The organism is Leuconostoc suionicum (assembly GCF_001891125.1).
GTDB lineage: Bacteria > Bacillota > Bacilli > Lactobacillales > Lactobacillaceae > Leuconostoc > Leuconostoc suionicum.
This window is the reverse complement of sequence record NZ_CP015247.1, coordinates 1,410,416-1,468,086: the sequence shown is the minus strand read 5'-3', so window position 1 is coordinate 1,468,086 and position 57,671 is coordinate 1,410,416. Positions and strand designations below refer to the sequence as shown.

The 57,671-nt window shown below is 38.1% G+C and carries 52 protein-coding genes and 1 pseudogene (2 of these 53 running past the window's edge); 51 read left to right on the top strand and 2 right to left on the bottom strand.

The window, feature by feature from the left end; translation table 11 throughout:
- The 4 genes from A6B45_RS07330 to A6B45_RS07315 all read left to right on the top strand — a co-directional run.
- Nucleotides 1-1,339: the 3' portion of a type I restriction endonuclease subunit R gene (locus A6B45_RS07330; protein ID WP_072613989.1), read on the top strand. The gene continues 1,523 nt to the left of window position 1, outside the view; 1,339 of the gene's 2,862 nt are visible here — the last part of the coding sequence; its start codon lies off the left edge, out of view; its stop codon occupies nt 1,337-1,339.
- Nucleotides 1,340-1,350: 11 nt separating this feature from the next.
- Nucleotides 1,351-2,907 (top strand): type I restriction-modification system subunit M, encoded by a 1,557-nt coding sequence (locus tag A6B45_RS07325; protein WP_072613988.1) that lies wholly within the window; start codon nt 1,351-1,353, stop codon nt 2,905-2,907.
- The gene (locus tag A6B45_RS07320; protein WP_072613987.1) at nt 2,900-4,126 is read left to right on the top strand and encodes a restriction endonuclease subunit S; all 1,227 of its coding nucleotides are present in this window, start codon (nt 2,900-2,902) and stop codon (nt 4,124-4,126) included. Before A6B45_RS07325 ends, A6B45_RS07320 begins: the two co-directional genes overlap by 8 nt.
- A 71-nt stretch (nt 4,127-4,197) precedes the next feature.
- The gene (locus tag A6B45_RS07315; protein ID WP_072613986.1) at nt 4,198-5,115 is read left to right on the top strand and encodes a site-specific integrase; all 918 of its coding nucleotides are present in this window, start codon (nt 4,198-4,200) and stop codon (nt 5,113-5,115) included.
- Nucleotides 5,116-5,186: 71 nt separating this feature from the next.
- Here A6B45_RS07315 and A6B45_RS10690 read toward each other — a convergent pair whose 3' ends face one another.
- Complete coding sequence (locus tag A6B45_RS10690) at nt 5,187-6,308, bottom strand: restriction endonuclease subunit S (RefSeq protein WP_237048946.1); 1,122 nt, start codon at nt 6,306-6,308, stop codon at nt 5,187-5,189.
- A gap of 259 nt (nt 6,309-6,567) precedes the next feature.
- Between A6B45_RS10690 and clpX the strand changes: the two genes are divergently transcribed.
- From clpX to A6B45_RS07220, 18 genes and pseudogenes are all read left to right on the top strand, one after another.
- Nucleotides 6,568-7,818 carry an ATP-dependent Clp protease ATP-binding subunit ClpX gene (gene clpX / locus A6B45_RS07305; RefSeq protein WP_011680190.1) on the top strand — a complete coding sequence of 417 codons (1,251 nt, stop codon included), beginning with the start codon at nt 6,568-6,570 and terminating at the stop codon, nt 7,816-7,818.
- A complete protein-coding gene (yihA, locus tag A6B45_RS07300) occupies nt 7,819-8,403 on the top strand; it encodes a ribosome biogenesis GTP-binding protein YihA/YsxC (protein WP_072613985.1) in 585 nt (194 codons plus the stop codon). It begins immediately after the preceding gene.
- 104 nt (nt 8,404-8,507) lie between these two features.
- Entirely contained in the window at nt 8,508-8,951 is a 444-nt protein-coding gene (gene msrB / locus A6B45_RS07295) for a peptide-methionine (R)-S-oxide reductase MsrB (protein WP_072613984.1), read from the top strand.
- A gap of 102 nt (nt 8,952-9,053) precedes the next feature.
- Nucleotides 9,054-9,821 carry a nicotinamide riboside transporter PnuC gene (gene pnuC, locus A6B45_RS07290; RefSeq protein WP_072613983.1) on the top strand — a complete coding sequence of 256 codons (768 nt, stop codon included), beginning with the start codon at nt 9,054-9,056 and terminating at the stop codon, nt 9,819-9,821.
- 45 nt (nt 9,822-9,866) lie between these two features.
- A complete protein-coding gene (locus tag A6B45_RS07285) occupies nt 9,867-11,009 on the top strand; it encodes a nicotinamide-nucleotide adenylyltransferase (protein ID WP_002815228.1) in 1,143 nt (380 codons plus the stop codon).
- A 42-nt stretch (nt 11,010-11,051) separates the two neighbouring features.
- Nucleotides 11,052-11,606 carry a GNAT family N-acetyltransferase gene (locus tag A6B45_RS07280; protein WP_072613982.1) on the top strand — a complete coding sequence of 185 codons (555 nt, stop codon included), beginning with the start codon at nt 11,052-11,054 and terminating at the stop codon, nt 11,604-11,606.
- Nucleotides 11,603-14,014 (top strand): primosomal protein N', encoded by a 2,412-nt coding sequence (gene priA / locus A6B45_RS07275; protein WP_072613981.1) that lies wholly within the window; start codon nt 11,603-11,605, stop codon nt 14,012-14,014. Before A6B45_RS07280 ends, priA begins: the two co-directional genes overlap by 4 nt.
- Before the next feature lie 107 nt (nt 14,015-14,121).
- Nucleotides 14,122-15,084 carry a methionyl-tRNA formyltransferase gene (gene fmt, locus A6B45_RS07270; RefSeq protein ID WP_072613980.1) on the top strand — a complete coding sequence of 321 codons (963 nt, stop codon included), beginning with the start codon at nt 14,122-14,124 and terminating at the stop codon, nt 15,082-15,084.
- Nucleotides 15,077-16,419: pseudogene (rsmB, locus tag A6B45_RS07265) on the top strand (16S rRNA (cytosine(967)-C(5))-methyltransferase RsmB). The gene fmt and the pseudogene rsmB overlap by 8 nt, the downstream one beginning before the upstream one ends.
- Nucleotides 16,419-17,153, top strand: a complete 735-nt coding sequence (locus tag A6B45_RS07260) for a protein phosphatase 2C domain-containing protein (protein WP_072613979.1) — start codon at nt 16,419-16,421, stop codon at nt 17,151-17,153. Before rsmB ends, A6B45_RS07260 begins: the two are co-directional and overlap by 1 nt.
- Nucleotides 17,154-17,155: 2 nt before the next feature.
- On the top strand, nt 17,156-19,081 hold the full coding sequence (gene pknB / locus A6B45_RS07255) for a Stk1 family PASTA domain-containing Ser/Thr kinase (protein WP_072613978.1): 1,926 nt from the start codon (nt 17,156-17,158) through the stop codon (nt 19,079-19,081).
- Nucleotides 19,082-19,132: 51 nt separating this feature from the next.
- Nucleotides 19,133-20,020: a ribosome small subunit-dependent GTPase A gene (gene rsgA, locus A6B45_RS07250; RefSeq protein WP_072613977.1), complete on the top strand. Its 888-nt coding sequence runs from the start codon at nt 19,133-19,135 to the stop codon at nt 20,018-20,020.
- A gap of 13 nt (nt 20,021-20,033) precedes the next feature.
- Entirely contained in the window at nt 20,034-20,690 is a 657-nt protein-coding gene (gene rpe, locus A6B45_RS07245) for a ribulose-phosphate 3-epimerase (protein ID WP_072613976.1), read from the top strand.
- Entirely contained in the window at nt 20,690-21,337 is a 648-nt protein-coding gene (locus A6B45_RS07240) for a thiamine diphosphokinase (RefSeq protein WP_072613975.1), read from the top strand. The genes rpe and A6B45_RS07240 overlap by 1 nt, the downstream gene beginning before the upstream one ends.
- Nucleotide 21,338: 1 nt before the next feature.
- Nucleotides 21,339-21,653 carry a thioredoxin gene (trxA, locus tag A6B45_RS07235; protein ID WP_011680179.1) on the top strand — a complete coding sequence of 105 codons (315 nt, stop codon included), beginning with the start codon at nt 21,339-21,341 and terminating at the stop codon, nt 21,651-21,653.
- 90 nt (nt 21,654-21,743) lie between these two features.
- Entirely contained in the window at nt 21,744-21,944 is a 201-nt protein-coding gene (gene rpmB, locus A6B45_RS07230) for a 50S ribosomal protein L28 (RefSeq protein WP_002815208.1), read from the top strand.
- 208 nt (nt 21,945-22,152) lie between these two features.
- Nucleotides 22,153-22,512, top strand: coding sequence for an Asp23/Gls24 family envelope stress response protein (locus A6B45_RS07225; protein WP_014324985.1), 360 nt, complete (start codon nt 22,153-22,155; stop codon nt 22,510-22,512).
- A gap of 8 nt (nt 22,513-22,520) precedes the next feature.
- The gene (locus A6B45_RS07220) at nt 22,521-24,227 is read left to right on the top strand and encodes a DAK2 domain-containing protein (RefSeq protein WP_072613974.1); all 1,707 of its coding nucleotides are present in this window, start codon (nt 22,521-22,523) and stop codon (nt 24,225-24,227) included.
- 47 nt (nt 24,228-24,274) lie between these two features.
- Here A6B45_RS07220 and A6B45_RS07215 read toward each other — a convergent pair whose 3' ends face one another.
- Nucleotides 24,275-24,481, bottom strand: a complete 207-nt coding sequence (locus A6B45_RS07215) for a DUF4044 domain-containing protein (protein ID WP_011680176.1) — start codon at nt 24,479-24,481, stop codon at nt 24,275-24,277.
- A gap of 100 nt (nt 24,482-24,581) precedes the next feature.
- Here A6B45_RS07215 and A6B45_RS07210 point away from each other — a divergent pair, with 100 nt between their 5' ends.
- The 29 genes from A6B45_RS07210 to recJ form a co-directional block, all read left to right on the top strand.
- Nucleotides 24,582-24,923 (top strand): DUF3397 family protein, encoded by a 342-nt coding sequence (locus A6B45_RS07210; RefSeq protein WP_072613973.1) that lies wholly within the window; start codon nt 24,582-24,584, stop codon nt 24,921-24,923.
- Nucleotides 24,924-25,074: 151 nt separating this feature from the next.
- On the top strand, nt 25,075-25,506 hold the full coding sequence (mraZ, locus tag A6B45_RS07205) for a division/cell wall cluster transcriptional repressor MraZ (RefSeq protein WP_002815203.1): 432 nt from the start codon (nt 25,075-25,077) through the stop codon (nt 25,504-25,506).
- Between the two features lie 37 nt (nt 25,507-25,543).
- A complete protein-coding gene (gene rsmH / locus A6B45_RS07200) occupies nt 25,544-26,482 on the top strand; it encodes a 16S rRNA (cytosine(1402)-N(4))-methyltransferase RsmH (protein ID WP_072613972.1) in 939 nt (312 codons plus the stop codon).
- Nucleotides 26,483-26,540: 58 nt separating this feature from the next.
- Complete coding sequence (ftsL, locus tag A6B45_RS07195; protein ID WP_072613971.1) at nt 26,541-26,909, top strand: cell division protein FtsL; 369 nt, start codon at nt 26,541-26,543, stop codon at nt 26,907-26,909.
- Nucleotides 26,910-26,911: 2 nt separating this feature from the next.
- Nucleotides 26,912-29,050 (top strand): penicillin-binding protein, encoded by a 2,139-nt coding sequence (locus tag A6B45_RS07190; RefSeq protein WP_072613970.1) that lies wholly within the window; start codon nt 26,912-26,914, stop codon nt 29,048-29,050.
- 9 nt (nt 29,051-29,059) lie between these two features.
- Nucleotides 29,060-30,022 carry a phospho-N-acetylmuramoyl-pentapeptide-transferase gene (gene mraY / locus A6B45_RS07185; protein WP_072613969.1) on the top strand — a complete coding sequence of 321 codons (963 nt, stop codon included), beginning with the start codon at nt 29,060-29,062 and terminating at the stop codon, nt 30,020-30,022.
- Nucleotides 30,023-30,065: 43 nt separating this feature from the next.
- Nucleotides 30,066-31,424, top strand: a complete 1,359-nt coding sequence (gene murD, locus A6B45_RS07180) for a UDP-N-acetylmuramoyl-L-alanine--D-glutamate ligase (protein WP_072613968.1) — start codon at nt 30,066-30,068, stop codon at nt 31,422-31,424.
- Between the two features lies 1 nt (nt 31,425).
- Nucleotides 31,426-32,517 (top strand): undecaprenyldiphospho-muramoylpentapeptide beta-N-acetylglucosaminyltransferase, encoded by a 1,092-nt coding sequence (murG, locus tag A6B45_RS07175; protein WP_072613967.1) that lies wholly within the window; start codon nt 31,426-31,428, stop codon nt 32,515-32,517.
- Nucleotides 32,517-33,221: a cell division protein FtsQ/DivIB gene (locus tag A6B45_RS07170; RefSeq protein WP_072613966.1), complete on the top strand. Its 705-nt coding sequence runs from the start codon at nt 32,517-32,519 to the stop codon at nt 33,219-33,221. The genes murG and A6B45_RS07170 overlap by 1 nt, the downstream gene beginning before the upstream one ends.
- 91 nt (nt 33,222-33,312) lie before the next feature.
- Nucleotides 33,313-34,644, top strand: coding sequence for a cell division protein FtsA (ftsA, locus tag A6B45_RS07165; RefSeq protein ID WP_072613965.1), 1,332 nt, complete (start codon nt 33,313-33,315; stop codon nt 34,642-34,644).
- Between the two features lie 23 nt (nt 34,645-34,667).
- Nucleotides 34,668-35,975 carry a cell division protein FtsZ gene (ftsZ, locus tag A6B45_RS07160; protein WP_011680168.1) on the top strand — a complete coding sequence of 436 codons (1,308 nt, stop codon included), beginning with the start codon at nt 34,668-34,670 and terminating at the stop codon, nt 35,973-35,975.
- A gap of 9 nt (nt 35,976-35,984) precedes the next feature.
- On the top strand, nt 35,985-36,434 hold the full coding sequence (locus tag A6B45_RS07155; protein ID WP_036091690.1) for a cell division protein SepF: 450 nt from the start codon (nt 35,985-35,987) through the stop codon (nt 36,432-36,434).
- Nucleotides 36,435-36,439: 5 nt separating this feature from the next.
- Nucleotides 36,440-36,703, top strand: coding sequence for a YggT family protein (locus A6B45_RS07150; protein WP_072613964.1), 264 nt, complete (start codon nt 36,440-36,442; stop codon nt 36,701-36,703).
- Nucleotides 36,700-37,497 (top strand): YlmH family RNA-binding protein, encoded by a 798-nt coding sequence (locus A6B45_RS07145; protein WP_072613963.1) that lies wholly within the window; start codon nt 36,700-36,702, stop codon nt 37,495-37,497. Before A6B45_RS07150 ends, A6B45_RS07145 begins: the two co-directional genes overlap by 4 nt.
- A gap of 60 nt (nt 37,498-37,557) precedes the next feature.
- Nucleotides 37,558-38,220: a DivIVA domain-containing protein gene (locus A6B45_RS07140; protein WP_072613962.1), complete on the top strand. Its 663-nt coding sequence runs from the start codon at nt 37,558-37,560 to the stop codon at nt 38,218-38,220.
- Between the two features lie 307 nt (nt 38,221-38,527).
- Nucleotides 38,528-41,329 carry an isoleucine--tRNA ligase gene (gene ileS / locus A6B45_RS07135; protein ID WP_072613961.1) on the top strand — a complete coding sequence of 934 codons (2,802 nt, stop codon included), beginning with the start codon at nt 38,528-38,530 and terminating at the stop codon, nt 41,327-41,329.
- Between the two features lie 145 nt (nt 41,330-41,474).
- Nucleotides 41,475-41,675, top strand: a complete 201-nt coding sequence (locus A6B45_RS07130; RefSeq protein WP_072613960.1) for a hypothetical protein — start codon at nt 41,475-41,477, stop codon at nt 41,673-41,675.
- Nucleotides 41,676-41,813: 138 nt separating this feature from the next.
- On the top strand, nt 41,814-42,233 hold the full coding sequence (rpsP, locus tag A6B45_RS07125) for a 30S ribosomal protein S16 (RefSeq protein WP_072613959.1): 420 nt from the start codon (nt 41,814-41,816) through the stop codon (nt 42,231-42,233).
- A 100-nt stretch (nt 42,234-42,333) separates the two neighbouring features.
- Complete coding sequence (locus tag A6B45_RS07120; protein WP_072613958.1) at nt 42,334-44,115, top strand: MFS transporter; 1,782 nt, start codon at nt 42,334-42,336, stop codon at nt 44,113-44,115.
- Nucleotides 44,116-44,202: 87 nt separating this feature from the next.
- Nucleotides 44,203-44,994 (top strand): alpha/beta hydrolase, encoded by a 792-nt coding sequence (locus A6B45_RS07115; RefSeq protein ID WP_072613957.1) that lies wholly within the window; start codon nt 44,203-44,205, stop codon nt 44,992-44,994.
- Nucleotides 44,994-48,473 carry a PD-(D/E)XK nuclease family protein gene (locus A6B45_RS07110; RefSeq protein WP_072613956.1) on the top strand — a complete coding sequence of 1,160 codons (3,480 nt, stop codon included), beginning with the start codon at nt 44,994-44,996 and terminating at the stop codon, nt 48,471-48,473. The genes A6B45_RS07115 and A6B45_RS07110 overlap by 1 nt, the downstream gene beginning before the upstream one ends.
- Nucleotides 48,473-52,165, top strand: a complete 3,693-nt coding sequence (gene addA / locus A6B45_RS07105; protein WP_072613955.1) for a helicase-exonuclease AddAB subunit AddA — start codon at nt 48,473-48,475, stop codon at nt 52,163-52,165. Before A6B45_RS07110 ends, addA begins: the two co-directional genes overlap by 1 nt.
- Nucleotides 52,166-52,215: 50 nt before the next feature.
- A complete protein-coding gene (locus tag A6B45_RS07100) occupies nt 52,216-52,698 on the top strand; it encodes a methylated-DNA--[protein]-cysteine S-methyltransferase (RefSeq protein ID WP_072613954.1) in 483 nt (160 codons plus the stop codon).
- A 75-nt stretch (nt 52,699-52,773) separates the two neighbouring features.
- Complete coding sequence (gene rimM / locus A6B45_RS07095; RefSeq protein WP_072613953.1) at nt 52,774-53,295, top strand: ribosome maturation factor RimM; 522 nt, start codon at nt 52,774-52,776, stop codon at nt 53,293-53,295.
- Nucleotides 53,295-54,026: a tRNA (guanosine(37)-N1)-methyltransferase TrmD gene (gene trmD, locus A6B45_RS07090; RefSeq protein WP_072613952.1), complete on the top strand. Its 732-nt coding sequence runs from the start codon at nt 53,295-53,297 to the stop codon at nt 54,024-54,026. The genes rimM and trmD overlap by 1 nt, the downstream gene beginning before the upstream one ends.
- 109 nt (nt 54,027-54,135) lie before the next feature.
- Nucleotides 54,136-55,089 carry a ketopantoate reductase family protein gene (locus A6B45_RS07085; protein ID WP_072614500.1) on the top strand — a complete coding sequence of 318 codons (954 nt, stop codon included), beginning with the start codon at nt 54,136-54,138 and terminating at the stop codon, nt 55,087-55,089.
- A gap of 60 nt (nt 55,090-55,149) precedes the next feature.
- Nucleotides 55,150-55,665 (top strand): peptide-methionine (S)-S-oxide reductase MsrA, encoded by a 516-nt coding sequence (gene msrA / locus A6B45_RS07080; RefSeq protein WP_072613951.1) that lies wholly within the window; start codon nt 55,150-55,152, stop codon nt 55,663-55,665.
- Nucleotides 55,666-55,790: 125 nt separating this feature from the next.
- A complete protein-coding gene (rnz, locus tag A6B45_RS07075; RefSeq protein WP_072613950.1) occupies nt 55,791-56,747 on the top strand; it encodes a ribonuclease Z in 957 nt (318 codons plus the stop codon).
- A protein-coding gene (gene recJ / locus A6B45_RS07070) for a single-stranded-DNA-specific exonuclease RecJ (RefSeq protein WP_072613949.1) crosses the window boundary here: on the top strand, nt 56,734-57,671 show its 5' end (the start). Its footprint extends 1,030 nt past the window's final position; 938 of the gene's 1,968 nt are visible here — the first part of the coding sequence; the start codon lies at nt 56,734-56,736; the stop codon falls past the right edge of the window. The genes rnz and recJ overlap by 14 nt, the downstream gene beginning before the upstream one ends.

Here is a 57,671-nt window from a genome sequence, read left to right as displayed (position 1 = left end):
AACGTATAATCGCCAATATAACGCTATTTTTGCTGTTTCAGATACGCGAACAGCTTTAAAGTATTACGATATTTTTAAAGAAATAAACAATGATTTGAAAGTAACGACGATTTTCACATGGACAGCTAACGAAGATGATAATGACGAGCACCAAAAGGACGACACGTTAACTTCCCGTCATGGCTTGGAAAAAGTCATTGATGATTATAACGACAAATATCACCAAAACTTCAGTACAGATACATTTTCTGATTTCTTCAACGACGTATCTAAACGTATGAAGAATCATGACGCCAAATCACCTGAGAATAATATTGACGTTTTGATAGTTGTCAACATGTTCTTGACAGGTTTTGATGCGCCGACACTGAATACGTTATATGTTGATAAAAACTTGCAATACCACGGACTCATTCAAGCTTTTTCACGAACCAATCGTGTTCAAAAAGCGCCAAAAGATTACGGCAATATTGTGGCATACCGTAATATCAAAAGTAAAACAGATGAAGCGGTCCAGCTTTTCTCGCAAGGGGACAAAGCAGCGTTTTTCGCACCAAATTATGACGATTTAAAATTAGACTTTCAAAAAGCAATACGCGCCTTGAGGGACAAGGTAGCGACGCCCGAAGACACCAATCGGTTATTAGATGAGGGTGAAACAGCGGAACTTGAATTTATCAAACTATTTAGAGATGTCATGTCGCTGCAAAGTCGTATCAGCGTTTACGAAGAATTTGATTGGGCGGAAATTGAAACAGAGCTCGACTGGACGCAACAAATATTTGATGATTTCAAAGGCAAGTATGCAACATTCTATGAACGGCACAAGGCACGACAAAAAGAAAAAGCATCAATCATCGATGATGTAGATTTTTACCCCGAGCTCCTGATGGTTGATGCAATTGATGTTGATTATATCAATCGCCTTATTTCACAAATCGACTTATCGTCACCTAATGCACGGACTGAAGGTGTAGAAAAAGTAAAAAGAGCCCTTACTAACAATACCGAACCTACGCTGTTTTCTAAGCGTGAGTTGTTAGAACAGTTCTTGGATTCCGTTATTCCGGAGTTGAATCATGATGCGGATATTACAGGCGAACTTAATCATTTCTTGGCGGATAAACGTCAAGCTGAAATTTATCATTTTGCAGAAGAACATCGTTTAGAGCCATCCCAGTTAGCAGAACAAGTCGCTGAATATGAAGTGAGTCAACATGAAAATTCTAAAGCACTTAGTGAACTGACCGCGGGCATGACATTCAAAGAAAAAAGAACAGCAAAACAATCTATTAAAAACTTCATCATTGAAACTGCTAAAAAGTTTGTGATGAATTAGAGAGAACAGACATGTCAAATACTAATCAAACGCAGCAATCGCAACAAGCTGAATTACAAAAGCGCCTCTGGAAAATTGCTAATGACTTACGTGGCAATATGGACGCTAATGAATTCCGTAACTATATTTTAAGCTTAATTTTTTATCGGTTTTTATCAGATAAAATCGAAGATTATGTTAATAACAATTTATTAGAGGCTGAAGATGTCGACTTTATTCAAGCCTATGAATTAGATGATTATCGTGAGGGAATCCAGGAGGAGGCTTTAAACGATTTAGGCTTCTTCATTGAACCTAAATATTTGTTTTCAACTTTGGTCAAAGAAATTAGCCAAGGTAAATTTGATATTGAAGATTTACAGAATGCAGTGATTGCTGTGGAAAACTCGACCATTGGTCAGCGCTCGGAAGACGATTTCCGTGGGTTATTTGAAGACCTTGACTTATCATCTTCAAGATTAGGCAGTACGCCAGCAGAACGTTCTAAAATGATCGCTGCGGTTATCCTGAATTTACACGATTTAGAAATTAAACATAATGAAATTGAAATTGATATTTTAGGCGACGCCTATGAATATCTGATCGGTCAATTTGCCGCCAATGCTGGTAAAAAGGCGGGCGAGTTTTACACACCACAGCAAGTTTCCAAAATATTGGCTAAAGCGGTGGCTTTGGGCCGTGAGACGTTAAAAAGTGTGTATGATCCGACGATGGGGTCTGGGTCATTATTGCTACGTGTCGGGGATGAAGCCAAAGTATACAATTATTTTGGGCAGGAACTTAATGGTACAACTTATAACTTGGGTCGCATGAATTTGCTGATGCATGGTGTGAATTATACCAACTTTAATGTGCAACAAGGCGATACTTTGGAAAATGATCATTTTGGTGATCAAAAGTTTTCTGCCGTGGTTGCTAACCCACCATACTCTGCTAATTGGAACCCAGATGGCAAGTTGGACGATGAACGATTCCGAGCATACGGGAAGACAGCGCCAAAATCAAAAGCAGACTTTGCTTTTGTGGAACATATGTTATATCATCTTGCTGAAGATGGGACAATGGCTGTGGTCTTGCCTCATGGCGTACTTTTTCGTGGCGCGGGAGAGGGCATTATTCGCCGTTATATGATTGAAAATATGAATGTTTTGGATGCAGTGATTGGTCTGCCAGCTAATTTGTTTTACGGTACAAGTATTCCAACGACTGTTTTAGTATTTAAGAAAAATCGTTCGACGAAAGATGTCTTCTTTATTGACGCTTCAAATGATTTTGACAAGGGTAAAAATCAAAATACGTTGACAGATGCTCATGTTGACAAAATTATTGAGACCTATGCAAAACGTGAAAGTATGGATAAATATGCACACGTTGCAAGTTTTGATGAAATTGTTGAAAATGATTTTAATCTGAATATTCCACGTTATGTCGACACATTTGAAGAAGAAGAAGCTATTGATTTGGCACAAGTGGAAGCAGAATTAAAGGCTGTTGATATTGAAATCGCCAAAGCGCAAGCCAAATTTGACGCAATGGTTGCTGAATTAGTGGAGACTAAAAATGACTGATAAAACTATGCCTGCGTTGAGGTTTAGGGGTTTCTATGATGCTTGGGAACAGCGTAAGTTGGGGGAATTGACTAATAGTTTTGAATATGGACTTAATGCTTCAGCTAAAAAGTTTGATGGAATTCATAAATATATTCGTATTACAGATATAGATGATTCAAGTCGGAAGTTTAATAGTGATTCTATAACCTCACCAGATATAAATTTCAGTTCAGCTGATAATTATGAATTAAAACAAAATGACCTTTTGTTTGCTCGTACGGGAGCTAGTGTTGGTAAAAGTTATATATACACTGAATCTGATGGGCTAGTTTACTATGCAGGATTCTTAATAAGAGTACGAATAAAACCTGAATTTGATTCGAATTTTGTATTTCAAAATACATTTACTAGCTCTTATGAAAATTTTATTCGTATTACTTCACAACGCTCAGGGCAACCTGGTGTAAATTCAAAAGAATACGCCAGTTTTGAGATAAGTATACCAAGTTTAGAAGAACAACAAATGATCGGTTCTTTATTCAAACAACTCGACAATCTAACCGCTCAAAACGAGCATAAACTCAACCTCTTGAAGCAATTAAAACAGGCGTATTTGCAAAAGATTTTTAGTCAAGAATTGCGGTTTGCTGGCTTTAGTGGCACTTGGGAACAGCGTAAGTTGGGAAAAATTGGGAATACATTTAATGGTTTGACTGGGAAAACAAAAGAAGATTTTGGCCATGGTGATGCCAAATTTGTTACATACCTCAATGTCTTTCAAAATGAATTAGCGACTTTGAAACAACTTGATTCCGTTGAAATTGATGAACGGCAAAATCAAGTTCAAAAGGGTGATGTATTTTTTACAACTTCTTCAGAAACACCTGAAGAAGTTGGAATGTCATCTGTTTGGACATATGACATTAAAAATATTTATTTAAATAGCTTTACATTTGGTTATCGTCCTACGGTGGAGTTAGATTTAGAGTATCTTGCAACTATGCTACGCTCTCCTTCAGTTAGAAAAAAAATAACCTTTTTAGCTCAAGGAATATCAAGATATAACATATCAAAGTCTAAGATGATGAAAATCGAAGTGCCAATCCCAAATATTTTTGAACAAGAGAATATCGGCTCTTTATTCAAACAACTCGACAACCTCATCACCCTTAATCAACAAAAAGTCAACCTCCTCAAAAAACAAAAACAAGCCTACCTCCAAAAAATGTTTAACTAACATTAAAATGGTTTAATGTAAATTGGCCCAACAACAAGTTGTGGCTAATTTTTTATTTGGAGGTGTCTATCATGACACAGAATCAAACGTTTCACGCATATTTTAAGGACTGGATGACTTTATATAAGCAAGGTGCTGTCAGACCTGTTACTTATCAAAAATATGTTATAACACATCAACATCTCGTTAAGCTTGCACCAAGGCTCAAAACAAGTAAACTCTCACGTGCAACTTATCAGCAATTACTTAACGATTTTGCCCAAAATCACGAGCGTCAAACAGTGATGGATTTTCATCATCATTTAAAAAGCTCGATTATAGACGCTATGGAAGAGGACATTTTAAAACGAGATCCAACCCGTAAAATTGTGATTAAAGGAACCGTTCAGCGACTCCATAAGCCCAAATTTTTGAACCAATTTGAAGTACAGGCTCTTCTAAAACAATTGAATTTACAGGACGAAGTTAATTGGGATTACTTTATCTTGCTCATTACAAAAACGGGGTTGCGCTTTGCTGAAGCTTTAGGACTGACACCAGCAGATTTTGACTTTGAAAAACAAATTATCAAAATTGATAAAACATGGAATTATAAAGCCGTACAAGCTGATTTTGCGCCAACAAAAAATAATTCATCGGTTCGAAAAGTACAAATTGATTGGCAAACTGCGATACGATTTTCAGTCATCGTTCGCAATCTACCAAGAGATGAGCCGATATTTGTCCGTGGACGTGTTTACAATGCGACAGTGAATGACAGATTAGCCGCACTTTGCAAGCAAGTTGAGATACCAGTTATCTCAATTCATGGCCTGCGCCACACACATGCCTCATTATTGCTTTACGCAGGCGTATCAGTTGCTTCGGTGGCACGTAGGTTGGGACATTCAAATATGACAACAACACAAAAAACTTACATTCACGTCATTCAAGAATTAGAAAATCAAGATAATGATCTAGTCATGAAGCATTTAGCACAATTGATGTAAAAATAACGGTGTCTACGTAACGTAGACACCGTTATTTTTTGATTATTATTATATAGATGCAGCTCATAATGTTAAACAAACATTTTTTGTAAGTATGATCTTTTTTTTCGCTTGAGGAGCAAAACTTTTTTTTCATACTTATCTATTAGATCATCAAAGATTCCAAAAAAATGATTAATTTTCTTTTGCTCTGTAAAATTAGGCGTAATCATAGGTATGCTACTTAGTGCTGGGTATTTTAAATTCCAAGTATCTGATGTCAAGCCTTGGGAGTATTTTTGAAACGTTTTTAAGGATTTAGCCATTTTGAACTGAATAGCAAAAAAACCAGAATCAACATTATCTTTAGGCGTAATTATTGTGTATGCTGGACTTACAATTCCGTTGTAGGGAGAAACACCACTTGCTCCTTGCCACATTCTCATAGAATTATATGCAATATCATTTTTTCGAACAACTTTATAATTGGACTTATCAAAACTTGAGTTATCTTTTCTATCTAAGGATGAAGCCAAAACTACGCCAGATCCCATTGTTATGGAAATCATTTGACCATGAGGTGATCGCTCAGATCTTTCCTCGAATAAATCTACAATTTTACGCTCTTCCCAATCATCATTAAAGCCAGCAAAACGTAACTCCTGACTAAAGATTTTTTGCAAATACGCCTGTTTTAGTTGCTTTAAAAGGTCAATCTTACGCTCGTTTTGAGTGATTAGATTGTCGAGTTGTTTGAAGAATATACCGATGTTGGCTTGCTCCTTCACATCTTTTGGAAACCTTACTACTGTTTTAGCAATATTTGCTTTGCTTAATGACAATACTTTTATTCCCTGCATTAGTGGTAACAAAGCGTTGTGGTATGATGGTGAATTTAAATAATAACCTAAATATTTGCGTGCAAATTCAACATTAGGTCTTGCAACCATCGTGTGAAGCCCTGAAACAGCATAGTTGTCAGTAATTCCAGTAACTTCAATAGCCTTACCTGTTGTTTCGTCTTCTGCTGTATCAGCAACGATAACATCTCCATTTTGTAGTAATTGGCTCGTAAAATCGGATGGTTTTCCGTTAGTCACGTAAGGTACATTTGGCTGGTTTACATCTACGATAGAACCAAACTTAACCAAAATATCTCCGTAATGAATATTTTTTACTGCGCCCTCATCATAATTCAAGTTAGCCCGAGACAAAGTGTTATTTGAAATTGAGTATTCAAGTATTTCAGAAAACTTACGTTGTTCCCAAGGAAACTATCATGTCATAAATCCAAAAATCCTAGAACTTAAGTCAACAGAAAAACACAAAAATAAAAGAAATAAGATTTAAAATATAAATTCGAAACACGGTTTATAACACTGCCATAAAATAGTATAATGGTAAGATACGAGCTGCATATAAAATATATATAATCTGCATAAAAATGTAGCGAATCAATAAAAAAGGAAAATCATGGCGAATACACCAAATTTTGAAGAAGAAATACACTGCAGTTTTTGTGGAAAATCTGCAAGTGAAGTAAAAAAGATTGTTGCCGGGCCAAATGATGTTTACATTTGTAATGAGTGTGTCGCTTTGGCTGAAGGCATTATTGAAGAAGAATTAACTGTAGATCGTGCAGCAGAAGTGTTGTCACTGCCAACACCACACGAGATTGTTAATGAGTTAAATGATTATGTTATTGGACAAGAAGATGCTAAAAAGACTCTGGCGGTAGCTGTATATAATCACTATAAACGTATTAATGAAAACGTGGCGCCAACATTAGATGTTGAGCTACAAAAATCAAACATTGCTTTGATGGGACCAACTGGTTCGGGTAAAACTTATTTAGCACAAAGCTTGGCACGTATTCTGAACGTACCATTCGCAATTGCTGATGCAACTACATTGACTGAAGCGGGTTATGTTGGTGAAGACGTTGAAAATATTATTTTGAAATTACTACAGGCAGCTGATTTTGATGTTGCAGCTGCTGAGCGTGGTATTATTTATGTTGATGAAATTGACAAAATTGCTAAAAAATCAGAGAACGTCTCCATCACACGTGATGTTTCTGGTGAAGGAGTTCAGCAGGCACTATTAAAAATGCTTGAAGGGACAACTGCTAGCGTGCCACCTCAAGGAGGCCGTAAGCATCCACAGCAAGAATTAATTCAAGTGAATACAACCAACATTTTGTTTATTGTTGGTGGTGCCTTTGCTGGTATTGACACAATCATTAAAGAACGACTGGGCGAACGAGTTATTGGTTTTGGTTCAGATGCAAATGAAAACGCTGAGGCCTTGAATGACGACAATATTTTGCATCATGTGCAACCAGAAGATATGACCAAGTTTGGGTTAATTCCAGAATTTATTGGTCGTCTGCCTATTGTAACTGTGTTAGACGAGTTGACTATTTCTGATTTAACAAGAATTTTGACAGAGCCTAAAAATGCTTTAATTAAGCAATACACTGCTCTTTTGGGTCTAGATGATGTTGAACTTGAATTTCAACCGGATGCATTGGATGCAATGGCTAGCGTTGCGATTAAGCGACACACTGGCGCTCGAGGATTACGCTCAATCATTGAAAATGTGATGAAGGATGTCATGTTTGATATTCCCAGTCGTGATGATGTTGCTAAAGTTATTATTACCAAAGCCAGTGTTGAACAGGGTGAACAGCCAGAACTGCAATTAAAAAAGGTGAGTGAATAAATGGATGTACACAATGTCGAAATGGTGATGAGTGCTGTATCAGCCTCTCAGTATCCAACAGACGGAAAGCCTGAAATAGCTTTGGTTGGCCGTTCAAATGTCGGTAAATCTTCTTTAACAAATACACTAATCCAACGGAAAAATTTTGCTCGCACATCTTCACAACCAGGTAAGACACAAACGTTAAACTTTTATGATGTTGAAGATAAGTTATATTTCGTTGATGTTCCTGGGTATGGATATGCTAAAGTTTCAAAGGCCCAGCGTGAAGCTTTCGGTGTAATGATTGAAGAATACATCACTAGTCGCAAACAGCTACGTGGTGTTATTAGTTTAGTAGATGCACGCCATGAGCCTAGTGAAGACGATATCTCAATGTACGAATGGCTACATTACTACAATATTCCTATTTTAGTTGTAGCAACTAAGTCAGATAAAATTTCGCGTGGTAAATTTAATAAAGCTGAGTCAGTCATTAAAAAAGCATTAGGCTTTGATAATGAGGACAGTGATTTTCAATTTTTCTCATCGGAAACAAAATATGGTAAAGATGAAGTGTGGCATTGGATTGAAAAACATATCTAAAATGTTGGCAGAAATGCCGACATTTTTTTTATTTTCGCCGCTAAGTTCTATTGGTTGACGTATCTTAAAACCAGCGTAGAATTAAAAAATAAAAAGAGGATTTTATGACAAAATATAACGATGAAGAATTGCGTGCCCGTTTGACCCCGGAAGAATACGAGGTTACCCAACATGCGGCAACAGAACGTCCGTTCACTGGTAAGTATGATCAATGGTGGGAGGATGGTATTTTCGTTGATGTTGTCAGTGGTGAACCATTGTTTAGTTCAACGGATAAGTACGATTCCGGCTGTGGTTGGCCATCATTTACAAAAGGAATCGATGACGACGAGCATTTACAAGAAAATACAGATCGTTCATTAGGAATGACAAGGACCGAAATTACTTCAAAAGAAGCGTCATCTCATTTAGGTCATGTGTTTAATGATGGATTACCTGACCGTGGTGGCTTAAGATATTGTATCAATTCAGCTAGCTTACGGTTCATTCCAAAAAAAGATTTAGAAAAAGATGGTTACGGCAAATATTTGAAATTGTTTAACAATTAGATTAATAGCTGGTTTTTGGACGGTGAAATCTCCCTAAACTAATCGGTTTTTTAGGCTATTTACTGATATAATGAAATAAATAATTACTAGGGAGAATCTATAATGGTTGAGGAACCAGTCTGGCATCGTTTTTGGCGCTACTTTAACCCCGTGAACATTTTCAAAGAATTGTTATTTGGCTGGAAATGGGCTGAAGGTGTATTATTTTTAGTATTGATTTTACTGCAATTACTAGTTTGGACACTGGGTGTTGTTCACAATAGCACGCTCGATTGGTTTGGATTAGCAACGGGGATGATGAACATTATCACTGTTGTGTTGGTCGCTAAGGGTCGTATAACAAATTATTTTTGGGGCTTGATTTATTCTGTCATGTACATGCCATTGGCCTTTCAGTCACAGTTGTTTGGTGAGGTTGCTTTAAGTGCATTCTGGGTTGTTATGCAATTTGTTGGTATTGCAGCCTGGCTTGGCTTTATGAAACGCGATAATTTATCAGAAAAAGACAGTCAAGACGTGGTAGCGACTAAATATATGACCTTCAAACAATGGTTACTAGTTATCCCAGTATTCTTAGCTATATTAGTGATTGTCGGTATGATTTTACATCAGGCTGGGTCAAGACAACCATACATGGATGGATTGACAACAACCATATCAATGGGGGCTCAAATTCTGCAAACCGCAAAGTTTGCGGAATCATGGTATGCTTGGCTACTCTTTGATGTAGTCGAAATTGTTTTGTGGGGACGTGCTTGGATGGGACATGCGGACCCTAGTGCGTTTGCTATGTTAGGTATGAACCTCGCCTTATCTGTCAATGCTATATACGGTATTATTCAGTGGCGAAGGTTAACTAAAAAAGAATGAACATGCGCAATGTTCAAATTTTAATAGGATATAATTAATAAAGTCATGAGAACAATTGCAGGGAACTTATTCACAGATGATCTTCAAGGTGACAAAATTGGCGTTTTCTTTGGTACGTTAGCACCAATGCACGTAGGGCACCAAGCAGAAATTTATAAAGCGGCTGCTTTAAATGATGGTGTAGTTGTTATTGCTTCTGGTTATACAAATGATAGAGGGTACCAAATCGGACTATCCGTTGAGAAACGTTTTCGCTATTTGAGAGAAGCGTTTAGTGACGAAACAGATATTAAAGTTGATTACATCAATGAAGACAATATTCCAATGATGCCTGACGGCTGGGATGAATGGACACGAATAATCGTTGAAACAGTTAAGCGTAATATTGTTAATAAAGATGCAACGATTACATTTTATACCGGTGAAAAAGATTACAAAAATCAATTAGAAACAAGATTACCGAAGAACGGTCAGTTCAAAGTGAGCTTGATGGATCGCACGGTATTAAAAATATCAGCAACAGATATTCGAAAAGATCCTATTGGAAACTGGGATTACATTAACCGTGTTTTTCGACGCCATTTTGCTAAGAAAGTCACGGTGATGGGGTCAGCTTCAACAGGGAAATCCACATTAGTACGTCGTTTGGCTCGAACAAGTAATTCACCATTTTCAGAAGAGTATGCTCGTGAGTATCAAGAAAAATCGAATGTTAGCGATGAAGAGTTAGTTGTTAAAGACTACATCCGTTTAATTCAAGGACAATATGATGCGAACTCAAGAGAAATTAACTCTCCAGCTAACAATGGTCTAACGATTTTTGATACTGATGCAATGGTGACCAAGGTATACGCAGATATGTGGTTAAACGATGTGGATAATGCGCAGCTGAAGCCATTGTTTGATAATACAATTGGTGAGGAATTGATTGACTTAATTCTTCTTATTCCACCGGTGACGCCTTATGTTGATGACGGCTTCCGAAATATGACAACTTCAGATAATGATTCGCGTTGGGCTTTCCACCGCCATTTGTTAGAAGTGATTGAAGAATATGGATTTACGGACAAACTAGTAATTCTTGATGCAAAAGGCGATAGTGATGATCCTTATGGATATTATGCACGCTACTTACAAGCACTTGATGCTATTCAAACTAGAACAGGATTTAATATTAAGCATATTTAGAGAAAAAACTGGTTTTATACCGGTTTTTTTTGAAAGGTAAAAATGATAGAATTACGACAATTCAAAACAGAAGATTTAGCACTATTTTGGGAAACAGCTTATAGTGATCCGCAAGCTGAGTGGACTAAATGGAACGGACCATATTTTAAAGATGTGTTACCTAAAAAAGAAGATTTTATCAATAATATTGGCCCTGAAAGATTCGTGAATAATATGAATCGGCGGGTTATTTTATATGACGATCAAATTATTGGTAGTGTGAGTGCATATTTTGAGGATGGGCAACTAAAATCTTGGCTTGAGGTAGGAATTGTTATTTATCAACAAGCAACATGGCAACAAGGAATAGGAACCCGTGCATTAAGTATGTGGTTGGAAATATTATTTGAGCAATATGACAGTTTACCACATATTGGTTTAACCACTTGGTCTGGTAATAAGGCCATGATGCGCGTAAGCGAGAAACTGGGCTTAAAATTGGAGGGAAAAATCCGACAAGTGAGATGGTGGCAAGGTCAGTATTGGGATAGCATGAAATATGGCATTTTGCGAAATGAAATGACGCCTATAAGCCCCTCTGGTAAAATAGAGTTATGACGAAACAATACGCACAAATCATTGTTGATGTGCCAACAATGCAAACTGATCAGCCTTATACCTATGCTGTTCCGGAAAACATGATAGATTCGCTATTGTTGGGCATGCGTGTGACGGTGCCTTTTGGTCGACGGAATGTGATGGGATTTGTTGTTGGTTTGACCGCTTCAACTGACTTACCAGAGGAACAAGTCCGCCCAATTCAGCAAATATTAGATTTAACACCGGTATTAAATACAGAACTACTAAATCTATCTGATTACTTAGCCAGTGAAACATTTGCTTTTCGAATTACAATTTTACAAACGATGCTGCCAAATGTGTTTAAAGCAAATTACGAGCGTACTTTAAGGATTATTGACGAAGTGGATGACGATGTACGTGATCGTTTATTCAAAGGACTTGATGAGATAGCTTTTAAAACGGGCGACTTTACTGAGTCAGATATGGCAACTTTGCTTAAGCTACGTCGTCAACATAAAATTGATGTAGAAGTGGCAGTGCATGACAAGGCGAAGATAAAAACACAATTAGCTTATCAGTTCAGTGATGATGTTGAATTTTTGGAGGATGAGTTAAGAGGATTACGATCTTCAGCAAAGAAACAAGCAACATTGTTGCAGTTCATACTCTGTCATTTGGCTGAAACATGGGTGAAAAAGGATCTTCAGGAAGTTATTGATATTAGTGACGCCGTCTTAAACCAAGCTGTAACTAAAAAATGGATAATGAAAACAAAGGTGGAGCTACTTCGTGATCCATTTCATGCTGAAGTTAAACAAACAGCGTTACTTGAGTTAAATGCGCAGCAACAAGAGGCCTATGAACGTATTTCTGGTACATTTGATGCGCAAAGGTTCCAACCATTTTTACTTGAAGGCATTACTGGCTCAGGTAAAACTGAAGTGTACTTACAGGTGGCACAACATGTTTTTGAGCAGGGAAAGACGGTTCTGTTTTTGGTGCCTGAGATTGCCCTCACGCCACAAATGGTTAGAAGGGTCAAAGGTCGTTTTGGTGCCCAGACAGCAGTTTTGCATTCGGGATTAAGTGATGGTGAACGCTACGATGAGTGGCGTAGAATTGAGCGCGGTGATGTGAAAATTGTTGTTGGTGCACGTTCTGCTGTGTTTGCCCCACTGACAAATATCGGTTTAATTATTGTTGATGAAGAACATGAAACAACCTATAAACAGTCAGATAATCCGCGGTACGATGCCAGAAATATCGCACTCTGGCGTGGTCAATACTATCAAATACCGGTTATTTTGGGATCAGCGACACCTTCTTTGGAAAGTCGTGCGCGAGCACAACGCGGGGTTTATGAACTATTAACACTGACACAGCGCGCAGGAGGTGCAAAACTACCAAGCGTCAATGTGATTGATATGAAAGAGACACTGTCACGAGGCCCAGAGACCAATTTTTCGGAAGAATTACGTATCAAATTAGCCGACCGTTTGGCGAAAGGTGAACAAAGTGTGTTGATGCTCAATCGCCGAGGGTTTTCAAGCTTTGTGATGTGTCGAGACTGTGGTTATGTTCCATGTGATCCTAATTGTAATTTAGCTATGACACTGCATATGGATACACATACACTGAAGTGCCACTACTGCGGTCATGAAGAAAAAATACCCACTGTATGCGCGCAATGTGGTTCTAAACGTATACGTTATTATGGGACTGGTACAGAAAAGGTTGAAGCTGAGTTACAAGAACTATTTCCTGATGCACGGGTGATTCGTATGGATCAAGATACGACACGCAAAAAGGGCAGTATGGATAAGATGCTTCAAAAATTCGGTAATCATGAAGCAGATATTTTATTAGGTACGCAAATGATTGCTAAAGGACTCGACTTTCCTGATGTTACTTTAGTCGGTGTTTTGAATGCGGATACTTCTTTGGGATTGCCAGATTTCCATGCCAGTGAACGTACATTTCAATTGTTGACCCAAGTTAGTGGGCGAGCTGGACGGGCTAAAAAACCTGGTGAAGTGTTGGTGCAGACGTTCAATCCACAGCATTATGCAATTACTTATGCTCAAAATCATGATTATGAAGGTTTTTACAGGCAAGAGATGGCCGTCCGGCACGCTGGAAATTACGCACCGTACTATTACACGGTTCAGATACAAGCCAGTCATTCAGATGAAAATCAAGCCGCCATTCAAATGCTAAAAGTTGCGCGCTGGCTACGTTCACATGCTGAGAAAGATGTGATTATTTTAGGCCCTTCGCCAAAGCCAATCGCTAAAATGCGCAAACGCTATTACTTTCAAATTATCCTGAAGTTTAAAAAACGTAATGAAATGGACACGTTGCTACAGGAACTACAAAATCGTGCACAAAAGGCTAAAGGTGATTTGCAATTAAGCATTGATCGTGATCCTGTCTCATTTATGTGATGTGTTATAATAAATACTGATAACTGTCCGAGATTGCTCGGACATTTTTGTGTTATCGTGTGAATAAAAAATAAAACACCCTAACACAGCTGTTTGAGAGGTATAAAATGACATATTCAGTAGTATTAATGGGCACCCCAAGTTTTGCAGTACCGATATTAGAAGTGCTTCTTGAAAATAGTAATTATGATGTAAAGGCTGTTGTGACACAACCTGATCGCCCACAGGGGCGCAAGCATACTTTAACACCAAGTCCTGTTAAAGTTGCGGCACAGGCGCATGATGTGCCCGTTTTACAACCAGAAAAAATAAGTGGTTCTCCTGAGATGCAACAAGTCATTGATATTAATCCTGATTTCATTGTGACCGCAGCATTTGGACAATTTTTACCTACAAAATTGTTAGATGCGGCCAAAATTGCTGCAGTTAACACGCACGCCTCATTATTACCAAAATATCGAGGTGGTGCACCAGTTCACTATGCCATTATGAATGGCGATAAAGAAACCGGTGTTTCAATTATGTACATGGTCAAAAAAATGGATGCCGGTGATGTTATTGATACGATAAAAGTTCCAATTACGAGCACCGATAATGTTGGCACGATGTTTGACAAATTAAGCATTGCTGGACGTGATTTGCTATTAAAAACACTCCCTAAAATCGCTACCGGTAATATTGACCCAGTGGTACAAAATGAAGAAGAAGTTTCTTTTTCACCAAATATACCGCATGACATGCAGAATCTTAATTTTGCGACAGAAACAGCCCAAGAACTAGACTGGCATATACGCGGTTTATATCCAACTCATCCAGCTTTTGTGCAGGTTTTGGATCAACGCGTGAAAATCACTGATGTGACACCCTTGTCTGAATTAACAACGCAAGAACCGGGTACCATTGTTGAGAAAAGCAAAAAACAATTGAAAGTGGCCTCCGCAAATGGTACGGTTGTTCAAATTAATCGACTACAGCCGGCAGGTAAATCAGAAATGGCGATTAGTGCCTATTTAAATGGCGCTGGAAAAGATCTTGAAGTAGGTCAGAAATGGGCAACAATTAATGAGTGATAAACGAGTTTACAGTGACAATCCACGTGTTTTAGCAGTTCAAACACTAGCCAAAATAAAAAACGGTGCATATTCTAATCTACAATTAAACCAAGTGATCAAGCAACATAAGCTGGGTGAAGCAGATACTCGTTTACTAACAACTTTGGTTTACGGTGTCATTCAACACCGCTTAACTTTTGAGTATTGGCTTGAACCTTTCGTGGGTAGCAAAAAAATTAATCCGTGGGTTCGGGAGCTACTTTATACAGCTATTTTTCAAATGGAATACCTAGATAAGATACCACAGCATGCCATCTTTAATGAATCAATTGAAGTAGCTAAAATACTAGGGCATGTTGGAACAGGAAAATTTGTTACTGCTATTTTGCATAATATTAGTCGTAAAGGTCTTCGTAGTGTTGCCGACATTGGTGACGACATACAACGTCTTTCTATTGAAGCCAGTTTGCCGGTTTGGTTGAAGAGTTAATTAAGCAAAATGGGGATGAACGAGCACGCCAGATCATTACTACAATCAATGATGCACCTAAGCAATCCATTCGTGTTAATACGATACTAGCTACTGATCAAGATGTTGTTACTGCGCTAGAATCAGAAAATTTCACTGTTACAGCATCTAGCGTTGCTGCACACGCGTTTGTAGTCAGCGGTGGGCATGTGGCCAGTTCTAAAGCGTATCATGATGGTTGGTTAACCTTGCAGGATGAAAGCGCAATGTTACCAGTAGAAAGTTTACATTTGACGCCTGAAGTTAAAAGTATTTTAGACGCGGCGGCGGCACCTGGTGGGAAAACCACGCAACTTGCACAATACAGCGCTCCAGATGCAGTGATTACGGCCTTAGATGTTCATGAGCATAAAATTAAGTTGATTAACAACAATGCTGAAAGATTACACGTAGCCGATAAAATTCACGCACGTGTCTTAGATGCAAGAAAAGTTCCTGAACAGATTGACAAAAAATTTGATCGAATTTTAGTTGATGCACCATGTTCAGGATTTGGTTTATTGCGTCGAAAGCCTGAAATTAGATATGATAAAACCTTGGAAGATGTCGAAAGTTTAGCTCGTTTACAAACACAAATTTTGGATTCGGTTAGCCAAAACCTTGCAAAAAATGGTATCATGGTTTACAGTACTTGTACAATCTTGCGTCAAGAAAATGACGATGTTGTAACAAAGTTTTTGAAAGACCATCCAAATTTTGAATTGATTCCAACGGAAACAACTTATAAATTAAAATCAGATCATGGCGAAAAAGCCTTACATGTGTATCCCGATGATTACCAGACAGATGGCTTTTTCGTTGCTACATTGAGGAAAAATGATTAATGGCAATTGCCTATCGTACGGATCCTGGATCCAAACGCCACGACAATGAGGATTATGTAGGTTCTTTTGTAAATAAAGTTGGACGGACAATGGTTATCGTTGCTGACGGCGTTACTTCGAATGAAGGCGGTGAGGTTGCCAGTGCAATGACTGTTGAGCACTTCGGACATGCTTGGGAAAGCAATGATTTGGAGACAATTGTTCCTACAATTGCGTGGTTAAAAAAACAAGCTAAAATTGAAAATGATGCTATTATAAAGGCCGGACAACGCTTTCAAGAGCTATCACAGATGGCAACGACTGTTGTTTTGGCTGTATTGTTTGACGAAAAAGTTGTGATTGCTAATTTAGGCGATTCCAAAGCCTTTCTGTTGCATAATAATCAATTAACCCAACTGTCCAATGACCATATATTGAAAAATGAAATCGTCCGTAGAGGAGCTATGGCCAGTGCAGATGCTAGTAACATGGTACACGCTAATAGTGTGACGCGATTTTTGGGTGTTGATGAACATGCAGATATGGAAATTTCTCAACACGATTTTGTGGCAGATGATATTTTATTTCTAACATCTGACGGTATTACAAAAGTGTTAGACTACAAGACAATTAAGCAAATAATGCGCTATGAAGAACCACTTGATATTAAAGTTTTTGATATGATTCAGCAAGCAAATGAAAAAGGCGCACCAGATAACGTGACGGCGGTACTCGTCACACATGAAAAGGATTAGAGATGTTACCCGATACACTAGTTGACAATCGATACCGTATTATAAAATCGCTTGGCGATGGCGGTATGGCCAATGTTTATTTGGCGCATGATGAATTTCTTAATCGTGATGTAACGTTTAAAATGATGCGCCTTGATATGAAGAATGATGTAGATTTGGCAAAACGCTTTCAACGTGAGGCCTTATCAGTAACAGAACTGATTAATGACAATATTGTCCAAGTATACGACGTTGGTGAGTACCAAGGTTCGCAATATATTGTCATGGAATATGTTGATGGGACAAATCTTAAATCATACATTGGTGAACACTTTCCAATTGCATATCAACAAGTTGTTGATATTATGATGCAAATATTAAACGCCGTGCAGGCTGCACATAATGCAGGAATTATTCATCGTGATTTAAAACCACAAAATATTTTAATTGACAGAAATGATCAAGTGAAGATTACCGATTTCGGTATTGCAATTGCTAAGTCAGAGCAAGATTTGACGCAGACGCATACAGTGATTGGTTCAGTTCATTATTTGTCACCAGAACAAACCCGTGGGGGCATGGCATCAGCAAAGTCTGATATCTATGCCCTTGGTGTTATGTTATATGAAATGCTAACGAAGCAAGTGCCATATGAAGGAGATACACCGGTCGCAGTAGCACTAAAACATGCAACTGCTGATATGCCTTCAGTACGTGATTTTGATCCAAGAATTCCCCAAGCACTAGAAAATGTTATTTTAAAAGCCACAGCTAAGAACCCACAGGATCGTTATTTAGATGTCTCAGTTATGGCTGAAGATTTAAAAACGGTTCTATCGCCACGTCGTTCAAATGAACAACGATTTGCGCCAACTGCGGATATTGAAAACGAAACGCGCATTATTCCGATGGAGCAAATTCAAGACCAGCTCAAGAATGGTGTTTCCTCTGTTAATGTTTTACCGGAGGAAGTTCCTGAGGAACCATCAGTAAAAGATCTGATCATTGAGTATGGTAAAAAAGGTTACGCTGTTAAAAGTATCGCAAAAATTGTTGACCGAACACCCAATTATGTTAGAAGTGTGCTTCGAGGCAATGGCATCAAGTATCGCGAAAATAAATTACCCAAAGTGTTGGCTTTTGCAGCTCTTTTTATTGTTGCTATCATTGCTATTTTTGCGTTTATTCATATTCAGGCTAGTCAAATCACTGTGCCGAGCTTATCCAACCTAACAAGAGCCAAGGCTGAAAAGAAAATACAAGAAGCTGGATTGAATGTTGGTAGTGTGACTTCAACAACGTCGACAACTGTCAAAAAGGGCAGTGTTGTGCGTTCAACGCCTAAAGAAGGAGCTGACGTAAAAAAAGGGGACAGTATCAACTTGGTTATTTCCTCTGGTAAGGCAAAAGTGCGTTTTGGAGATTATGTTGGATCAGATTATGATGTAACAGCAGCACAATTGCGCTCACAAGGATACGAAATTCAAAAAGAACAACAAGCGTCAGATAGTGTAGCTGCAGGCATAATTATAGCTCAATCTATTGATGCCAGTGGTAAGGTGGACCCTACAGCCACAAAGGTGACTTTCACTGTCTCAACAGGACCGGTTAAGATTACTGTTCCTGACTTTACTAAAAGTAGCACACAAAGCGATGTTCAAAATTGGGCATCACAAAATGATGTCACGGTTAATTTTAATACGACTTACTCTAATTCTGTTAAGAAGGACCATGTTATTAGTCAATCAATTCGTGGCGGATCAAAAATTACAAAAGATAACACCTTATTAATTACGATTTCACAGGGACCAGAACAATCAAGCTCAAGTAGCAGCAGTTCATCGTCTTCTAGTTCTAGCAGTAGTTCCTCAAACAGTTCAACAAGTAGTGAGAATTCTAGTACTACATCGTCGGACAGTTCCACATCTGAGAGTTCTTCGAGTCAATAACAACGTGTCTAAAAGTCGATATTATCGGCTTTTTTTGTTATGATTAATGGTATGAAAACAGGACGAATTATTAGATCGCTCAGCGGTTATTACGATATACAGTTACCCAGTGGTGACATTCAACGAACGCGAGCTCGCGGTGAATTTAGGAAATCTAAGCAAAAACCGCTAGTTGGTGATTTTGTTGATTTTGAGAGTGAGAATGACGAGGGCTTTATTTGGGCAATCCATCAACGGGAGAACTTTTTAGTTCGCCCACCAATAGCAAATATTGATATTGCCGTTATTGTGACAGCTGCCAAGGAACCTGATTTTGCACCAAATTTGTTAGATCGTCAGTTGGTGGCACTTGAAGCTGCAAACGTAAGACCGTTGATATATTTTTCTAAAATGGACTTGCTGGAAAAAACTGAACACGAGAAAATAAATCACGTTGCTAATTATTATCAAAGTATTGGTTATGATGTTATTTTTTCAGATTCAAAAAGTGCTTTTGAAGCGCTTAAAATGATGCTAAAAGACCATGTTTCGGTTTTTATGGGGCAAACGGGAGCTGGAAAATCAACATTACTGAATCATCTATCGCCACAACTTGGACTTGAAACGGGAGAAGTTTCTAAAGCGTTGAGTCGAGGAAAGCATACAACACGACAGGTAACGTTGATTGATGTAGATGAGGCTTTGATTGCTGACACGCCAGGATTTTCTTCGTATGAGGTGTTTGATTTTTCTGTTGAAGAATTGGATGATTATTTTCCAGAGTTTGTTGAAAAGCGGCAAGAATGTCGTTTCCGTGGATGTTTACATCTGAATGAACCAGGCTGTGCCATTAAAGAGGCGGTAGCAGTTGGCACAATCACACAGTCAAGGTATAATAGTTATAAGGCGTTTTATGAGTTGATTAAAGCGCAAAAACCAAAATATAAAACAGACAATTAAAAAGAGGTATATCATGTCAGGAATCATTGCACCATCAATTTTGAGCGCAGATTACACAAATTTGGAACGTGACGTCAAGCTTGTTGAAGCTGCTGGTGCAGAGTATTTGCACATCGATGTTATGGATGGTACTTTTGTACCCGCTATATCTTATGGCCCAAATTGGGTCAAACAATTGCGTCCGGAAACTGATTTAGTGCTAGATGTTCACTTAATGATTCAAAATCCAGAACGCTTTGTTGAAGAATTTGCGGATGCTGGTGCAGACATTATTGGTGTTCATGTTGAAGCAACACCACATATTCATCGTGTTTTACAAATGATTAAGAACAAAGGTGTCAAAGCAGAAGTTGTTATCAATCCAGGAACCCCAGTATCCGCAATCGAAGCAGTACTGGATATGGTTGATCAAGTACTAGTTATGACTGTAAACCCAGGATTTGGCGGACAAAAGTTCTTGCCATCAACGCTGCAAAAAATTGAACAATTACAAACATTCCGTGAGGAACGTGGCTTTGACTTTGATATTGAAATTGATGGGGGCGTGAATAACGAGACGATTAAATCGGCATATGATGCTGGTGCAAACGTTTTTGTGGCTGGATCGTACGTGTACGATAAAGTAGATCCTGCTGCAAAAATCGGTATTTTGAAAGATTTGATTAAATAATGCAGATTAATATCTTAGCCGGTGGACCAACGGAATTATGGCCTAAAAATTTATTTCAGGAACAAGGGATGTGGATTGGCGCTGACAGAGGTGCTTGGTATCTCTACCAAGAAAATATACCAATGATCATGGCAGTTGGTGATTTTGATTCTCTAAATGATTTTGAATTGGTTACAATTCAAAATCATTTAGCTGCGCAAAAAATTGTTCATGTCAAGGCTGAAAAAGATGAAACAGACACAGAGTTGGCCTTAATGTACGCTCAAGAAAAAAAACCAGATATTATTAAAATATTTGGTGCTACTGGTGCCCGAATTGATCACATGTTGAGTAATTTGTGGTTAATGGCTGATGAAAAGTTTGAAAGTATTGTTGAAAAAACGAATTTTATTGATAATACAAACATAGTGAGCTATGTTACACCTGGCTTAAGTGAGATTGCAAAGTATCCTAACTCAAAGTATTTAGGATTTATGCCGCTCAATGATGTTGAGAACTTCAAAATAATAGATGCCAAGTACCCGTTGACACTAACAAAAAATAAGTATAAAATGTGGTCATCGAATGAATTTATATCAAATTCAGTTCACGTGTCCTTTGATACAGGAATCATAATGATTACGCAGTCTGTAGATGGAGAAAAATAACATGGCAGTTAAAACAGTAGAAGATGCAACTTTTAATCAAGAAACAAATACGGGCGTTAGCATAACGGATTTTTGGGCAACTTGGTGTGGTCCATGTCGCATGCAATCACCTGTTTTGGATGTGCTATCTGATGAAGTAGACGATGTGAAGTTCGTTAAAATGGATGTGGATGCTAACCCTGAAACTCCTGCTGCATTTGGTATTCGTGCTATTCCGACGCTTTTGATTAAAAAAGATGGAGAAGTTGTGGAACGCTTAACGGGATTCCATAATAAAGAACAATTAGCAAAGATTTTAGCTAAATATACAAATTAACTTGTCAAAGGGTTGAATTTCTGGTAAAATTTAATATTGTTGTAGAAAGAGCTTTTAAAAAATAAACAGCTCGAAGAAGGAGGGTTAAACATGGCAAAAGATGCTATTACTGGTGCGCGTACACGCTTTGGTAACCAACGTTCACACGCGTTGAACTCAAGTCGTCGTAGCTGGAAGCCAAACTTGCAAAAAGTTACGGTTAAAATTAATGGTGCTGCACCAAAGAAAGTTTACTTGACAGCACGTACTTTGAAGGCTGGATTGAAGAACGGTTCTATCGAACGCGTTTAAGCTAGTATTTCGTTAGCTTGCTGACGTCGTAAGACCACCATGGGGTGGTCTTTTTTATTAATAGATAGAACGCCTCTCAATGCAACTCAATTTATGTATGGTAAAATATACTTAGTAAACTCTTTGTGAGGAGGAAATGCATTTATTGTTAAACTTTAGGATGTTGATAAAAGACATCTCAATATAACGATAAATGTTCTTAAATTTTATGGCAATTATAATTAAAACAAATAATGGCGATATTAGCCTTGAAAATGATGTTATTGCTACAATTGTTGGTGGATCTGCAATTGAAAATCCTGGTGTTGTTGGGATGGCATCTAAAGCAACTTTTCGCGATGGTGTTAATCAGATTCTGAATCGAGAAAACTATGCTAAAGGCGTTGTAGTTCATCAAAAAGATAGTGGTGTTGCAGTTGATGTCTACTTAGTTGCACAGTACGGTACTAAATTATCTGAGATTTCAAAGTCAGTTCAAGGTAAAGTAAAGTATAATCTTGACGCATTTTTGGGTATTCATGTTTCTGAGGTTAATGTGATTGTTCAGGGTGTTCGCGTCAGTGACTAGGAGAGATTATGTCAGTTAATTCACTAACAAAGATTACCAATGTTGAATTTGGTAAGATGATTAATGCTGCAGCGGCTGTACTTGCTGCTAATGCAGATAAAATTAATAAATTAAACGTATTTCCGGTTCCTGATGGCGATACAGGAACGAACATGAGCCTTTCAATGGCGAGTGGTGCCCAGTATGAACGTGATTCACTAGAAACAGAAATTGGTGCCTTGGCTAAAGCTACTTCCAAGGGCTTGCTGATGGGAGCACGTGGTAACTCAGGCGTGATATTATCACAAATTTTTCGTGGCTTTTCCAATAGTATGGCTGGGAAAGAAACACTATCGGCACGTGATCTAGCTGATGCATTAATGAGTGGTGCACAAGTGGCATATAAGTCAGTGATGAAACCTACTGAAGGAACAATTCTGACGGTTATTCGTGAGGCGGCAGCTAAAGCAAACAAGGTGGCTGACCAAACTGACGACATTGTTGAACTAATGGCTGCTGTTCAGGAAGCAGCACAAGTAGCTCTGGATTCAACTCCCGAATTGTTACCAGTCTTAAAAGAAGTGGGGGTTGTTGATTCAGGCGGACAAGGACTTGTTTTCGTATTGCAAGCTTTCTATCAAGTGATCAGTGGTGACTTTAATGAAGAAGATATTAAGGCACCTGATAATGCTGAGCTTGATCAAATGGTCAAGGAACTTCATGCGGGGGCGCAAGCTAGTAGCAGTTTAGATCCAGCAGATATCAAGTATGGTTACTGTACTGAAATTATGGTTCAGATTGGTAAAGGCACAACATATGATCATGATTTTGATTACCAAAAGTTTTACGATTATTTAGCGAAATTAGGCGACTCTTTATTGGTTATCAACGATGATGAAATTGTTAAAGTACACGTGCATACTGAAAATCCTGGTAAAGTGATCAGTTGGGGAACACATTTTGGTTCACTAGTTAAAGTTAAAGTCGACAATATGCGTGATCAACAGCAAACAGTTATTGATGCACAACGTGCAGAAGAAGCACGTGTTGAAAAAATAGCTGCAATGCAAGTCCCAGTATCTGACACAGCAGTAATTGCCATTGCTGCTGGTGACGGCATTGCGGAACTTTTCAAAAGTTTGGGTGTTCAAACCGTGATTTCTGGTGGACAGACAATGAATCCATCAACTGCTGATATTGTTAAAGTTATTGAAAATAGTGGCGCCAAAAGGGCTATTATTTTACCGAACAACAGCAATATTTTCATGGCAGCAGAACAGGCAGTTACATTAGCAAAAATTCCAGTAGAAGTTGTTAAAACGCGTACAATTCAACAAGGGTTAACAGCTATGATGGGCTATAATCCTGATGCTGATTTAGAACAAAATACTGCAGAAATGTCTGAAATGATGGCTGATGTAAAGTCGGCGCAAATAACACAGGCAGTTCGCGAAACCAAATTTAATGGCCATGAAATTCATCATGGTGATTGGATGGGCATTATCGATGGTGACATTGAAGTTGTAGCTCATAATGTTGAATCAGCTGCGCAAGAAGCTATTCAAAAAATGATTGATGATGATTCTGAAATTGTGACAATCATTTTTGGTGAGGGAACAAAAGCTAAAGTTGCACAAAAGTTAAAAGCATTTGTGGAAGGATTAGATGACGGTTTAGAAGTCGAAGTTCACGATGGTGGACAACCATTGTATCCATTCTTCATATCAGTTGAATAATAAAAAAGACGTAAATTCAGTTCTACACTGAATTTACGTCTTTTTGCTTATAGCCAACCTAATGCGCTAATGGCCGCGTATATTACAGATCCAGCCATTAAGATAACCATAAACCATGACATAACTAACGTCATTTTTTCGAGACGTGTCCGTGGCTTTTTATCAATTTTTGGCACCTTGTGCTGGTTTAACTTTGATTCTATTTCGGCTTGTAATTTTGTGTTAACCGGTCGATGGTTTTGTTCGTCAGTCATTGATATCACCTCTAATATATTACTTTCTAGTCTAACATATCTTCTAAAATAATTGAAATTTCTACGCGAATTCGTTAAAGTTAGATACGAGGTAATTAAAATGCAATGGTGGATTTGGCCACTCGGTGGTTTTATTTTTTGGACAGTTGTCATTATATTTAAGGAATGGACAGCTTTAAAACAAGCATCCATCAAAACGTTAGACATTATTACAATTCCTAATTGGATTGTATTGCATCAAACAATGGGGTATCTATTTGGTATTAGCTTTGTTGCTTGGTTTTTACTCGTATGGTTGGTTGTAGGTATGTTTTTAGCTTGGTTTTTACTGCAAAATAACTGGCGATGGCAAACATTTTGGCGGAGATACTGGCAATGGAGTGGGTTATTGGCCGCAATAATGGTCATTTTGATAACAATTATTGGGTTATTCCTCCACTAAACCCCACATTTTTGAAGCGTAGTTATCCTTGATAACTACGCTTTTTGTGTGCTGAAAATTTACTAGTTTGTGACAAAACGATAATTTGGGTGGAGTGAAGTGGGGAAATGTGGTAAATTAATAGTATAGAAATTTTAATGGAGGTGGCTCTATGTTCATGGGTGAATATTCACATACGCTTGATACAAAGAGTCGCTTAATTATTCCGGCAAAATTTCGTAATCAACTCGGTGATCAATTCATTATTACAAAATGGATGGAGAAATCACTTCGCGCTATGCCGATGGCAGTTTGGGAAAAATTGCAGGAGCAGTTAAATCAATTACCATTAGGCAAGAAAGATGCACGTGCTTTTAGACGTTTTGTTATGGCTGGTGCATTAGAAGCTGAGTTTGATAAGCAGGGACGAATTGTTGTTCCTAATAATTTAAGAGAATACGCGTCACTAGAAAAAAGTGTTGTAGTTACCGGTGTTGGTGATTCATTTGAAATATGGAGTGCAGAGAATTGGTCAGCATATACGGCTGAAACTGCGGATGATTTTGATAATATTGCTGAAGGTTTGGTAGACTTCGACCTTTGAACGAATTAATAATACAGTTTTAAGAAAGAGGGCTGCTATGCCATTTGAACATGTAACAGTACTCTTACATGAGGCTATTGCTCTATTAGATATTAAACCAGAAGGAATTTATGTCGATGCTACCTTGGGTGGTGGTGGACACACTGGAGAAATTTTAAAGCAACTCACAACCGGTACACTTTATAGTTTCGATCAAGATGATACAGCAATCCAATATAACGCTGAACAATACGCAGATGAAATCGCTGCTGGTAAATTAGTTATAATCCATAAAAATTTCCGGACATTAACCTCCGCGCTAGCGGATTATGGTGTGACAGCAGTTGATGGTATCGTTTACGATTTGGGTGTTAGTTCTGTGCAATTTGATGATGGTCAGAGAGGGTTTAGTTATAAATATGATGCTGAACTTGATATGCGCATGGATCAACGCCAAGCATTAACAGCTAAAACAATTGTTAATGAATGGCCGTTTAATGAATTGATGCGTGTTTTGAGCCGATATGGAGAAGATCGCTTTCCTAAGCAAATTGCTCGAAAGATTGAGCAGCACCGTGAAAACGCACCAATTAATACGACTTTTGAATTGGTAGACATCATTAAAGAAGCAATTCCAGCACCTGCCCGTCGAAAAGGTGGACATCCTGCAAAACGCTCATTTCAAGCATTTCGTATTGCTGTCAATGACGAATTAGGTGCCTTAGAAGATTCATTAACTCAAGCACTTGATTTGTTAGCAACTGACGGCAAAATTAGTGTGATTACTTTTCAGTCATTAGAAGATCGCTTAGTAAAACAAATGTTTCGTGAAAAATCTTCTGCACCAGAATTACCTGCTGGTTTGCCGGTGCTACCGGGGCAGTTTGAAGCTGATTATGAGTTGTTAACGCGTAAACCAATTGTACCTAGCACAGAAGAGATGACTTTTAATCATCGTGCAGAGTCGGCGAAACTACGTGGCATAAGAAGAAAGTAGACTAGATGCTGTGGTCTTAGATAGGATCAGCAATGATAAATAAATTGGAGAATATTACATGGCACAAAATGCATATCAATATACACCTTTAGCACAGCAAGCACCTTTAACAGTATCTCAGCCGCGTAGTCATAGTCGTACTAAATATAAAGCAGCCGCTTGGACAAAAAAAGAGCGAATAATGGTGGCCATTGTTGCCACTGTTGTTTTGGCATTGATGGTTGGTGTTGTTTATACAAGCATGCAAACGACCAAAACAACAGCTAGTGTAAACGCAGTTCAAACTAAAATTGATGAAACTAAGCAAAATAATGACGATTTACGTACACAGGTGCAAACAGCCATGAGTAAAAAAAATTTAGATAAGGTTGCAAAAAAATATGGCATGACACTGTCTGATAACAGTGTGCGCAATATTAATCAATAATTATGAAAAATAAAGTGAGACGGATACCACAAAAAAAAATCACGAAAAATGCCAAGACCTTTGGCGTTCTGCTGCTTGTCGCAACGACCATCGTGATTTTAGGACTTGGTGTACGTCTTTTTATTATCGCGGGTAATAAATCGGTAGATGGTCATAATCTTACAAAAGCCACACGTGAAGCTTTTATGGGAAAACAAAATATCATTGCTTCGCGTGGCAAAATATTTGATTCGGACGGACAGGTGTTGGCAGAAAATACCACAGTTTATAATATGTACGCAATATTGGATAAAAATCAAAAAGGCACTGATGGTAAGCCGTTGTATGTAACAGACAAAGCTAAAGTCGCTCGCGAGCTAAGCAAGGTAATCAATCTAAAAGAAAAAGAAATCTATAAACGCTTGTCCAGTAAACAATTTCAAGTTGAATTTGGTACTGCGGGTAAAAACTTGACGATTGCGCAACATAATAAAATTGAGAAAATGAAGCTTTCAGGTATTTCATTTACTTCACATCAGGCCCGAACATATCCTAATGATCAGATGGCTTCTCATTTAATTGGAAATGTGAACATGGTTGAAAGTAGTAGTGGTCAGTCAACTATATCAGGCATAATGGGCATTGAAGCATCAGAAAACAAATTGCTATCAGGCAAAAACGGTATCAAGAGTTACCAAGGACAAAAAACTGATAGCAGTAAAAGTGTTAAAAATGGAGATGACGTTTATCTAACGTTGGATTCTTCGCTACAAACAACATTGGAAACACGAATGGATACATTTGTGAAAGCCACCAAACCAGCATCAGCGGTTGCTGTATTAATGGAAGCTAAAACAGGTCGTATTGTCGCGGCAACGCAACGACCTAATTTTAATCCTAATGATAAATCAGCTACTCCAACACTTTGGTCCAATTTGTTAGACCAAGGTGCCTTTGAGCCAGGATCTACCATGAAAGGCATAACATTAGCTGCTGCTATTGATACTGGTAAGTGGCAGCCTAACGCAACCTTCCAGTCAGGAACTTATTTAATTGACGGGAAGGAAGTAACAGATTCTTTTGGTAATGATCAAGGCCAAATGACATATAGAGAGGGCTTTTGGCGTTCATCAAACGTTGCATTCGCAAAAACGGAACAAAAAATTGGTTCAAAAACATGGAAAAATTATTTAGAAAAATTCAAGTTTTTACAGTCCACCCAATCAGGGTTAAATGGTGAAGAAGCGGGGTCAATATCGTTTTCATATGCGATTGATCAAGCAAACACAGCTTTTGGTCAAGCAATTCGTGTTACGCCCTTACAAATGATACAAGCTTACTCAGCAATTGCCAATAATGGTAAAGAAATTAGACCGTACTTTATTGATAAAATTGTCAATCCATCTACTGGAGAAATAGTTAAGCAAGGTAAAACAAAGACAGTTGGACATCCTATCAAAGCTAGTACGGCAAAGCAAGTCAGAAAATATATGATAGATGTTGTTAATAAGTCAGATGGAACTGCTAAGGAATTTGATCTTAGTGATTATGGCTATCAGATTGCTGCTAAAACAGGTACAGCTCAAATCAGTGAGAACGGGCAATATTCGCAGACTTATAAAGATGCTATCCATTCAGTGATGGTTCTGGCGCCAGAAAAGAATCCCAAATATATATTCTACATGGCTGTCAAGCAACCCTCAAAGCTACCTGATGGTGATATTCAACCAACAATGAGTAAACTATTTAAGCCTTTAATGCTACAAGCTTTAAATGATAGTGATAGTGCGGTAAAATCAAAGACAACTAAACAAACAGTACCTAGTGTAGTTGGTCAATCTATTTCAAGTGCAAAATCTACAATGACAAAGGCTGGATTTAGAGTTGCAGTTCTGGGATCAAAAGGTAAAATTACTAACCAGTCATTGCTAGCTAATCAAAAGTCATTGACAAACCAATTAGTAATTTTGACTGCAAAAGGAAGCACATATATGCCAAATATGATTGGTTGGAGTTTAGTTGATGCGCAAACATTTGCTAATAAAATAGGCTTCAAACTAACGTGGAAAGGTTCTGGATTTATTTCGAGCCAAAGTATAGCTGAAAACCAACTTATTGTAAAAAGTAGTGTTGTGTCAATTGCTTTAAAAGAGAAGGAGTAATGGGAGAAAATGACAGAGTATTTTTGGGCATTCACCCGTGCGTTTATTGTTACTGTAATATTCATGCCTGCGGTGATCAAATTTTTAAAACAATCTAAAGAACAAGCCGTAATTCGGAAATTAGGGCCTGACCATCAATCTAAAGCAGGTACACCAAGTATGGGTGGGGCATTGTTTATCGCAGCTGCATCGCTAAGTGCGCTGATTGGCAGTGTCGACTATGCGGGTAAAATTGGATTTATAATGGTACTTATACCCATCTTGGCTGTAGTTGCTTATGCAATCATTGGCGGCATTGATGATGCGTTGAAAATGATTCATCATGCGGATGATGGTTTTCGCTTCATACCAAAACTTTTGGCGCAAACCTTATGTGCGGTTGTCATCATAATTATTATGTGGATCATGCACATACCATTCATATTAAACATACCGTTTATTGGTGTTTTTAATTTAGGAATCTTTTACTTCATTTTCTTGTGGTTTTGGCTTGTGGGTTGGTCAAATGCGACTAACTTAACAGATGGATTAGACGGACTACTTGCAGGTACAAGTCTGATTGTTTATTTTGTTTATACGTGGATTGCTTTAGGAGCTCATAACCATATAATTGTGATTTTTAATGCCTCAATTATAGGGGCGTTAGTCGCCTTTTTACTATTTAACAAACCAAAAGCAAAAATTTTTATGGGCGATACTGGCTCTTTAGCTTTAGGCGCTGGGCTGGCAATTGAATCAATTGTACTCGGTATTCCTTTTTCACTTTTATGGTTTGGGTTGATTTTTGTTATCGAGACCCTATCAGTAGTTATTCAAACAATTAGCTATCATTTCTGGAAAAAACGAATTTTCCCCATGGCGCCAATACATCACTCATTTGAAAAGTTTGGCTGGAATGAATGGCAAATTGATGCTTTGTTCTGGATTGTAACTGCAATCATAGGAATTATTGGCATTTTGTATATGAGTTAAAGCGGACATTGGCCGCGTACATATAATAGAAATCAGGTTAGTTATGCAAGCAACAGATTTTAAAAACAAAAAAGTAATGGTATTTGGTTGGGCACGCTCAGGAAAAGCGGCAGCACAACTATTAACAAAATTAGGTAGTAGGGTTACAGTGGTCAATGGCGATGAATTTGATGCGCAAGATGCCACTTATCGAGACTTGTTGGCTGCTGATGTAGCATTGATTGGCACGGACAATTCTGAAACGCTCGATAGCACATATGATTATTTGATTAAAAATCCTGGTATTAATTATGACCATCCTTTAGTGCAAAAAGCTGAAAAACTTAATATTCCTATATTGACAGAAGTTGAGGTTGCCTTGAGCATCTTCAAGGGTCGCTTGATAGCAGTAACTGGCTCGAACGGAAAAACAACAACTACATCATTAATTCGTGATATGTTGAAGGCTGACGGCCAAAATGTAATAACTGCGGGAAATATCGGTGTTCCAGTTAGTGAAGTGGTTTTTGATTTGACTCAAGAAGACACTTTATTATTGGAATTATCTAGCTTCCAATTATTAGGACTACCAGATATCCAACCGGACATCGCGTTGATTACTAATATTTTTTCAAATCATTTAGATTACCATAAAACGCGCGCAAACTATGTTGCTGCTAAATTCCGCATTACGCGTAATCAAAATGCTAATCAATACTTGATTTTAAATGCTGAAGGGCAAGACACAGAAAAATTTAAAAATGAAACTGAAGCTCAGGTTTTGGAATTTTCTAGAACAAAACAGCATTTTCCAGTTGCGTTTTCGGATGATAATTTAGTAATGACAGATGAAATTGTGATGCCTACTAAAGATATTAAGTTAGTAGGACCACATAACCAGGAAAATATTTTAGCTGCTGTAACAGTAGCTAATTTAGCTGGTGTGTCTAAACCAGCTATTCGAGAAGTTTTAAAAACGTTTAGTGGTGTAGCACATCGTTTGCAATATTTGTTCACAGCTGGTGATGTTAAATATTATAATGATTCTAAAGCAACAGATATTGAAGCCACTCAAACCGCTTTGGATAGTTTTGATTGTCCAACGATATGGATTGGCGGCGGTTTAGAGCGTGGCGATAATTTGGAACGTTTGTTGCCAAATCTAAAAAATGTGAAGGCAGTTATTGCTGTTGGAGAAACGCAACAAAAAATTGTAACACTTGCTCGTGAGGCTGGAAAACCAGTGATTGCTGTGACTGATGTCGAACATGCTGCGCCAGTAGCTGTTCAATTAGCTTCACCAGGAGATGTAGTGTTGCTTTCTCCGGCACAGGCAAGTTGGGATCAATATAGTAGCTTTGAAGAGCGCGGTGATAATTTTGTTGCATCACTGAAAGAAACATTGAATTCAAGAGAGGACTAAAATGAAAATAATTCTATCGGGTGGTGGTACTGGTGGTCACATTTACCCAGCATTGGCACTAGCTGAAGTTATTCGTAAACATGAGCCGGATACAGAATTTTTGTATGTTGGTTCAGAACGTGGTGTGGAATCAAACATTGTGCCGTCCACGGGCATGCCTTTTGAAAAATTAACTGTTCAAGGCTTTAAAAGATCTTTTTCATTAGAAAATATCAAGACAGTATCATTATTCTTAAAAGCGGTTAAAGAGGCTAAAAAGATTATTAAGGATTTTAATCCTGATGTTGTAGTTGGAACAGGTGGCTATGTCAGTGGCGCTGTTGTCTATGCTGCCCAAAGGCTGCACATTCCAACTGTTATACATGAGCAAAATTCAGTGGCAGGCGTTACAAATAAGTTTTTGTCACGTGGTGCAACTAAGATAGGTGTCGCTTTTGATGTTGCGCTGTCACAGTTTCCTAAAGATAAAGTATTCGTGGTAGGAAACCCTCGTGCCCAACAGGTGGCATCTATTAAGTCTAATTTTTCATGGCAACAAATTGGATTGAGCGATGAAAAGCCATCATTGTTGATATTTGGAGGCTCTCAAGGGGCACCGCCAATCAATTTAGCTGTAATTGATGCTATGCAAGAGTTTAATAAAAGAAATTATCAAGTTGTTATTGTGACTGGTCCAAAGCGATATGAGAATGTTTTGGATAGGCTGACAACACAGCCAGCAGATAATGTTCGAATTTTGCCTTACATTGAAAACATGCCAGAGGTATTGGCAAAAACATCGGCTATTGTATCTCGAGCTGGTGCAACATCTATTGCCGAAATCACGGCACTGGGAATTCCATCAATTCTAGTGCCAAGCCCCTATGTTACTGGTGATCATCAAACAAAAAATGCACAAAGCCTAGTTGATGCAGGCGCAGCATTGATGATTACTGAACCTGCTTTGTCAGGGAAAGCATTATTGCTAGCAGCAGATTCGCTGTTATTAAATGATTCTGTTAGTAAAACAATGACAGAACAAGCTAAAAATGTTGGCATCAGAGATGCTGGAGATCGTTTATACGCGTTAATATTGGATGCAATTGGTGAATAATGGAGAAAATTAAATCACAATTTATGAAGCGACGACCGTTACAACTTTGGATTAGTTTGGCGGCTTTTGTTGTTTTAATTGTCGGTTTAATTTTGAGTTTACAACCATGGCGTACGATTAGTTCAGTTAACATTGATTCGAATACGTTAACCAAACAACAAGTTCAAAAATATGTTGGCATTAACGATAAAACACCACGCTGGCGTGTTTTGGGACAAACGGCTTTTATAGCACACCAATTAATAAAAAAAGACGCAAAAGTTTATTCTGCTGATATTAATTTGGATAGTAATGTCGTTTCAATCAAAGTTGTTGAAAATATTAGTGCAGGCTTTGTGAAAAAGAATGGTCAATGGTATGCACTTAATCGTCAAGGGGAACTAAAAAAAGTCGATGATCCTAACGGAAATGCACCAATTTATAGTAACTTCAAAAATAATGCGCAACTGACTAAGACGGCTAAAATTTTCTCACAGTTTGAATTATCATTAAGGCAGAACATAAGTCAAATCATATATTCACCAACCAAGGATAACAATAATCGTTTGAAGATTATTATGACAGATGGGAATACAGTTTTGGCTACGCTAAAGACATTTGGGGAAAAAATGGTTTATTATCCTGGCATTGCAGCTCAAATGCAAACCAAGGGAATAATTGATTTGCAATATGGTGCATATTCCTACGGATATGGTTCTAAATAGAACGGCAAATGAGTGGTAAAACACCTCATTTGTATGGTACCATTAGTACTAGGTATATTTTAAAAAAATAATTTATAAAGGGGCACTACGCATGAATAATTCAGGCGTGACGGTTGGATTAGACATCGGAACTACTTCAATCAAGGTTGTCATTACACAAATGACTGGTAATCAGTTCAATGTAATTGGTGCAGGAAATGCCCCATCTCGGGGCTTAAGACGTGGTGTTATTGTTGACATTGACGCGACTGCAAGTGCAATTCGTGAAGCGATTGACCAAGCACAAGAAAAAGCAAATATTCAAATCAGTGAAGTCGTAGCTGGTGTTCCAGCTAATCAAATTAAAATTATTAATGTTGACGGTTTAGTGTCGATTGCTAATCAAAACAAAAGAATTACATATCAAGATGTACAAAATGTTGCAACACAGGCATTGTCTCGTGGATTGCCAGCTGACCATGATGTAATAGAATTGGTTGCTGAGGAATTTGTAGTCGATGGTTTTGATGGTATCAAAGATCCGCATGAAATGATCGGTGTTCGGTTAGAGATGCATGGAATTGCTTATGTTGGGCCGGAAAAAGTTTTAGATAACACACGGATGGCCATTCAAAAAGCCGGATTAACTTTACGAGAATTTGTATTGGCACCATTAGCCATGGGATCCATCATTTTAAATGATGGGCAGCAAGATTTTGGAACTGTTCTTATAGATCTTGGTGGCGGGCAAACTAGTACTTCAGTTATCCATGATCGAAAGCTTAAATTTACCTTCGTCGATATAGAAGGTGGAGATAATGTAACTAAAGATATATCTACTGTTTTAGGAACATCATATATTAACGCTGAGAAAATCAAGCGAGACTATGGATATGCAGATCCTTCGCAGACTGTGTCATCTAACGAATTTCCAGTAGAGGTTATCGGCGAAGAATTTACTAAGCAATTTGACGAACAGTATCTTTCAGAGATTATCGCTGCACGTTTGGAACAGATGTATACGAGATTATTTGAGCAATTAAAGCAAATTGGTGCGTTGAATCTGCCAGGTGGTTTCGTTCTAACTGGTGGCAACGCTGCCTTACCGAAAATGGTAGACTTTGCAAAGCGAGTTTTGGGTGATAATGTCCGCTTGTTTGTACCAGATCAAATTGGTTTGCGACATCCAGCCTATTCGCGTTCGCTATCCTATGCGATGTTTGCTTCTCGTGAAAGTATGACACAACAGGTGATTAAGCAAACCATTATGCAACGTCATGCAGTTGAACAACAAATTTCTATGTTACCAGAAGAGTATGGGGATGAAGTTGTACAACAACCTGTAGAAAGTTTTCAGTATGATGGTGAAATTGTAAATGATCCGCAACAAGGCTGGTTTGGTAAAATGCGCCAAAAACTCAGCAATTTATTTAATGAAGAATAATCGAACATTTAAGGAGACGACTCATGGATTTTTCAATTGATGACGCGCAACAAGCAGGCGCAATCATTAAGGTTATCGGTGTTGGAGGCGGTGGTTCCAATGCTGTTAATCATATGATAGAAGAAGGTGTTAGCGGTGTCGAATTTATCGTTGCCAACACTGATGTACAAGCACTAGACAAATCAAAAGCAGACACAAAAATTCAAATTGGTCCTAAATTGACCGGCGGATTAGGTGCCGGTTCTAATCCTGAAAGAGGAACTAAGGCCGCTGAAGAATCATCAGAGGCGATTGCTTCTGCCATGACAGGGGCTGATATGGTAGTTATTACAGCTGGAATGGGTGGCGGAACTGGTAATGGCGCTGCTCCAGTTGTAGCACGTATTGCCAAGGAACAAGGTGCTCTAACCGTTGCTGTGGTTACTCGTCCATTTAAGTGGGAAGGTCCAAAGCGTGGTCGTTATGCCGCCGAGGGTCTTCAAGCGCTCTCAGAATCTGTTGATTCTTTGATCGTTATTACAAACGAACGTTTGAAAGATCGTATTGATTTGCGCACGCCATTGTCAGAAGCTTTTAAGGTAGTTGATGAAGTCGTGGCACAAGGTGTTCGTGGTATTTCAGAGTTGATTACAAATCCAGGCTTTATTAACTTGGATTTTGCTGACGTTAAAACAGTTATGCAAGATGCCGGACCTGCTTTGATGGGTGTTGGACAAGCCAGTGGTGAAACACGTGCAGCTGATGCAACTAAGCAAGCTATTTCTTCTCCATTGTTGGAAGTTGACATGGCAGGAGCTGAAGATGTTTTGTTAAATATCACAGGTGGTTTAGACATGTCATTGTTTGAGGCGCAAACAGCCTCAGAAGTGATTAGCCAAGAAGCTGGTCACGATGTCAATGTTATTTTCGGTACTTCAATTGATGAAAACTTGGAAGATTCAATTCGAGTTACAGTGATTGCTACCGGTCTACAAAATGTGACTGAAAAACCCAAAATGACTGAAAATACTGCTGCCTCAGCTGCAAATGTTTTTGGTTCTAACGTTAATACAAGTAGCACAACAAATACAAATGAAGCACCAATAAACAATTCTGTATTTGAAAAGCCAGCACCTTCAAATGCTGCGCCTAAGCCTACAATGGCACAAAATGATCCATTTGCAGACTGGAACATTACGAATGATACAAAAGATGTATTCTCTGAGGAAAAGCGTTTTGACGATGTTCAAAAGCAATCTTTTGATGTGTTTAATACGCCAACTTCAAGTGCATCTGTTGATTTGTCAAATGATGATGATAATGATCAACCACCATTTTTCAAGAAGCGTTAAGGAGAACTTATGGCATTAGGTGATACAATTAAGCGTCTTTTCAGCAATGAAGAAGACGACTATTACGAAGAAGATGGGTATGAACAAAGTCAGCAGCAAGAGCAGCAGGCAACACAAAAAACTTCTTCACAACCACGATTTGTTAGACAAACTACCCAGTCACAAACTCCTGCAGGATTGAACAGTGCTAACAGTAAAATTGCTTTATTTGAGCCTAAAGTATATTCAGATTCTCGTTCAATTGCGTCGCAGATACTTGGCGGTGAGGCTGCAATTGTTAATTTTACTCAAATTGATGAAGCTCAGGCCAAGCGTATTTTAGATTTCTTAGGCGGTACGATATACGCTGTTAATGGAGAAATTGAGCGAATCGGACAATCAATTTTTTTGGTGACGCCGAATACATTTGAGATTTCTGGTACATTGACGGATAACCTTGAACCAAACAGTCGGTATTAATACACATGATAATAGAAATTATTAGATGGATTTTTAACCTGATTCAATATTATGAATATGCCATTGTCGTTTATATTTTGATGTCTTGGCTTCCTGGTGCACGTGAATCTGGCTTGGGGCGGTTTCTTGGAAAAATTGTTGAACCTTACTTAGGTATGTTTCGCTTCATTCCGCCTATAGCAATGATTGATTTTTCACCAATTGTCGCCATAATTGCTTTGAATTTTGCTCGTAGTGGTTTATTACACTTGGTTAATTTGTTTCTATGACAAACAAGCTATCAACAATTAGTCAACATTTTCGTTTAAATGAACAACCATTTGTAAGGCAAGTTGATGATTGGATTCAACAATCTAGAAATGAATATCGTAGTATTTTAACACAATTTCTCAATCCACGGGAACAGTACATTTTAAATGTTTTAGTAAATCATACTGCTGATTTAGCTGTTTACTTTAATGGTGGTGTTCAAGGTGCGGAAAGCCAACGTGCCATTCTTATACCCAAGGAATATCCTCAAGCTGATTTAGAATTTGAGATATCACTGCTAGAAATAAAGTATCCTACTAAATTTAATAATCTGCATCACTCAACTATTTTAGGATCAATGATGTATAGTGGAATTAGTAGAAATGTTATTGGTGATATTTTATATGATCAGACACATAGTCGATGGCAAATCATCATTGATTCAAAAATGCAACGATATATTCAACAGATGGTTACTAAAATTGGTCATGTACGAGTGTCTCTAATAGAATGTGATCTTAATAACGTACTACCCCATATAAATGATTGGGAAGAAAACTTCTTGTTGTTATCTTCTTTACGACTTGATACAGTAATTTCAGCTGGATTTGACCTGTCGCGTTCTGGTGCTAAAAAGCTAATTGAAGAAAATCAAGTGCGCGTGAATTGGAGCGAAATAGCTAAACCGGATGTAGAATTAGCGATTGACGATGTTATTTCAGTCAGAAAGCATGGTCGAATTCAAATTAAATTGCTTGACGGACTAAGTAAAAAAGGCAAGATTAAATCCATTGTCAATATTATCCGGAGATAGTGAGCAAGTATGAAATAACTGTAGTTGTGAACGCACAAAAAATATTAAAGGAGAAAAATTATGGCACTAACACCTGATGAAATTTTGAATCATGAATTTACTAAAAAAGGAAGCAAAGCTTATGTTGCTACGGACGTTGATGCGTTTTTAGACCAAATCAATGGAGACTATGAGGCACTTATTGCTGAGCGTGATGAACTAAAACGTCAAAATGAAGAAGCTCAAGCAAAAGTTAATGAACTTGAATCTAAGCGTGAGCAAGTTAATCAATCAATTTTTGTTGCCCAAGAAGCTGCAGATCGTTTGAAACAAGATGCTGATGTTGAAGTCAAAAAGCAGTTGACTCATGCACAGGAATCAGCGACAAAGATTATTAATGATGCTCGCGCGAAAGCAGATGCTGATGCGATTCGTTTGGCCCAAGAAAATGCTGATTTAACGAACGAGCAAAATCAATTACGTACTGAAGTTGAAGATTTTAAAAATTCATTCTTGCAATTATTGGAATCTCAGCGTAAACTATTAGAAAGCGATGAGTTAGCAGAATCAGTTCATCGTTTACCAATGGGGCAAGTAACTGCTCATCGTATTGGCGAAATTGCTAAGGCTGAGCCAGTAACTGTTCCTGAACCTGATGAAGAACAGGACGATACAGAGTCAAGCGAGGAGCAAGGCCCCGTGGTAGTGTTTCCAGAATCGGAACAAAACGAAGACGATAAATAATTATAAAAAGCGTAACACAGCAAGGTTGGCATTCATACGTGCAGCGAGTCATGGTGGTTAGAGATGATCGTCCCTGATGTTGACCAGATCAGTTACTATTTTGTTTAGCTGAATATCAAGATTTAGTAAGCTAAGCCGGTGAGGATCGTTAAAACCCAGTTGAGGGCAGCTTTTATGCTGCTAAACGTTGGGTGGTACCACGCTATTGCGTCCCTATGCTTTCGAGCATAGGGACTTTTTATATTTATTATGGTTTAAATAAATTTGCTTAAGATGGCTTATAAATGATAAAAAGGAGAATTTATTAATGAAGTATAAAGATACATTAAATCTTGGAAAAACAGGATTTCCAATGCGTGGTTCGCTACCTAAAACTGAACCTGAGCGTCAAGCAAAATGGTATGCACAGGATTTATACCAAAAAAGATTATCCCAAAATCAATTGAAACCACATTTCAATTTGCACGATGGACCACCATATGCGAACGGAAATATTCACATTGGTCATGCTCTGAATAAGATTACTAAGGATATTATTGTTCGCTATAAGAATATGGCAGGTTTCTATGCGCCGTATGTTCCAGGCTGGGATACACATGGTTTACCAATTGAGCAACAATTGACAAAGCTGGGGCACGATCGCAAAAGTATGCCAAAGCATGAGTGGCGTAATTTGGCTAAAGACTTTGCTCTGAAGCAGGTTGATACACAACGTGCTGACTTTAAACGACTCGGCGTGTTAGGTGATTGGGATAATCCATACATAACCTTACAGCCTGAGTTTGAAGCAGCACAAATTCGAGTTTTCGGTACCATGGTTTCTAAAGGTTATATTTTTAAGGGTGCTAAGCCCGTTTACTGGTCATGGTCATCTGAATCTGCGTTAGCTGAAGCTGAAATTGAATATCACGATATTGATTCAACGTCTTTGTTTTATGCAAACAAAGTTAAAGAGGGCCATGGTCTCTTGGATGAGGATACGTACTTTGTAGTTTGGACAACGACACCCTTTACAGTGACAGCTTCTCGTGGAATTACCTTAGGCCCTGATTTTGAATATTCGGTGGTGAAACCATCTGGGGAAGACCGTAAATTCGTTGTAGCCACTGACTTACTTGAAACAGTGGCGCCTAAGTTTGGCTGGGAATCATGGGAAACTGTGGCTACTTACAAGGGACAAGAACTTGATAAGATTACTGCATATCATCCATGGGACAGTGAGCAAGAAGAGCTGGTTATGAATGCTGATCACGTTACCCTAGATTCTGGAACTGGATTGGTCCATACAGCTCCTGGTTTCGGTGAAGATGATTATAATGTGGGTAAAAAATATGGTTTGCCTGCTGATGTCACTGTTGATGCTAAGGGATTCATGACTGCTAACGCTGGTCCTGATTTTGAAGGCAAGTTTTACGATGATGTTGTTGGTACAGTGATTAATAAGTTAACCGATGCGCGCTTGTTCTTGGCAAAAGAAAAAATCACGCATTCATATCCATTTGATTGGCGTACAAAAAAGCCTATCATTTGGCGAGCTGTGCCACAATGGTTTGCATCTGTTGAAAAATTCCGTAGTGAAATTTTATCAGAATTAGATAAAGTTGCTTACTTCCCAGAGTGGGGTAAGGTGCGTTTGCATAATATGATTCGTGATCGTGGCGATTGGGTTATCTCACGTCAACGTGTTTGGGGTGTGCCATTACCAATATTCTATGCGGAGGATGGAACTGCTATTCTTGATGAAGAAGTAATTGGACATGTTGCTGATCTATTTGCAGAACATGGTTCAAATTATTGGTTTGAACATGAAGCTAAGGATTTGTTACCCGAAGGCTATACTAATGAACATTCTCCAAATGGCGAATTTACTAAGGAAGAAGACATCATGGATGTGTGGTTTGATTCTGGTTCTTCATGGAATGGCGTATTGAATACACGGCCACAACTAGACTATCCAGCTGATATGTATCTGGAAGGATCTGATCAATATCGTGGTTGGTTTAATTCTTCATTAATCACCTCAGTTGCCGTCAATGGAATTGCACCCTACAAAGCAATCTTGTCACAAGGATTTACCCTTGATGGTAAAGGTAACAAGATGTCAAAGTCACTGGGTAATACGATTTCTCCTATTGAAGTGGCCAACAAGCTTGGTGTTGAAATTTTACGTTTGTGGACAATTTCTGTTGATACATCGCAAGACATGCCTGTATCAAATGAAATTTTGAAACAAGTTTCAGAAAATTATCGTAAGTTGCGTAACACATTGCGTTTCTTGATGGCCAATACAGCTGATTTTGATCCAACAAAAGATGCAATTGCTTACAGTGATTTATCTGCACATGATCAGTATTTCTACGCTTTAGAAAATGAGTTTGTTGCAGATATTCGTAAAGACTATGATAATTATCGATTAAATGATATTTTTAAGCGTGTTATTAATTTTGTCAATGTTGACTTATCAGCCTTTTATTTGGATATTGCTAAAGACGTCGTCTATGTTGAGGCCCCTACAAGTCATGCCCGACGCTCCATGCAAACCGTCTTTTATAAAACGTTAACTGATCTTGTACGATTGCTATTGCCAGTATTACCACATACTGCTGAAGAAGTATGGGAGTATTTGCCACATGAAACAGCTGAATTTGCTTACTTGACAGATATGCCTGAGGTAGAGGATTTGGGTGACACGACAGCATTGTTTGATCATTGGGCAGTATTTATGAAATTACGCGATGCAGTTAACAAAGTATTAGAAGAAGCGCGTGAAGCGGATTTGATTGGTAAAAATGCTGAAGCAGCTTTGACAATGTATTTGACGGCTGAGCAAAAAAACTGGTTAGCAGAATTGCATGCCGATGTTCGTTTGCTTCTAATGGTATCTCAATTGCATGTTCAAGATGTTCAAGATGTTCAAGATGCTGAGAATGCTAAAGATTATGATGGTTGGCAGTTGTCGGTTGCTCATGCAACAGGCGGTGTTTCTCCACGAGATCGTATGTTCCATGAGGACCTAGGTGCTGACCCAGCTTTCCCAGAATTATCGAAACATGAAGCTGAAATCATACGTGAGTTTTATCCAGAAGCTGTAACAGAAGGCTTAGAGTAAATTAAAAACATTACACTTTTATTATGTGTAATGTTTTTTGTTTGGCAATTAGTTATTTAGTGAAGGTGAGTCTTTAGCAATTGGTTTGTTATTTAGTTGTAATTTTGATAAAATAATGGGTAAAGTGTTTATAGGAGTAGGGCTTATGGGCGAAAATGAGCAACTTAGAATTTGGCAAGATGAATTGATAAAAATTATTAACGATTTAAACACACCACATACGCTTGGTGGCATTACGAACCCAGCAAATCGTAAGCATGATTCAATGTTGGCGCGTCGAGCACTAGATAATTTAATTATTTTGAGTGAAGAAATTAATACGGCGCGTCATAGCAATGATGAATAGTAACTTTGAAACAATGCTCTTCTGATTTTTAATATATATGTCAAGGTATTCTACTTGACATATATATTGGTATATGGCATACTTATATAGTAAATTAAAAGTGTAAAAAGCACAAAAGAAATTTGGAGGACTACCACAATGGCAGTTAAAATTCGTTTGAAGCGTATGGGTGCAAAGAAGCGTCCATTCTACCGTGTCGTTATTGCTGATTCACGTTCACCACGTGATGGCCGTTTTATCGAAACAGTTGGTACATATAACCCAATCTCACAACCAGCAGAAATCAAGTTGGATGAAGAAAAGATTTTGTCATGGTTGGGTAATGGTGCACAACCATCTGACACAGTTCGTAACTTGTTGAGCAATGCTGGTATTTTGGCAAAGTACAACGATTCAAAGTCAGGCAAGAAGCCAGCTAAGAAGGCAACAACTAAGGAAGCTTCAGCTAAGAAGCCTACAGATAAGAATACTGTTGCAGAAATCAAAGCATATTTGGATGCCCAAGGCACTGCATATACTTCATCTGCTAAGAAGGCTGATTTATTAGCACTTGTTTAATATAACTGACGAAACAGTCGCTTCTATAATTAGAAGCGACTGTTTTTATTTATCGAATATCGTGTGTCGATAATAACATCATTAATAAGGGAGAATTAATATGTTACTAAGTTTTGCAAATGTTACACTGGTATTTTTGATTGGAACATTGCTTGTTAATATCATTGCGGTGGCGTTGAATCGCAGAGTAAAATGGTTCATCTTGAGCACCTTGATTGAATTTATTTTGGCTTATGTTGTGCTTTATATTCAGTTGCCGCCAAAGAATATGACAACACTGATTAATGTCAATATTTTATTTGCATTTGTTGCAGCAATTATTAACTTAATTGGCTATGCAGGACTAGCTTCTTTTAATAAAATTCGTGATTGGGGAAGCCAAAATTACGCCAAGGATGTGAGTGATCGTACAAAAACTTATTTCTTTCGTCGCTATATTTTTGTTGCAGTAGCACCACTCGTATTGTGGATAGCAGTAGGGGCCGTTTCTTTTGTCACAAAGCTAACCAGTATTAACAATGTTTATAGTTCAATACCGGCTAAAACTAAAGGGTCTGCGGAGCTGTTGACATCCGCGAATGATATGCCAATTGCGCTGGCACCTGATACTGCCAAAAGGAAAATGCAACAAAAATTTAGTGTCATCCCTAATTCAAACATGTATGAATTGGACGGGATTACTGCTCAAGTTGTTAATGGTAAATATGTTTATGTGGCCACAGTAGAGTTTAATGGTTTTTTCAAATGGTTAAAGAATAAATCAGTCCCAGGATATTTCATTATTAGTGCAACTGATGTTAACGCACAACCGAAATTTGTTAAAGAACGATTAAAGTACAGTCCATCGGCGTATTTAAATAATGATGCGGCGCGTAAAATATATGCGGCAGCACCAACTTATGCCAGCATGGGCAATATGAATTTAGAAATTGATGAGAGTGGTACGCCATACTATATTCAAACACTATACCGTGAATATGGTGTTTCTGGACGAATGAAGTTCAACGAATTTAAAACAGCTGTGTTGAATGCGCAAACTGGTGAAGTTAAAATTTACGCGGCCAATAAGGCGCCAAAATTTATTGATGCACCTATTACAAGTTCCGCAGCAAATAAAATGAATGAATTTTATGGTCGATATCAAAAGGGTTGGTGGAACCAAACATCTTTGGGCGCAAAACGTGATGTGAAAATTCCAACTGATAATGGTGTTTATGCTTCGGGTCAAATCACACCATTAATTGATTCAAAGGGAAACTTATTGTATTTCACTGATTTCACGTCTGGCAATAATAATCAGGATTCTGCTCTCGGTTATTCATTAATTAATGCTCGAACGGGTGAATTAACTTATTATCGTGACACACATTCAGGATTAATGGACTCAGATGGTGCGATCAGCATTGCAGATAAAATATATCCCGAGAAAAAATGGGTAGCACAAATGCCAATTCTATATAATATTGATGGCACACCAACATGGGTTGTTTCATTATTAGATAGTAAAGGAATCTTTAAAAAGTACGTATATATCAATGCTATTGATAACGACATTGTCGTCGATGGTGATAATGCCCAAGAGGCACTTGATGATTATCGTAACGATTTAGCTTCAAATAGCACAAACAATCATTCAACGAACAAAAAGTATGATAAAAGCATTAGCGGTAGTGTAACACGTGTTGCATTAATTAATGATGGCAAAAATACGATTGTTAATTTTATGGTCGAAGGACAGTCCGCTGTCTTTAAGATTGACGCAGATAATGCGCCTAAGGCTGTATTTTTAAAAGAGGGTGATAAAGTCAGTTTCAAAGCAAATATGTTAGATGATGCGAAGATTGCGACAATCGAGAAAATAACGATTGATGGGTTAAAGTAACTAGTCATAGGAATTATAAAAGCGTACGAACAATCGTGCGCTTTTTCTGTTAAAATAACATTAATAGTAAATGGAAAGAGGTGTGACATGGCTTTTTTAGAAGTTAATTATTATTCAAAAGTACTAGGTATGGATCGTGTGATGAATGTCATTTTACCCGAATTATCAGATCATAACCCAACTTGGACAACAGAAACCTTGAAGGATATTCCTGTATTGTACCTTCTCCATGGTATGTCAGGTGATCATGCAATTTGGCAACGGCGGACATCAATTGAACGTTTAGTAAGGCAAACACCTGTAGCAATTGTAATGCCGTCTACTGACTTAGCCTGGTATACTAATACAACCTATGGATTGAACTACTTTGATGCATTAGCACGTGAGCTACCTGAAAAAGTTGCTAGCTTATTTCCACAAATATCAACTAAAAGAGAAAAAAATTTCGTAGCCGGACTGTCAATGGGTGGTTACGGTGCGTTTAAGTTGGCCTTGGGAACAAATCAATTCAGCTATGCCGCCTCTCTTTCCGGCGCATTAGTAGGTAATCCGAGACAAGAAGACTTTTTAAAGATGGAAAAGCTTTCATATTGGCAAGGAATTTTTGGCGATTTTGATAGTTTCGCTGGATCTAAAAATGATATTTTAGCTCTCGCTAAAACGTGTCACAAGCGACCAAAACTATATGCATGGATAGGAGAACAAGATTTTTTGAAGCCCATTAATGATGTTGCCATATCAACCTTGCAGCAATTAAATTATGATATCACATATGAAACAGCACCTGGCACACACGAATGGTATTATTGGAACAAACAAATTGAACGCGTGTTAGAGTGGCTACCGATTAACTATGTTCAGGAAGAGAGATTGAGTTAATGTCACTCAATGTTGTAATGGGTAATGGGCAACATGACTTAAGATCCGAAATGTTGACAAAGATTCAACAGCAATTTCGTCAAAATGAGTTGCTGACAGTTTTTTATATTGTCCCTAATCATGTGAAATTCGATAGTGAAGTCAATGTACTGCAGCGTTTTTCAACAATGAATGGTAACGACGCCAGTGAGTTGTATGCGCAAAGTCGTCTACAAGTCTACTCATTAACCCGTTTAGCTTGGGCATTAATGAAAAACACCCCAGATCGGCAACCAGATATTGTCGAACCAACGGGATTATTTATGATTGTTTCAAATATTTTACGTGAACAATCGGATAACTTACCAGTGTTCTCACGGATGCAAACAAAAAGTGGCTTTGTGTCTGCATTGGTGGCTCAGCTAGTCGAGTTACGCGCTAGTAATGTCACGCCAGAAAATTTATTAGAAATTCTTGAGAACTCTGCAGATAATATATTTCTGAGGCAAACACTTAATGCCAAGTTACATGATTTGGCAATCGTGGCTGATGATTTTAATGCTCGCATGGGTGAGCATCAAATTACAGGACAGGAAACATTGATAGCCTTTTCAAAACAGTTGGCTGATCTTAAACTATCCAACGTTGCATTTTATTTTGATGGCTTTAATGGGTTTACAAGTGCAGAAATGATGGTAGTCAATCAATTAATTACCACTTATCCAGTGACAATGGGTGTCCTCGGTGATCCTGAAAAAATTGGCCAACAACAAGAAGGTGATGTGTTCTTTAAACCAATGACAACGGTTGAACAATTATCCGTAACAGCACGTACTGCCCAGCAAGAAGTGACGATTACTGCCGCTACAAAAATGAGACCATTATCAAGGACCGCACAACAGGTTTTAGGTGCTTGGGCGTGTTTGGGTGAGTACCGCAATTTTACTGGCTCGCGAGATGAGGTACACTTGAATGTTTTTGCAGCCGAAAATCCGATTACTGAAATTAAAGAAGTAGCACGACGTATTAGGCGTTCACTAGTTGATGATCCAACATTACATTTACGCGATATTATTATTTTGTCACGAGATTTAACACCATATCAAGCACATATAGAAGCAGTTATGTCGCAATTTGAGTTACCATATTTTTTAGATATAGATGTGAATATGATGAATCATCCCCTCGTAGAGCTAATATTGAACTTGTTAGCACCTAATAAATTTCAGTATCAGACGATGTTAGCAATTTTAAAGACAGGATTGTTACGACCAACTTTTGAAAATAAAATTGTTTCACACGACGAATTTTTTGATATTGTTTCGCATATGGATAACTATCTATATGCTTATCGACCATATGAATCAAGGTGGCGTGATTTTTCACGACCATTTAAACTTTTTCAAGTGACGCGAGATGACGATGATACAGAAATTTCAGAAGACGAAAAAGTTAACAACCGTTTGGAATATCTACGACACTTTATTGTCGAAGCTTTTGATGAGTTGGATGATGGATTTGCAATGGCTAAGAATTTGCGTCAGTCGGTGACGCATCTTGTGTTATGGTTACAAAAATATCATGTAACCGATGCTCTTTTAGAACAGCGTGATGATTTTATTGCACAAGGGAATTTATCTCGTTCACAGCAGAGTGAAGAAGTTTGGCAAATGCTAACAAAAACTTTAGATGAGATGGTTGAAATTGATGGTGAGCGCAGTGTGTCACTCACTGATATAGTGACCACATTGCAAGCTGGTTTGTCTGGCGCAAAATTCTCTGGTATACCGAATAATTTGGACCAATTAATGATTTCAGAAGCAGGAATTGTTCAAAATACACAGTATAAACAACTTTATTTTATTGGTGGCACACGTCAGAATTTGCCAGCACAAGCAAAAAACGCAGCGCTGATCAATGATGCTGAGCGCTCAATTGTGCAACCTGCTTTGCAGTCAGGAACTAATCCGCGTTATTTGCAAAACACTGCACAACAGCAGATGGCAGAAGAAAACCTTCTTTTTTATGGCAGTTTGATGAGTTCCATCGGGTCAATAACACTTTCTTACCCAATTTTGGAACCCAGTGGACAACTAGCAGAAATGTCACCGTTTTTCAAACGATTAGTAGATACATTTAATAGTGAAGTAGAGGTAATCGGTAGCATACCAAGTAGCGCGGCATCGCTATTAAAGCACTATGTTGGAACAGCAAGAGCAACTTTGTCTGATTTGGTTAAAATTTTACCTGTTTATGGCCAAACAGCAGCTTTTAAAGCCGTTCAAAATGTTATTTCCAATACAATGCAAGATAGACTTGAACGTGTTTTATCAGCACCAAATTATCAAAATAATACTACAAAATTAAAGCCAGAATTCATCTCGGCTTTGTTTGGTGAACGACTAAACGTCTCTATATCACAGTTGGAAAGTTATTATAGTAATCCATTTGCTTACTTTCTCCAGTACGGTTTGAAGTTGCAAGAGCGCGCAACGAACGAACTGAATGTGGCTCAAACTGGTACGCTTTATCATGCGGTTTTTGAAAATGTGCTCCATGAATTAATTGTAAAAAATAAAAGTTTACGCGATATCACTGGGGATGAATTACGTGCCTTAGTGCGACAACATATGCAGAGTCAATTAGCGTTACCAGCGTTTGAAATATTAAATGACTCTGGAAAAATGCGGGCAACTACAAACTATTTGACACGTGTCTGTGAAACGCTAGTACTGAATTTACAAGCTGCAGCACGAGAAAATACGAGCAAGCCAGAAGCTGTTGAGCAATTATTTGGTTTTTCAAAGGAATCATTACCACCACTTTCTTTTGCACGTATGCAAGTGCGTGGTAAACTTGATCGTTTTGATAAGCAAGATGTAAATGGCGAATTCGGTACAATCATTGATTATAAATCAAATGGCAAAACCTTTAATTGGGGTCAAGCTTACGATGGTTTGCAAATGCAATTGTTAACTTATTGGAACGCTGCCCAACAAAGCGCAGGAAAACTTGGTGTTGCGGCTATTGGAGGTGCTTTTTTTGCCAAAATATCTCCAGAAAAAACCAAACTAACGAATCAAACAAATCTTAATGCGCTATTTACTGGCAAATTAATACCAGAAACTTTTAAATATCGTGGCCTTTTTATTTCTGAGCCAGCGTATGTTTCTGCGCTGACAACTTTAGAACCACAAGAAAAATCAGCTCACTATCCAGTAGTATTACTGAAAAACGGTGCGTTAGGAAAGATTGGTGTAGACGCAGTTGATCCAGATGAGTTTGCTTTATTACTACAGCGTAATCGTGAAAATATTATTACTGCGGGAGATCTCATTTTGTCTGGGTATTTTCCAATTATGCCAGTTGAAGGTGGATTAACTTATTCTCCTTATCTTGATATTATCCGTTTTGATCGTGCATTGGGTGATACTTATAAAGTGCAATCGCCAGCTGATAAAAATTCAATCATTAAATTATTGAAAGGTGGTCAAGATTAATGGCAACCAAATTCACAAAAAATCAGCAACGTGCAATTGAAGAAAAGGATCATAATATTCTAGTTGCTGCGTCAGCCGGGTCAGGAAAGACGACTGTTTTAATTGAACGTCTGATTCAAAAAATTTTAAGTGGTGTGAGTGTCGAAAGATTTTTAATTGTAACTTTTACAAACGCTGCAGCAAAAGAAATGCGGGAACGCTTAGAAGTCGCTATTGAAAAACGTTTAAAGTTAGCTGATGAAAATCAAAAACGCTTTTTACAAGAGCAACTTTTGATATTACCAGCAGCGAACATTTCAACCATAGATGCGTATGCTTTACGAATTATTGAGATGTATTACCATGTCATTGGGTTAGACCCACAATTTCGATTATTGTCGGATACGGCTGAACGTAAATTATTACAACAAGATGTGTTAACTGATGTTTTGGCTGATTTTTATGATGAAAGTAATATTCATCATGAACAGTTTTTAACACTAGTAAATAATTTTGGTAATCCAAATCAAGATGACCAGTTACAGAAAATCATTTTAAGGTTATCAGATTTTGCAGAAGCCCGCGCTGACGGAAATGAATGGTTAGAGAAGCTACGTGAACCTTATGAAGTGACAGGAAAACCGCTGACAGCAACAGCGTTATATACACACAGCATCCGGCCAATTATCCTAGAAATTATCAAGGATCTGATAAAAAAAGTTGAAGAAGTACAACTTACTATTACAGGAATTGATGAACTCAAAAAAACACAAGATGCTTTTCTTGAGATCCAAGATTATTTATTATTAATCCAAGACAAAGCGATGGTTGGGTCTTGGGATGAACTTCGGGAAGCTATTTTAGACACGCCAAGTGGTAAGATTAATTCTCAAACAAAGGCAATCAAAGAAGATCTGGATTTGTCAGCCACGCTTGAAGTGGCTCGACAGATTAAAGGGCAGGTTGTTGGCGTCAAATCGCAAATGAATTCATTGATAACATCTTATTTTGCACTCGATGAAAAGTCATGGCAACTAGTGCAAAAAGAATCTTATAAATTAATTGATACGCTAATTCTCGTAACGCAAGCATTCCGAGAATCATTTAGAAAGACCAAGCGCGAAGAAAAATTACTTGATTTCCCAGATTTAGGAACTTTGGCGTTAGCAATACTATCAGATGATGTTACCAAACAAACAATCCAAGGGCAATTTGATGAAATTTTAGTTGATGAATATCAAGACATCAACCAATTACAGGAAACTCTGTTAACTAGTGTTTCGAACGGGCATAATATGTATATGGTTGGGGATGTGAAGCAAAGTATTTATGGCTTTCGCCAAGCAGAACCATCTCTGTTCACAAAGAAGTATAAACAATTTGCAAAAAAAGAAAACGATGATATTCGTATTGATTTAGCGGATAATTTTAGATCGCAAAATAACGTCACTAATATTACGAATTTGATTTTTACGCAAATAATGGATGAAACACTTGGAGATATTGCCTACGCGGGTGAGGCAAAACTAGTTCCGAAAGCCGCTTATCCAGATGATGTACCTGCTGTATTTCATATGGATATTATTGTCGAAGATGCTGAAGAAGATTTGGAAACTGATACGGAAGTATTTGAGAAAAGGCAGGCCCAATATGCCTTGCTAGCCGAAAGAATACTGAAGCTACGTGAAACTTCAATATTCGATCGTAAAGCTGACCCAGCCGGTCTCCGTCCAGTGCAGTATAATGACATTGCCATTTTGACACGAGCTAAGTCGGGCTATATTGACCTTGTGTCAACCTTACGTGCGGCGGGAATTCCCGTTCAAGTTGAAGGTGTCGGTAATTATTTTCAGACGATGGAAGTGTATCTGATGCTCGATATATTGCGTGTCATAGATAATCCACATCAGGATATTCCATTAGCCGCGGTGTTACGTTCTCCAGTTTTTAACTTTGATGAAAATGAGTTGGCGGCAATTCGTATTGCGGATAAAATGCATGATTACTGGACAGCGTTGCAAGCTTACGCGCAACAAAATCAAAAAGCGCAAAATTTCCTCAATTTAATTGAAAAGTGGCATGTAATTGCGACACAAAACGATTTAGTAGCATTAATCTGGGCTATTTATGATGATACGGCGTGGCTTGATTACGTTGCTGGTATGCCGGGAGGTGCACAAAGACAAGCAAATTTGCATGCGTTATACGAATATGCGCGTACCTATCAAAATAATACGCATAGCGGTTTGTTCCGTTTTATTAGATATATTGAACAGTTGCAGTCTGGTGACAGTGATTTAGGCGAAGCAGCACAAGAAACGGATGCTCAAGCTGTAAGAATTATGACCATCCATGCATCAAAAGGATTGGAATTTCCAATTGTATTTTTACCAGAATTTGATAAATCATTTAATACCCAGGATTTAAAGGGCGGCTTATTGATTCAAAAAAATGAAGGTATAGGGTTAGAGTATATTCAACCAGATGCTTTGGTTATGATACCTACATTACAAAAGCTTGTAGTACAGCAGGCGTTAAAGCGACAGAGTTGGTCTGAAGAAATGCGTCTCTTATACGTTGCCCTGACGAGAGCTGAACAACAATTGTTTATCATTGGTTCGGTGAAAGTCAAGGGAGAAGCAGGAAACCAATCCTTAAAATCTTTGTGGCAGCAATCCAAGAACGCTAATGGGCAATTTTTACCTGAATTTTTGCGCTTACAAGCTGATTCATATCTAAAATGGACTATTATGAGTTTAGCTCGTACAAAAAACAAAGTACTAGAAGATTGGCTTGGTGATGGTCAATTACCAAGGTTAGTGGGATCTGAAACACCATTAACAGGAAAGGTGGCTGTTACACTCACGAATCAAAACGAAATTCACGCACCAATAGCGAGTGCTGAGGGGAGTGAATTAGTTGAGGATGGAACCTATTCGCCGATGGATTTTGATCGAGCTAAAACAATTTTGAATTATCAGTATGCTAACTTACAAGCAACACAAACAGCGGCGTATCAATCTGTGAGTGAAATCAAACAAATATTTGAGGACCCAGATCTTGCTCAAATGCAGACGGCCGTTATTACTGAAAATGGACAATTACAACCTGCTAATGTTTTGAAGGTTGACGAGTTACCTTTACCAGATTTCATGAATGATGGTTCGCAAAAACCATCAAGCTCTGCTGTAGGAACGGCAACACATTTGATCTTACAGTTGATTGATTTTACCAAAATTAATACAGTACAGAGCATAGAAAAATTACGTGACGAATTGGTTGAAAATAAAAGAATTTTGCCTGGCGTGGCACCACTAATTGAAATTGATGAGATTCTTGCATTTTTGCAATCCGATTTTGCCAAACAAATCATTGCTCACCAGAAGACGTTGCACAGAGAAGCTACTTTTGCTATGATTATGCCAGCCAGTGATATTTATGACACACTAGAGGATTCAGCACCAGTGTTAATTCATGGTATTATTGATGGGTATTTTGTTGATGAAGCATCACGAACAGTCACATTGTTTGATTATAAAACTGATTTTGTTCGGAATACTCAAATAGATGAAGTCTTGGCTAAATTGCAGGCACGATATAAGGGACAGCTTCATTTGTATCAACAAGCACTTCAACGGGAATATGTTGGTTATCAGGTTGGTGATCCACAATTAATTGCTTTGAATGTCGGTCGAGTAATTAGTGTAAAATAGACAATAAATATTACTTATTGGGTTTTACACGAAAATGTCATGGTGAAGTAATGATAAAATATGAAACAATCTCTTTTTTAAACGGTAAACTAACATTATTTAAACAGAATGATCAAATTGTGTGCGTTAGTCTAGCTGATGATGGTGTTAGCGAATTCTTAAATGACTTTCCAGAATATGAATTAGAACAGCAAGTATTGCCAGAAACAAGTCTTTTTCGAGCGTATGCTGCTGGTGAAAAGATTGATTTTTCGCGGATCAAGATTGGTTACCTTAAATCTACCGCCTTTCAAAGAGAGGTATGGCAGGCTCTAAATACTTGTCATGAATTATTAACGTACGAGCAGTTCGCAAAAAAGATTAATCATCCCACTGCTGTTCGCGCTGTAGCAACAGCGATTGGTAAAAACCCTATTCCAATTATTAATGCTTGTCATCATATCTTACCTAAGAGTGGTGGTGTGGGTAAGTATAGATACGGTACCGACATTAAAAAAAAATTATTAGTATTAGAAAACCTATTAGAGAAGTGAGAAACAGTGCGTCAGTGAGATTTTATGACGTACTTTTTTTGTATTTCCGTTTGTAAAACCTGATACAATAGACTTATGACTAATACAGAAAATTATTTTAAAGTAGGCACAATCGTAAACACACATGGTATTCGTGGTGAAGTGAAAATCATGGCGATTACTGATTTTGCTCAAGATCGCTTCAAAAAGGGAGTAGATCTATTTATTGATACAAAACAGGGACGTATCCCTGTCAAAGTGCAATCATCACGACTACATAAAAACATGTGGTTGGTCTTATTTGTTGGGGTAACCAACATTAATGAAATTGAAAAATATAAAGGTGATGATGTTTATATTGAAGGTGTAGCTCGTCCAGAATTAGAAGACGATCAATACTATTACGATGAAATTATCGATAGCACTGTGGTTGATTTGGACGGTAACAAAATCGGTGTTGTCAAGGAAATTATGGAAACAGGAGCGAATGATGTTTGGATAGTTCAACGTGACGGTCAATCAGATGCTTTGATTCCTATGATTGATGATGTTGTTAAATCAGTTGATGTTGACGCCAAATTAATTACAATTGACGCTTTAGAAGGGTTATTAGATTAATGAGAATAGATGTTTTAAGCTTATTTCCCGACATGTTTGCACCAATGCGCCAATCAATTATTGGCAAAGCGATTGATAAAGGGGCGTTAGACTTTCAAGTGACTGATTTTCGAGATTTCACCGAAAATAAGCATAATAACGTTGATGATTATCCATTTGGTGGCGGTGCTGGCATGTTATTAACACCGCAACCAATATTTGATGCGATGGCCTCTGTGGAAAAGCAAGCTGGTGGCAAAGGACGTGTGATCCTGCTGGATCCAGCCGGTAGACAGTTCAACCATGAAGTTGCTCAAGAATTAGCTACTTATGACCATTTGACTTTTGTTGCTGGTCACTACGAAGGGTATGATGAGCGTATTCGAGAATTAGTCGATGATGAAATTTCACTAGGTGATTATGTTTTGACAGGTGGAGAACTCGGCGCGATGGTTATTATTGATGCCACAGTACGTTTTCTACCCGAAATTTTAGGAAATGCGGCGAGTGCTGAGGGAGATTCTTTTGAAGATGGTTTGTTAGAATTTCCGCAGTACACACGACCAGCTGATTTTCGGGGACGAATGGTTCCTGAAGTCTTGACCAGTGGTAATCACGCCAAAATTGCAGAGTGGCGATTAAAGGAGTCATTGCGTCGTACTTATTTGCGCCGACCTGATTTATTAGAAAAGCGGCTGTTAACGCAACAAGAGCGTGACTTGCTGGATGATATAAAGAGTGAAGAACAGTAAAAAGTTTTGTGTGAAAAAGTAACAGAACTAGCAAACAGATATGGAGGAAATGCGTTTAGCTATTTCAGGTATTGTGAACAAATATCTGATTGCTCACGCTTCTAAAATTATGAAAATAGCAATAGCAGGATTTGGTGCTTTGGGCGCTCGAGTTGGTGTGATGTTACAACAAGCTGGCCATGAAGTGACAGGAATTGATGGCTGGGCTGCACATATTGCTGCCATAAGCACAGATGGGTTAACAGTGCATCAAGATGATGGGGTAACAAAAAAATATTATATTCCTGTCATGACAGCTAAAGAAATTGATGGTAAGTTTGACCTTATTATTTTGTTAACGAAAACCCCTCAATTAGATACGATGTTAACAGATATCAAGCACATTATTACTAAGAACACCAAGCTGTTGGTTCTTTCTAATGGTCTTGGTAATATTGAGGTCATGGAAAAGCATGTTAATCGCGATCAGATTTTGGCTGGTGTGACTTTGTGGACATCAGAATTAATTAATCCTGGGGAAATTCGCGTGACAGGAACTGGGTCCATCAAATTACAGGCAATCGGTGAGGCTAACGCTAAACCAATTGTATCGGCTCTGAATAAGGCTAGTCTCAATGTGACATTATCTCAAAATGTCATTGAAGCAATTTGGCATAAAGCGGGAATTAACTCTGTCCTTAATCCGTTAACAGTTTTGTTAGATGCAAATATTGCAGAGTTTGGTATGGCTGGAAATGGTATGGATTTATCACTAAATATTCTGGATGAAATAAAACAAATTGGTGAGTTAGAAGGAATTAACGTTGATGTAAACGCGATTATGAAGGATTTAGCCTTACTCATACGACCTGAACATGCTGGCAATCATTACCCATCAATGTATCAAGATATTAAAGCTGGTAAACATACAGAAATCGATTTTTTAAATGGTTACTTCGCTAAATTGGGATCTGAACATGGTGTACCTATGCCATTTAATGCTCTGATAACAAGATTAATTCACGCTAAAGAAGATATTGAGCGAACAAAGCTAGCTAAAAAACAGGAAACTTTTGAAATTTAATCTCAATTAAAGTAAAATGAGTATAACTGCTTTTACTTTTAATTTGTAAGGAGAAATAACATGGCGATAGAAACTGCAATATTTGCTGGCGGCTGTTTTTGGTGCATGGTGCAACCATTTGATTCATTAGATGGAATTGAAAAAGTTCGTTCAGGCTACACGGGTGGTCATGTCGAAAATCCAACTTATGAGCAAGTATCCTCACATACTACTGGCCATACAGAGGCCGTTAAAATTTGGTTTGATTCCGAAAAAATAAGTTATCGTGAACTAGTCGAAATATATTGGGAACAGACTGATCCAACTGATGCAATGGGTCAATTCCAAGACCGCGGTGATAACTACCGTCCAGTGATTTTTGTAAATAGTCCTGAACAACGTGAAATTGCTGAAGAATCTAGGGCCGCATTAGCAGCTTCAAATCGTTTTGATGAACCCATCGTGACGAAAATTGAAGACGCCAAACCATTTTATGAAGCAGAAGAGTATCACCAGGATTTTTATAAGAAAGATCCGGAACGAGAAGCACTAGAAATGGCACAACGCTTGCAATTTAAAGCTGATAAGTGGAATTGAATTTAACTAATATATTTTAAGATAAATTCAATCTAAATGATATGAAAGTGAGCGGAAACGCTCATTTTTTGTTATAATTGACTAGTTATGAACGTTATTAAGAAAGCGCTCAGTAGGTAAAATGAATGCAACTTGAATTTCTCGGGACTGGCTCTGGCCAACCATCTAAATTTAGAAATGTTACTAGTATTGCGCTTCGCCTTTTAGACGAACGCAATGCTGTGTGGCTCTTTGATGTTGGTGAAGCAACGCAACATCAAATTTTAAAAACCACTTTGCGACCACGTAAAGTTGAAAAAATATTTATTACACATTTGCATGGTGATCATATATTTGGATTGCCAGGATTCTTAAGCTCACGTTCCTTTCAAGGTGCTGATAAAAATGAACCTTTAACTATATATGGGCCTAAGGGTGTTAAAGAATTTGTTCAAACGGCACTGCGAATTTCCGAAACACGCCTATCGTATCCAATCGAGTATGTTGACTTAACTGAAGGTGTCATCTTTGAAGATCATACTTTTCAAGTTATTGCCGCACCAATGCGTCATCGTATTGAGACCTGGGGATTTCGTGTGATAGAGAAAGATCATCCAGGCGAACTATTAGTTGATAAACTAAAGCAGGAAAATATTCCTTCTGGACCAGTATATGGTCAACTAAAGGCAGGAAAAACAGTTACACTACCAGATGGGCGTATCGTTAATGGTCATGATTTTATTGGTAAAGCCCAAAAAGGTCGCATAGTAACTTTCATTTTAGACACTCGTCCTAATGATAATGTAGAGTGGTTAGCAAAAAACGCTGATGTTTTGGTGCATGAGAGTACCTATGGCTCAAGCGAAGAAGAGGCGAAAATGGCCAAAGCCCATGCCCATTCAACAAGTGCAAATGCTGCAAGTGTGGCTCGTCAAGCACATGTAGATAAGTTAGTATTGACACATCTTTCAGCTCGCTATATTGGGCCGATGGTTAAAGAATTAATACACGATGTCCGTCGCAACTTTGCTAACACGTATGTGGCACGCGACTTTGACATTGTTGATATTCCTTTTAAGAAAGATAGTAATGAATCAAAATAATTGGAACATTCTGCCACAACCAAGTGAAAAGGTTGTTCGGCAGTTAAGCACACAACTAAATATTAGTCAATTTATGTCAACAATTGTGGCTCAAAGGGGTTATACAGATCCAGAATCAGCTTTTAAATATTTACAACCAAGTGTAGAACAATTGCACGATCCCATGTTACTTCATGATATGGATAGAACCATTGAGCGTCTGCAGGACGCAGCTTTTGGTGGTGAAAAGATTGTTGTGTACGGTGACTATGATATGGATGGTGTCACTAGTACAGCAATTATGGTTGAAGCCTTAGAAGTATTGGGGGCAGATGTAACACCCTACATACCTAATCGCTTTTCAGATGGCTATGGGCCAAATATTGATACGTATAAAAAACTTATTGCTGATGGTGCACAATTGATTGTGACAGTAGATAATGGTGTTAGTGGTCAAGAAGCTGTTGAATATGCGATGAGCCAAGGTATTGATGTCATTATTACTGATCACCACGAAATGCCCGCCACATTGCCAAACGCTTATGCCGTTATTCACCCAAGACATCCAGAAGGCCAGTATCCATTTGGTGATTTATCTGGCGCCGGTGTTGCTTTCAAAGTTGCTCAAGCATTATTAAATGAGGGCCAACCAGTTGAGGATCAAACAGAGCTACCAACTGAGCTGTTGGATCTCGTTGCGCTAGGTGAAATTTCTGATATGGTGTCTTTGACCGACGAAAACAGGGTTTTAGTCTCATGGGGATTGAAACAAATTAATGTTTCGCCACGTCCAGGTCTAACTGCAGTGTTGAAAAATGCGGGCAAGAAAGATAATGAACCAGTTATTTCAGAAACCGTTTCATTTAAGATTGCTCCTCGTTTAAATGCTGTTGGTCGTTTAGGGGATGCTAGCTTATCTCTAAAACTTTTGTTAAGTCAAGATCC

What these genes read in the sequence shown, in the direction of transcription:
- fmt (WP_072613980.1), top strand. Translation starts at nt 14,122, where the DNA reads ATGACATATTCAGTAGTATTAATGGGCACCCCAAGTTTTGCAGTACCG.
- A6B45_RS07315 (WP_072613986.1), top strand. Translation starts at nt 4,198, where the DNA reads ATGACACAGAATCAAACGTTTCACGCATATTTTAAGGACTGGATGACT.
- A6B45_RS07220 (WP_072613974.1), top strand. Translation starts at nt 22,521, where the DNA reads ATGTCAGTTAATTCACTAACAAAGATTACCAATGTTGAATTTGGTAAG.
- rimM (WP_072613953.1), top strand. Translation starts at nt 52,774, where the DNA reads ATGACTAATACAGAAAATTATTTTAAAGTAGGCACAATCGTAAACACA.
- rsgA (WP_072613977.1), top strand. Translation starts at nt 19,133, where the DNA reads ATGAAAACAGGACGAATTATTAGATCGCTCAGCGGTTATTACGATATA.
- A6B45_RS07280 (WP_072613982.1), top strand. Translation starts at nt 11,052, where the DNA reads ATGATAGAATTACGACAATTCAAAACAGAAGATTTAGCACTATTTTGG.
- msrA (WP_072613951.1), top strand. Translation starts at nt 55,150, where the DNA reads ATGGCGATAGAAACTGCAATATTTGCTGGCGGCTGTTTTTGGTGCATG.
- A6B45_RS07155 (WP_036091690.1), top strand. Translation starts at nt 35,985, where the DNA reads ATGGCATTAGGTGATACAATTAAGCGTCTTTTCAGCAATGAAGAAGAC.
- mraY (WP_072613969.1), top strand. Translation starts at nt 29,060, where the DNA reads ATGACAGAGTATTTTTGGGCATTCACCCGTGCGTTTATTGTTACTGTA.
- A6B45_RS07325 (WP_072613988.1), top strand. Translation starts at nt 1,351, where the DNA reads ATGTCAAATACTAATCAAACGCAGCAATCGCAACAAGCTGAATTACAA.
- A6B45_RS07285 (WP_002815228.1), top strand. Translation starts at nt 9,867, where the DNA reads ATGAGAACAATTGCAGGGAACTTATTCACAGATGATCTTCAAGGTGAC.
- pnuC (WP_072613983.1), top strand. Translation starts at nt 9,054, where the DNA reads ATGGTTGAGGAACCAGTCTGGCATCGTTTTTGGCGCTACTTTAACCCC.
- A6B45_RS07260 (WP_072613979.1), top strand. Translation starts at nt 16,419, where the DNA reads ATGGCAATTGCCTATCGTACGGATCCTGGATCCAAACGCCACGACAAT.
- A6B45_RS07130 (WP_072613960.1), top strand. Translation starts at nt 41,475, where the DNA reads ATGGGCGAAAATGAGCAACTTAGAATTTGGCAAGATGAATTGATAAAA.
- trxA (WP_011680179.1), top strand. Translation starts at nt 21,339, where the DNA reads ATGGCAGTTAAAACAGTAGAAGATGCAACTTTTAATCAAGAAACAAAT.
- A6B45_RS07320 (WP_072613987.1), top strand. Translation starts at nt 2,900, where the DNA reads ATGACTGATAAAACTATGCCTGCGTTGAGGTTTAGGGGTTTCTATGAT.
- yihA (WP_072613985.1), top strand. Translation starts at nt 7,819, where the DNA reads ATGGATGTACACAATGTCGAAATGGTGATGAGTGCTGTATCAGCCTCT.
- A6B45_RS07145 (WP_072613963.1), top strand. Translation starts at nt 36,700, where the DNA reads ATGACAAACAAGCTATCAACAATTAGTCAACATTTTCGTTTAAATGAA.
- A6B45_RS07190 (WP_072613970.1), top strand. Translation starts at nt 26,912, where the DNA reads ATGAAAAATAAAGTGAGACGGATACCACAAAAAAAAATCACGAAAAAT.
- pknB (WP_072613978.1), top strand. Translation starts at nt 17,156, where the DNA reads ATGTTACCCGATACACTAGTTGACAATCGATACCGTATTATAAAATCG.
- A6B45_RS07100 (WP_072613954.1), top strand. Translation starts at nt 52,216, where the DNA reads ATGATAAAATATGAAACAATCTCTTTTTTAAACGGTAAACTAACATTA.
- msrB (WP_072613984.1), top strand. Translation starts at nt 8,508, where the DNA reads ATGACAAAATATAACGATGAAGAATTGCGTGCCCGTTTGACCCCGGAA.
- A6B45_RS07240 (WP_072613975.1), top strand. Translation starts at nt 20,690, where the DNA reads ATGCAGATTAATATCTTAGCCGGTGGACCAACGGAATTATGGCCTAAA.
- A6B45_RS07210 (WP_072613973.1), top strand. Translation starts at nt 24,582, where the DNA reads ATGCAATGGTGGATTTGGCCACTCGGTGGTTTTATTTTTTGGACAGTT.
- A6B45_RS07110 (WP_072613956.1), top strand. Translation starts at nt 44,994, where the DNA reads ATGTCACTCAATGTTGTAATGGGTAATGGGCAACATGACTTAAGATCC.
- rpsP (WP_072613959.1), top strand. Translation starts at nt 41,814, where the DNA reads ATGGCAGTTAAAATTCGTTTGAAGCGTATGGGTGCAAAGAAGCGTCCA.
- murG (WP_072613967.1), top strand. Translation starts at nt 31,426, where the DNA reads ATGAAAATAATTCTATCGGGTGGTGGTACTGGTGGTCACATTTACCCA.
- rpmB (WP_002815208.1), top strand. Translation starts at nt 21,744, where the DNA reads ATGGCAAAAGATGCTATTACTGGTGCGCGTACACGCTTTGGTAACCAA.
- A6B45_RS07115 (WP_072613957.1), top strand. Translation starts at nt 44,203, where the DNA reads ATGGCTTTTTTAGAAGTTAATTATTATTCAAAAGTACTAGGTATGGAT.
- murD (WP_072613968.1), top strand. Translation starts at nt 30,066, where the DNA reads ATGCAAGCAACAGATTTTAAAAACAAAAAAGTAATGGTATTTGGTTGG.
- priA (WP_072613981.1), top strand. Translation starts at nt 11,603, where the DNA reads ATGACGAAACAATACGCACAAATCATTGTTGATGTGCCAACAATGCAA.
- rnz (WP_072613950.1), top strand. Translation starts at nt 55,791, where the DNA reads ATGCAACTTGAATTTCTCGGGACTGGCTCTGGCCAACCATCTAAATTT.
- A6B45_RS07120 (WP_072613958.1), top strand. Translation starts at nt 42,334, where the DNA reads ATGTTACTAAGTTTTGCAAATGTTACACTGGTATTTTTGATTGGAACA.
- trmD (WP_072613952.1), top strand. Translation starts at nt 53,295, where the DNA reads ATGAGAATAGATGTTTTAAGCTTATTTCCCGACATGTTTGCACCAATG.
- ftsZ (WP_011680168.1), top strand. Translation starts at nt 34,668, where the DNA reads ATGGATTTTTCAATTGATGACGCGCAACAAGCAGGCGCAATCATTAAG.
- rpe (WP_072613976.1), top strand. Translation starts at nt 20,034, where the DNA reads ATGTCAGGAATCATTGCACCATCAATTTTGAGCGCAGATTACACAAAT.
- A6B45_RS07170 (WP_072613966.1), top strand. Translation starts at nt 32,517, where the DNA reads ATGGAGAAAATTAAATCACAATTTATGAAGCGACGACCGTTACAACTT.
- ftsL (WP_072613971.1), top strand. Translation starts at nt 26,541, where the DNA reads ATGGCACAAAATGCATATCAATATACACCTTTAGCACAGCAAGCACCT.
- A6B45_RS07215 (WP_011680176.1), bottom strand. Translation starts at nt 24,481, where the DNA reads ATGACTGACGAACAAAACCATCGACCGGTTAACACAAAATTACAAGCC.
- A6B45_RS07085 (WP_072614500.1), top strand. Translation starts at nt 54,136, where the DNA reads ATGAAAATAGCAATAGCAGGATTTGGTGCTTTGGGCGCTCGAGTTGGT.
- clpX (WP_011680190.1), top strand. Translation starts at nt 6,568, where the DNA reads ATGGCGAATACACCAAATTTTGAAGAAGAAATACACTGCAGTTTTTGT.
- mraZ (WP_002815203.1), top strand. Translation starts at nt 25,075, where the DNA reads ATGTTCATGGGTGAATATTCACATACGCTTGATACAAAGAGTCGCTTA.
- A6B45_RS07225 (WP_014324985.1), top strand. Translation starts at nt 22,153, where the DNA reads ATGGCAATTATAATTAAAACAAATAATGGCGATATTAGCCTTGAAAAT.
- ftsA (WP_072613965.1), top strand. Translation starts at nt 33,313, where the DNA reads ATGAATAATTCAGGCGTGACGGTTGGATTAGACATCGGAACTACTTCA.
- addA (WP_072613955.1), top strand. Translation starts at nt 48,473, where the DNA reads ATGGCAACCAAATTCACAAAAAATCAGCAACGTGCAATTGAAGAAAAG.
- A6B45_RS07140 (WP_072613962.1), top strand. Translation starts at nt 37,558, where the DNA reads ATGGCACTAACACCTGATGAAATTTTGAATCATGAATTTACTAAAAAA.
- rsmH (WP_072613972.1), top strand. Translation starts at nt 25,544, where the DNA reads ATGCCATTTGAACATGTAACAGTACTCTTACATGAGGCTATTGCTCTA.
- A6B45_RS07150 (WP_072613964.1), top strand. Translation starts at nt 36,440, where the DNA reads ATGATAATAGAAATTATTAGATGGATTTTTAACCTGATTCAATATTAT.
- ileS (WP_072613961.1), top strand. Translation starts at nt 38,528, where the DNA reads ATGAAGTATAAAGATACATTAAATCTTGGAAAAACAGGATTTCCAATG.